The 53199-nt window shown below is 68.6% G+C and carries 60 protein-coding genes and 1 tRNA gene (2 of these 61 only partly in view); 27 read left to right on the top strand and 34 right to left on the bottom strand.

The features are described from left to right. Positions 1-1176, bottom strand: partial view of a lipoprotein-releasing ABC transporter permease subunit gene (locus AC3A6X_RS23870; RefSeq protein WP_487844516.1) — the 5' portion only. It extends 81 nt beyond the left edge of the window; the window shows 1176 of its 1257 coding nt (coding positions 1-1176); the start codon lies at positions 1174-1176; its stop codon lies off the left edge, out of view. A gap of 69 nt (positions 1177-1245) precedes the next feature. Between AC3A6X_RS23870 and AC3A6X_RS23865 the strand changes: the two genes are divergently transcribed. Next, positions 1246-2217, top strand: coding sequence for a hypothetical protein (locus tag AC3A6X_RS23865; RefSeq protein WP_487844515.1), 972 nt, complete (start codon positions 1246-1248; stop codon positions 2215-2217). Next, positions 2217-3932, top strand: coding sequence for a single-stranded-DNA-specific exonuclease RecJ (gene recJ / locus AC3A6X_RS23860; protein WP_487844514.1), 1716 nt, complete (start codon positions 2217-2219; stop codon positions 3930-3932). Before AC3A6X_RS23865 ends, recJ begins: the two co-directional genes overlap by 1 nt. A 19-nt stretch (positions 3933-3951) precedes the next feature. On the opposite strand, the gene AC3A6X_RS23855 is transcribed toward recJ, so the two are convergent. Then, entirely contained in the window at positions 3952-4338 is a 387-nt protein-coding gene (locus AC3A6X_RS23855; protein WP_487844513.1) for a hypothetical protein, read from the bottom strand. A gap of 169 nt (positions 4339-4507) precedes the next feature. Between AC3A6X_RS23855 and AC3A6X_RS23850 the strand changes: the two genes are divergently transcribed. The 7 genes from AC3A6X_RS23850 (at position 4508) to AC3A6X_RS23820 (ending at position 10270) form a co-directional block, all read left to right on the top strand. Then, entirely contained in the window at positions 4508-4804 is a 297-nt protein-coding gene (locus tag AC3A6X_RS23850; protein ID WP_487844512.1) for a hypothetical protein, read from the top strand. After that, complete coding sequence (locus AC3A6X_RS23845; protein WP_487844511.1) at positions 4795-5358, top strand: tetratricopeptide repeat protein; 564 nt, start codon at positions 4795-4797, stop codon at positions 5356-5358. Before AC3A6X_RS23850 ends, AC3A6X_RS23845 begins: the two co-directional genes overlap by 10 nt. 87 nt (positions 5359-5445) lie before the next feature. Further along, the gene (locus tag AC3A6X_RS23840) at positions 5446-5703 is read left to right on the top strand and encodes a DUF4212 domain-containing protein (RefSeq protein WP_487844510.1); all 258 of its coding nucleotides are present in this window, start codon (positions 5446-5448) and stop codon (positions 5701-5703) included. A 1-nt stretch (position 5704) separates the two neighbouring features. After that, positions 5705-7822: a sodium:solute symporter family protein gene (locus AC3A6X_RS23835; protein ID WP_487844509.1), complete on the top strand. Its 2118-nt coding sequence runs from the start codon at positions 5705-5707 to the stop codon at positions 7820-7822. Between the two features lie 81 nt (positions 7823-7903). Beyond that, the gene (locus tag AC3A6X_RS23830; protein WP_487844508.1) at positions 7904-8785 is read left to right on the top strand and encodes an NUDIX hydrolase; all 882 of its coding nucleotides are present in this window, start codon (positions 7904-7906) and stop codon (positions 8783-8785) included. 79 nt (positions 8786-8864) lie between these two features. Continuing rightward, positions 8865-9470: a hypothetical protein gene (locus AC3A6X_RS23825; protein WP_487844507.1), complete on the top strand. Its 606-nt coding sequence runs from the start codon at positions 8865-8867 to the stop codon at positions 9468-9470. Between the two features lie 134 nt (positions 9471-9604). Continuing rightward, complete coding sequence (locus AC3A6X_RS23820; RefSeq protein ID WP_487844506.1) at positions 9605-10270, top strand: hypothetical protein; 666 nt, start codon at positions 9605-9607, stop codon at positions 10268-10270. On the opposite strand, the gene AC3A6X_RS23815 is transcribed toward AC3A6X_RS23820, so the two are convergent. From AC3A6X_RS23815 to AC3A6X_RS23800, 4 genes are all read right to left on the bottom strand, one after another. Then, positions 10267-11034 (bottom strand): GSU2403 family nucleotidyltransferase fold protein, encoded by a 768-nt coding sequence (locus tag AC3A6X_RS23815; protein WP_487844505.1) that lies wholly within the window; start codon positions 11032-11034, stop codon positions 10267-10269. The two genes, AC3A6X_RS23820 and AC3A6X_RS23815, sit on opposite strands and share 4 nt — an antisense overlap. Before the next feature lie 186 nt (positions 11035-11220). Beyond that, complete coding sequence (locus AC3A6X_RS23810) at positions 11221-11889, bottom strand: hypothetical protein (RefSeq protein WP_487844504.1); 669 nt, start codon at positions 11887-11889, stop codon at positions 11221-11223. A gap of 50 nt (positions 11890-11939) precedes the next feature. Further along, positions 11940-12953, bottom strand: a complete 1014-nt coding sequence (locus AC3A6X_RS23805; RefSeq protein WP_487844503.1) for a response regulator — start codon at positions 12951-12953, stop codon at positions 11940-11942. Beyond that, positions 12950-16522 carry a hybrid sensor histidine kinase/response regulator gene (locus AC3A6X_RS23800; RefSeq protein WP_487844502.1) on the bottom strand — a complete coding sequence of 1191 codons (3573 nt, stop codon included), beginning with the start codon at positions 16520-16522 and terminating at the stop codon, positions 12950-12952. Before AC3A6X_RS23800 ends, AC3A6X_RS23805 begins: the two co-directional genes overlap by 4 nt. A gap of 69 nt (positions 16523-16591) precedes the next feature. Between AC3A6X_RS23800 and AC3A6X_RS23795 the strand changes: the two genes are divergently transcribed. From AC3A6X_RS23795 to ureC, 4 genes are read left to right on the top strand one after another with little or no spacing between them, the layout of a single operon-like run. After that, on the top strand, positions 16592-16894 hold the full coding sequence (locus AC3A6X_RS23795; RefSeq protein ID WP_068681614.1) for an urease subunit gamma: 303 nt from the start codon (positions 16592-16594) through the stop codon (positions 16892-16894). Between the two features lie 25 nt (positions 16895-16919). Continuing rightward, a complete protein-coding gene (locus tag AC3A6X_RS23790) occupies positions 16920-17516 on the top strand; it encodes a HupE/UreJ family protein (RefSeq protein ID WP_487844545.1) in 597 nt (198 codons plus the stop codon). Then, complete coding sequence (locus tag AC3A6X_RS23785; RefSeq protein ID WP_077003384.1) at positions 17516-17821, top strand: urease subunit beta; 306 nt, start codon at positions 17516-17518, stop codon at positions 17819-17821. The genes AC3A6X_RS23790 and AC3A6X_RS23785 overlap by 1 nt, the downstream gene beginning before the upstream one ends. A 3-nt stretch (positions 17822-17824) precedes the next feature. After that, positions 17825-19543, top strand: coding sequence for an urease subunit alpha (gene ureC, locus AC3A6X_RS23780; protein ID WP_487844501.1), 1719 nt, complete (start codon positions 17825-17827; stop codon positions 19541-19543). 6 nt (positions 19544-19549) lie between these two features. Here the strand turns inward: ureC and AC3A6X_RS23775 are convergent, their stop codons facing one another. Next, a complete protein-coding gene (locus AC3A6X_RS23775) occupies positions 19550-19936 on the bottom strand; it encodes a type II toxin-antitoxin system death-on-curing family toxin (RefSeq protein WP_487844500.1) in 387 nt (128 codons plus the stop codon). Further along, positions 19933-20157 (bottom strand): AbrB/MazE/SpoVT family DNA-binding domain-containing protein, encoded by a 225-nt coding sequence (locus AC3A6X_RS23770; RefSeq protein WP_106555790.1) that lies wholly within the window; start codon positions 20155-20157, stop codon positions 19933-19935. Before AC3A6X_RS23770 ends, AC3A6X_RS23775 begins: the two co-directional genes overlap by 4 nt. A gap of 79 nt (positions 20158-20236) precedes the next feature. On the opposite strand from AC3A6X_RS23770, the gene ureE reads away from it, so the two are divergent. The 3 genes from ureE to ureG are packed head-to-tail and all read left to right on the top strand — an operon-like array spanning position 20237 to position 22185. Then, on the top strand, positions 20237-20830 hold the full coding sequence (gene ureE / locus AC3A6X_RS23765; protein WP_487844499.1) for an urease accessory protein UreE: 594 nt from the start codon (positions 20237-20239) through the stop codon (positions 20828-20830). Beyond that, complete coding sequence (locus tag AC3A6X_RS23760) at positions 20830-21519, top strand: urease accessory protein UreF (protein ID WP_487844498.1); 690 nt, start codon at positions 20830-20832, stop codon at positions 21517-21519. Before ureE ends, AC3A6X_RS23760 begins: the two co-directional genes overlap by 1 nt. 15 nt (positions 21520-21534) lie before the next feature. Beyond that, positions 21535-22185 (top strand): urease accessory protein UreG, encoded by a 651-nt coding sequence (ureG, locus tag AC3A6X_RS23755; RefSeq protein WP_487844497.1) that lies wholly within the window; start codon positions 21535-21537, stop codon positions 22183-22185. 36 nt (positions 22186-22221) lie between these two features. On the opposite strand, the gene AC3A6X_RS23750 is transcribed toward ureG, so the two are convergent. Beyond that, positions 22222-22743 (bottom strand): hypothetical protein, encoded by a 522-nt coding sequence (locus AC3A6X_RS23750; RefSeq protein WP_487844496.1) that lies wholly within the window; start codon positions 22741-22743, stop codon positions 22222-22224. A gap of 197 nt (positions 22744-22940) precedes the next feature. Here AC3A6X_RS23750 and AC3A6X_RS23745 point away from each other — a divergent pair, with 197 nt between their 5' ends. The 3 genes from AC3A6X_RS23745 (at position 22941) to AC3A6X_RS23735 (ending at position 24643) form a co-directional block, all read left to right on the top strand. After that, the gene (locus AC3A6X_RS23745) at positions 22941-23210 is read left to right on the top strand and encodes a hypothetical protein (RefSeq protein WP_487844495.1); all 270 of its coding nucleotides are present in this window, start codon (positions 22941-22943) and stop codon (positions 23208-23210) included. A 93-nt stretch (positions 23211-23303) separates the two neighbouring features. Then, a complete protein-coding gene (locus AC3A6X_RS23740; protein ID WP_487844494.1) occupies positions 23304-24038 on the top strand; it encodes an aspartate/glutamate racemase family protein in 735 nt (244 codons plus the stop codon). A gap of 41 nt (positions 24039-24079) precedes the next feature. Beyond that, the gene (locus AC3A6X_RS23735; RefSeq protein ID WP_487844493.1) at positions 24080-24643 is read left to right on the top strand and encodes an AtuA-related protein; all 564 of its coding nucleotides are present in this window, start codon (positions 24080-24082) and stop codon (positions 24641-24643) included. Positions 24644-24649: 6 nt separating this feature from the next. Here AC3A6X_RS23735 and ilvB read toward each other — a convergent pair whose 3' ends face one another. After that, positions 24650-26407: a biosynthetic-type acetolactate synthase large subunit gene (ilvB, locus tag AC3A6X_RS23730; protein ID WP_487844492.1), complete on the bottom strand. Its 1758-nt coding sequence runs from the start codon at positions 26405-26407 to the stop codon at positions 24650-24652. Positions 26408-26528: 121 nt separating this feature from the next. On the opposite strand from ilvB, the gene AC3A6X_RS23725 reads away from it, so the two are divergent. Further along, positions 26529-26966: an Lrp/AsnC family transcriptional regulator gene (locus tag AC3A6X_RS23725; RefSeq protein WP_106555913.1), complete on the top strand. Its 438-nt coding sequence runs from the start codon at positions 26529-26531 to the stop codon at positions 26964-26966. A 43-nt stretch (positions 26967-27009) separates the two neighbouring features. Here AC3A6X_RS23725 and AC3A6X_RS23720 read toward each other — a convergent pair whose 3' ends face one another. The 9 genes from AC3A6X_RS23720 to AC3A6X_RS23680 all read right to left on the bottom strand — a co-directional run bounded on the left by AC3A6X_RS23720 (position 27010) and on the right by AC3A6X_RS23680 (position 33375). Continuing rightward, positions 27010-27222 carry a hypothetical protein gene (locus tag AC3A6X_RS23720; RefSeq protein ID WP_487844491.1) on the bottom strand — a complete coding sequence of 71 codons (213 nt, stop codon included), beginning with the start codon at positions 27220-27222 and terminating at the stop codon, positions 27010-27012. A gap of 237 nt (positions 27223-27459) precedes the next feature. Beyond that, positions 27460-27855, bottom strand: coding sequence for a hypothetical protein (locus AC3A6X_RS23715; protein WP_487844490.1), 396 nt, complete (start codon positions 27853-27855; stop codon positions 27460-27462). 49 nt (positions 27856-27904) lie between these two features. After that, a tRNA-Ser gene (locus AC3A6X_RS23710) sits at positions 27905-27992 on the bottom strand. Positions 27993-28027: 35 nt separating this feature from the next. Continuing rightward, positions 28028-28723 carry a TetR/AcrR family transcriptional regulator gene (locus AC3A6X_RS23705; RefSeq protein WP_487844489.1) on the bottom strand — a complete coding sequence of 232 codons (696 nt, stop codon included), beginning with the start codon at positions 28721-28723 and terminating at the stop codon, positions 28028-28030. A 16-nt stretch (positions 28724-28739) separates the two neighbouring features. Then, positions 28740-29987, bottom strand: a complete 1248-nt coding sequence (gene hemW, locus AC3A6X_RS23700; protein WP_487844544.1) for a radical SAM family heme chaperone HemW — start codon at positions 29985-29987, stop codon at positions 28740-28742. A 14-nt stretch (positions 29988-30001) separates the two neighbouring features. Further along, entirely contained in the window at positions 30002-30601 is a 600-nt protein-coding gene (gene rdgB, locus AC3A6X_RS23695; protein WP_487844488.1) for an RdgB/HAM1 family non-canonical purine NTP pyrophosphatase, read from the bottom strand. Positions 30602-30617: 16 nt separating this feature from the next. Beyond that, a complete protein-coding gene (rph, locus tag AC3A6X_RS23690) occupies positions 30618-31346 on the bottom strand; it encodes a ribonuclease PH (protein WP_487844487.1) in 729 nt (242 codons plus the stop codon). A gap of 24 nt (positions 31347-31370) precedes the next feature. Beyond that, positions 31371-32285: a PP2C family protein-serine/threonine phosphatase gene (locus AC3A6X_RS23685; protein ID WP_309967396.1), complete on the bottom strand. Its 915-nt coding sequence runs from the start codon at positions 32283-32285 to the stop codon at positions 31371-31373. A gap of 82 nt (positions 32286-32367) precedes the next feature. Beyond that, a complete protein-coding gene (locus tag AC3A6X_RS23680; RefSeq protein ID WP_106555885.1) occupies positions 32368-33375 on the bottom strand; it encodes a serine/threonine protein kinase in 1008 nt (335 codons plus the stop codon). A 92-nt stretch (positions 33376-33467) separates the two neighbouring features. On the opposite strand from AC3A6X_RS23680, the gene AC3A6X_RS23675 reads away from it, so the two are divergent. The 4 genes from AC3A6X_RS23675 (at position 33468) to AC3A6X_RS23660 (ending at position 37614) form a co-directional block, all read left to right on the top strand. Then, positions 33468-34382, top strand: coding sequence for a YicC/YloC family endoribonuclease (locus AC3A6X_RS23675; protein WP_487844486.1), 915 nt, complete (start codon positions 33468-33470; stop codon positions 34380-34382). Between the two features lie 22 nt (positions 34383-34404). Continuing rightward, entirely contained in the window at positions 34405-35025 is a 621-nt protein-coding gene (gmk, locus tag AC3A6X_RS23670) for a guanylate kinase (RefSeq protein WP_309967403.1), read from the top strand. Positions 35026-35061: 36 nt separating this feature from the next. Continuing rightward, a complete protein-coding gene (gene rpoZ / locus AC3A6X_RS23665; RefSeq protein ID WP_106555888.1) occupies positions 35062-35265 on the top strand; it encodes a DNA-directed RNA polymerase subunit omega in 204 nt (67 codons plus the stop codon). Between the two features lie 93 nt (positions 35266-35358). Next, positions 35359-37614: a RelA/SpoT family protein gene (locus tag AC3A6X_RS23660; protein ID WP_487844485.1), complete on the top strand. Its 2256-nt coding sequence runs from the start codon at positions 35359-35361 to the stop codon at positions 37612-37614. 3 nt (positions 37615-37617) lie between these two features. On the opposite strand, the gene greB is transcribed toward AC3A6X_RS23660, so the two are convergent. Both greB and AC3A6X_RS23650 read right to left on the bottom strand, forming a co-directional pair. Further along, entirely contained in the window at positions 37618-38190 is a 573-nt protein-coding gene (gene greB / locus AC3A6X_RS23655) for a transcription elongation factor GreB (RefSeq protein ID WP_487844484.1), read from the bottom strand. Between the two features lie 161 nt (positions 38191-38351). After that, positions 38352-38624 (bottom strand): hypothetical protein, encoded by a 273-nt coding sequence (locus AC3A6X_RS23650; protein WP_487844483.1) that lies wholly within the window; start codon positions 38622-38624, stop codon positions 38352-38354. A 327-nt stretch (positions 38625-38951) separates the two neighbouring features. Here AC3A6X_RS23650 and AC3A6X_RS23645 point away from each other — a divergent pair, with 327 nt between their 5' ends. Then, on the top strand, positions 38952-39377 hold the full coding sequence (locus tag AC3A6X_RS23645; protein WP_487844482.1) for a nuclear transport factor 2 family protein: 426 nt from the start codon (positions 38952-38954) through the stop codon (positions 39375-39377). 62 nt (positions 39378-39439) lie between these two features. On the opposite strand, the gene dhaK (AC3A6X_RS23640) is transcribed toward AC3A6X_RS23645, so the two are convergent. Genes dhaK (AC3A6X_RS23640) through AC3A6X_RS23605 form a run of 8 tightly spaced genes read right to left on the bottom strand, consistent with a single transcriptional unit; the run spans position 39440 to position 46609 of the window. Further along, positions 39440-40423, bottom strand: coding sequence for a dihydroxyacetone kinase subunit DhaK (dhaK, locus tag AC3A6X_RS23640; RefSeq protein ID WP_487844481.1), 984 nt, complete (start codon positions 40421-40423; stop codon positions 39440-39442). Continuing rightward, on the bottom strand, positions 40420-41052 hold the full coding sequence (gene dhaL, locus AC3A6X_RS23635; protein WP_309967425.1) for a dihydroxyacetone kinase subunit DhaL: 633 nt from the start codon (positions 41050-41052) through the stop codon (positions 40420-40422). The genes dhaK (AC3A6X_RS23640) and dhaL overlap by 4 nt, the downstream gene beginning before the upstream one ends. Further along, positions 41049-42080, bottom strand: a complete 1032-nt coding sequence (locus tag AC3A6X_RS23630) for an ABC transporter ATP-binding protein (protein WP_487844480.1) — start codon at positions 42078-42080, stop codon at positions 41049-41051. The genes dhaL and AC3A6X_RS23630 overlap by 4 nt, the downstream gene beginning before the upstream one ends. Then, positions 42067-43179: an ABC transporter ATP-binding protein gene (locus AC3A6X_RS23625; RefSeq protein ID WP_487844479.1), complete on the bottom strand. Its 1113-nt coding sequence runs from the start codon at positions 43177-43179 to the stop codon at positions 42067-42069. Before AC3A6X_RS23625 ends, AC3A6X_RS23630 begins: the two co-directional genes overlap by 14 nt. Before the next feature lies 1 nt (position 43180). Further along, positions 43181-43360, bottom strand: a complete 180-nt coding sequence (locus AC3A6X_RS23620; protein WP_487844478.1) for a hypothetical protein — start codon at positions 43358-43360, stop codon at positions 43181-43183. Further along, positions 43357-44304, bottom strand: coding sequence for a carbohydrate ABC transporter permease (locus AC3A6X_RS23615; protein ID WP_309967438.1), 948 nt, complete (start codon positions 44302-44304; stop codon positions 43357-43359). The genes AC3A6X_RS23620 and AC3A6X_RS23615 overlap by 4 nt, the downstream gene beginning before the upstream one ends. Then, positions 44301-45248, bottom strand: a complete 948-nt coding sequence (locus AC3A6X_RS23610) for a carbohydrate ABC transporter permease (RefSeq protein WP_487844477.1) — start codon at positions 45246-45248, stop codon at positions 44301-44303. Before AC3A6X_RS23610 ends, AC3A6X_RS23615 begins: the two co-directional genes overlap by 4 nt. Before the next feature lie 23 nt (positions 45249-45271). Then, entirely contained in the window at positions 45272-46609 is a 1338-nt protein-coding gene (locus tag AC3A6X_RS23605; protein WP_487844476.1) for an ABC transporter substrate-binding protein, read from the bottom strand. Between the two features lie 217 nt (positions 46610-46826). Between AC3A6X_RS23605 and AC3A6X_RS23600 the strand changes: the two genes are divergently transcribed. Together AC3A6X_RS23600 and dhaK (AC3A6X_RS23595) are read left to right on the top strand one after the other, a co-directional pair. Then, positions 46827-47858 (top strand): LacI family DNA-binding transcriptional regulator, encoded by a 1032-nt coding sequence (locus AC3A6X_RS23600; protein ID WP_487844475.1) that lies wholly within the window; start codon positions 46827-46829, stop codon positions 47856-47858. A 58-nt stretch (positions 47859-47916) separates the two neighbouring features. Beyond that, a complete protein-coding gene (gene dhaK, locus AC3A6X_RS23595) occupies positions 47917-48903 on the top strand; it encodes a dihydroxyacetone kinase subunit DhaK (protein ID WP_487844474.1) in 987 nt (328 codons plus the stop codon). 113 nt (positions 48904-49016) lie between these two features. Here dhaK (AC3A6X_RS23595) and yjjJ read toward each other — a convergent pair whose 3' ends face one another. The 5 genes from yjjJ to AC3A6X_RS23570 form a co-directional block, all read right to left on the bottom strand. Beyond that, complete coding sequence (gene yjjJ, locus AC3A6X_RS23590; RefSeq protein WP_487844473.1) at positions 49017-50390, bottom strand: type II toxin-antitoxin system HipA family toxin YjjJ; 1374 nt, start codon at positions 50388-50390, stop codon at positions 49017-49019. Positions 50391-50487: 97 nt separating this feature from the next. Beyond that, a complete protein-coding gene (locus tag AC3A6X_RS23585; RefSeq protein WP_487844472.1) occupies positions 50488-51525 on the bottom strand; it encodes a branched-chain amino acid ABC transporter permease in 1038 nt (345 codons plus the stop codon). A 10-nt stretch (positions 51526-51535) separates the two neighbouring features. Continuing rightward, a complete protein-coding gene (locus AC3A6X_RS23580) occupies positions 51536-52396 on the bottom strand; it encodes a branched-chain amino acid ABC transporter permease (RefSeq protein WP_487844471.1) in 861 nt (286 codons plus the stop codon). Between the two features lie 19 nt (positions 52397-52415). Continuing rightward, positions 52416-53123, bottom strand: coding sequence for an ABC transporter ATP-binding protein (locus AC3A6X_RS23575; protein WP_487844470.1), 708 nt, complete (start codon positions 53121-53123; stop codon positions 52416-52418). A 58-nt stretch (positions 53124-53181) separates the two neighbouring features. Then, positions 53182-53199, bottom strand: partial view of an ABC transporter ATP-binding protein gene (locus AC3A6X_RS23570; RefSeq protein ID WP_487844469.1) — the final stretch only. Its footprint extends 702 nt past the window's final position; 18 of the gene's 720 nt are visible here — the last part of the coding sequence; its start codon lies beyond the right edge, outside the window — the gene reads right to left on this strand; it ends in the stop codon at positions 53182-53184.

Below are 53199 nucleotides of genomic sequence, written 5' to 3'. Positions count from 1 at the left end.
CAGCGAAATCAGCGCGATCGGCAGGATGTCGCCGCGCTGCGGATCGCTGGGCATCCTGCTGATCAGGTAGATGTCCTGCGGCAGGAAGCGCGCGTTGAACAGCCGCTCCAGCGCCGGCACGATCACGTCGATGTTGTAGGCGATGCCCAGGCCCAGCAGCAGCCCGGCCAGCGTGCCGATCACGCCCACCATCGCACCCTGCACCACGAAGATGCTCATGATGCTCTTGGGGCTCGAGCCCAGCGTGCGCAGGATCGCGATGTCGGCGCGCTTGTCGGTCACCGTCATCACCAGCGTCGAGACCAGGTTGAAGGCCGCGACCGCGACGATCAGCGTGAGGATGATGAACATCATGCGTTTCTCGACCTGCACGGCGGCGAACCAGGTCTTGTTCTGGCGCGTCCAGTCGCGGATCAGGAACTCGCCGGGCAGCGTGACGGCCAGTTCCTCGGCCACCTCGCGCGCCCGGTGCAGGTCCTTGAGCTTCAGGCGCAGGCCGCTGGGCCCTTCGAGGCGGAACACGCGCGCCGCGTCCTGTTCGTGGATCATCGCCAGCGCCGAGTCGTACTCGTAGTGGCCGGAGTCGAAGGTGCCGACCACCGTGAACTGCTTCAGCCGCGGCACCACGCCGGCCGGCGTGACCTGCCCACCCGGCGCGATCAGCGTGACCTGGTCTCCCACCTGCACGAAGAGCGAGCGCGCCAGCTCGACGCCCAGCACGATGCCGAACTCGCCCGGCACCAGCTTGGCCAGCGCGCCCTTCTGCGCGGTGGTGGAGATGTCGGTCACCTGCGGCTCCAGCGAGGGCTCGATGCCGCGCACCAGTGCGCCCTTCATGTCCTCGCCGCGCGCGATCAGCGCCTGCGCGGCGATGAAGGGCGCCACGCCGACCACGTTGGGGTTCTTGCGCGCCGCGGCGGCAATGGCGTCGATGTCGGCCAGCGCCTGGCCGTCGCGCGAGAAGATCTCGATGTGCGAGATCACGCCGAGCATGCGGTCGGTCACCTCCTTCTGGAAGCCGTTCATCACCGAAAGGACGATGATCAGCGCCGCCACGCCCAGCGCGATGCCGAACATGGAGACCCCGGAAATGAAGGAGATAAAGCCGTTGCGCCGCGTGGCCCGGCCGGCACGCGTGTAGCGCCAGCCGAGCTGCAGTTCGTAGGGGAGTCGCATAGGGGGAGGATTGTGGCATCCGCGCCCTCACCGGCCCCGGAATGGCCTCTCGCAGACAATAGAAGCCCCATGCCCGCCGCCCCCGAGTCCCCCCACCTCCTGATCCCCTTTGCCGGCCGCGGCACGCCGGAATGCCGCAAGGCGCTGCACGAATTGCGTCTGCCGAGGCTCGAAGCACTGCTCTCCCGCCTGTCGCTCATGCATGAAGACCTGCAGGACGACAGCACCCTCTCCCCGCCGCATGAGCGCGCCCTGGCCGAGGCGCTCGGCATCGCGGCGCCCGACGGGCAGATCCCCTGGGCCGCGTTGGAAGCACGCCGCGCCGGGCTTGACGGCGCCGCCGGCGAGGACGGCAGCTGGGGCATCGCCACCCTGTGCCACTGGCAGGTGGGCATCGACGACGTGGTGCTCGGCGATCCCGGCGCGATCCGCATCGACGCGGCCGAATCGGAAGCCTTGCTGGCGATCGCCAGGCCCTATTTCAAGGAGGACGGCATCGCGCTGCATGCCTCGGCCGCGCCGGGCCGCTGGCTGGCACGGGGCCGCATGTTCGACAGGCTGGCCACCGCGTCGATCGACCGCGCGATCGGCCATCCCATCGCGCAATGGTCGCCGCTGACCGACGATGGCCGCCCCTTGCGCCGGCTGCAGAACGAGATGCAAATGCTGCTTTACACCGAACGCGTCAACGACGAGCGCACCGCGCGCGGCGTGCCGCCCATCAATTCCTTCTGGCTCAGCGGCACGGGGCAGTTGCCTTCCGATGCCGCGCCGCTGGCCGCCGGCCCGCGGGTGGCCGATGGCCTGCGCGAAGCGGCCTTGCACGACGACGGCGCGGCCTGGGCGCAGGCCTGGACTGCACTCGACGAGGGGCCGGTCGCCGAGCTGCTGGCCGCGTACAACGCGGGCGCCGAGGTGACGCTCACGCTGTGCGGCGACCGCGCCGCGCGGCGCTTCGGCGTGCAGCAGCGCGGCCTTGCGGGCTGGGCCCGCTCCCTGTTCCAGCGCGCGAGCGCCCCGGCCGTGCTGGAGGCACTGTGATGAAGATCGTCGCCCGCACCATTCCCCCGCGCAGCGCCTGGATGCTCGAGCAGGCCGGGGTGCATCCCCTGTTGGCCCGCCTCTATGCCGCGCGCGGCGTGCAGACCCGGGAAGAGCTGGACGACGGCCTGGCCCGCCTGCTCGCACCCGACGGCCTGCGTGGCGCGCGCGAGGCCGCGCTGCTGCTGGCCGACGCCATCCGCGACGACAAGCGCCTGTGCATCGTCGCCGACTACGACTGCGACGGCGCCACCGCCTGTGCCGTGGCCCTGCGCGGCCTGCGCCTGCTGGGCGCGAAGCATGTGAGCTACCTGGTGCCCGATCGCGTGGTCGACGGTTATGGCCTGACGCCGCCCATCGCCGAGCGCGTGGCCGCCACCGGCGCCGACGTGCTGATCACCGTGGACAACGGCATCGCCAGCGTCGACGGCGTGGCCGCCGCCAAGGCGCGCGGCCTCGCGGTGCTGGTGACCGACCACCACCTGCCCGGCCCGGCGCTGCCCGCGGCCGACGTGCTGGTGAATCCCAACCAGCCCGACTGCGGCTTCGACAGCAAGAGCATCGCCGGCGTCGGCGTGATGTTCTATGTGCTGCTGGCGCTGCGCTCGCAGCTGCGGGCGCGCGGCGTCTTCGACCTGGCGACGCAACCGAAGCTCGACGCCCTGCTGCCGCTGGTCGCCCTCGGCACCGTGGCCGACGTGGTCCGGCTCGATGCCAACAACCGCCGCCTGGTCGCGCAGGGCCTGCGCCGCATCCGCGCCGGTGTCATGCCGGCCGGCGTGGCCGCTCTCTTCAAGGCCGCGGGCCGCAACGCGGCAGCGGCCACCACCTTCGACTTCGGCTTCGCGCTGGGGCCGCGCATCAACGCCGCGGGGCGTCTGGCCGACATGACGCTGGGCATCGAATGCCTGACGACCGACGACAGCGTCCGCGCCGAGGAGCTGGCGCGGATGCTCGACGGCATCAACCGCGAACGGCGCGACATCGAGGGCGGCATGCGCGACCAGGCGCTGCTGCTGGCCGAGTCGCTGTTCGACGAGGACGACAGCGAGACGCCGCCGGCCGCGATCAGCGTCTTCGATGCCGACTTCCACGAAGGCGTGGTCGGGATCGTGGCCTCGCGCATCAAGGACCGCTACCACCGGCCCACCTTCGTCTTCGCCGCCAGCGGCGCGCCGGGCAAGGAGCACGAGCTCAAGGGCTCGGGCCGCTCGATCCCCGGCTTCCACCTGCGCGACGCGCTGGACCTGGTGGCCAAGCGCCATCCCGGCGTGCTGCTGCGCTTCGGCGGCCATGCGATGGCGGCGGGCTGCACCGTGGCCGAGGAGCACTTCGACACCTTCGAGCGCGCGCTCGCGCAGGTCGCCGCCGAGTGGCTCGATGCGGCGTCGCTGACGCGCCGCCTGGACACCGACGGCCCTTTGGCGCCCGAGTACCTGCGCGTCGACCTGGTCGACACCCTGCACCGCGAGGTCTGGGGCCAGGGCTTCGCGCCGCCCACCTTCAGCGAGGAGGTGGAAGTGATCTCGCAGCGGCTGGTGGGCGAGAAGCATCTCGCGCTCAAGCTGCGGCACAAGGGGCAGCCGGTGGACGGCATCTGGTTCGGCCACACCGAGCCGCTGCCGCCGCGCGTGGTCATCGCCTTCCGGCTCGACGCGGACGAATGGCAGGGGGTGCGGCGCGTGCGCTTCCTGGTGGAAGGCGCCGAGCTCTGAGTCGCCGGCGCGGCGGCGTTCAGGGCTCGATCAGCCAGCGATGTCCGCAGCGCCGGCAGCGCACGCGCAGGCGCGCTCCGGCCGGGTCTTCCGCGCTTTCCTCGACCTCCCACTTCGCGTAGGTATCGCAGGCGCGGCACACGGCCTGGTCGGCCACGAATTCGGCATGGGCGAGCAGGTACAGGTAGCGCCGCAGCGCCCAGATGCCGATCACCGCACTCGCCACGGCGCAGGCCAGCACGCCGAGTTGCGACCCGATGGACAGGCGCAGGCTGTAGGCTTCCGCACTGCCCAACAGGCCGAGGGTGCTCAACAGCAGGAGGACCAGATGCATATGGCTCTGGAGCAGCTCGCGCTCGTACCACTTGCGAAAGCCCAGGCGACGGATCGTCCGTGCGGCATTCATCGACCTACCCCTTCGCTGAGGCCGTGTTGGGAACCATCTTCCCCTCGCGCTGTTGCGGCGCAACAGAGGGTAAGCACCGAGCAGGATGGTCGGCAATGAGGGGAATTTGTAAGAAGTTAGTAAGCTACCCTGCAAGAATCGAGGCATTGCGCCGAACCTTGGAGGTGACGTGCTGCTGCTCACGACTTCCGTCAAGCTGATCGCCGAGATCGCCCTGCTGGCGATGGTGGGCCAATGGCTGCTCGGGCTGCTGGCTGGAAGCAAGCGCGAAGGCAATTTCTTGTATCGCCTCCTCCAGACGCTGACGAGCCCCGTCGTCAAGGCAGTGCGCATCATCACCCCCCGTTTCGTGCTCGACCGGCATATCCCGCTGGCCGCCTTCCTGGCGCTGCTGTCGGTGTGGCTGGTGGCCACCATCGCCAAGATCAACCTGTGTCTGCAGCTGGGAGTGCAGGCATGCCGATGAGCTACTGGCGCTTCAAGCTGCATGCGGTCGCCTTGCTGCTGCTGGGCCGGTCCGCATCGGCCGAGGCGGTCTTCGGCACGATGCTGGCGCGCTGGCCCGATGACGCCTACGCGCTGTCGAGCCGCAGCTACCTGCGCGCGCAGCTCGGGCGGCGCGACGCGGCGATCGAGGACGCGCGGCGCCTGGTGGACGCCCATCCGGAACACGGCGCCGGCGCCTGGTTCAACCTGGCCTTCCTGCTCGCGGAGGCCGCCCAGGTCGAGGAGGCGGAGACCGCATTCCGCCAGGCCCTGGCGCTCGATGCCAAGCTCGACCGGGCCTGGTACGGCCTGGGCCTCGCACTGATCCGCCAGGGCCGCCACGACGAGGCCGTCGAGGCGCTGCGCCGCAACACCGAACTGCAACCCATGAGCCCCTACGGCTGGTACCAGCTGGCCCGTGTGCACGTGGACCGCCGCCAGCCCGAAGAGGCTCGCAAGATCATCCGCCATCTCCAGGGCTTCGAGCCCAGGATCGCCGCTCAACTGGAACGCGAGACCGGTCTCGCGTCGTGAATGTGGGGCTGCCCACAAGGCAGCGCCGCAGGGACCGCCGGGTCGCATGGCCCTGCGAACGAACGAGGACCAACAAGGAGACTTGCGATGGAATTGACGGAAACACAGCGCCACTACTGGCAGAAGAACCTCCGGATCACCGCCATCCTGCTGGCGGTCTGGTTCTTCGTGACCTTCGTGATCGGCTACTTCGCCCGCGACCTGAGCTTCAGCTTCTTCGGCTGGCCCTTCAGCTTCTGGGTCGGCGCCCAGGGTGCGCTGATCGTCTACGTCCTGATCATCGGGTTCTACGCCTGGTACATGAATCGCCTGGACCAGGAACACGGCGTCGCCGAGGAGAACTGACATGGCCGACATCAGTTTCGAGCATGGCGCCGGCACTCCCGGCGCCGACAAGCGCACGTTCAAGAAGCAGCTCAACAAAGTCTACGGCTGGTACACAGGCGGCTTCATCGTCTTCGTCGTGCTGCTGGCGATCCTCGAGCAGGCGGGCCTGCCCAGAAACTGGATCGGCTTCATCTTCCTGTTCGCCACGGTGGGGCTGTATGCCGGCATCGGCATCATGAGCCGCACCACCGACGCGGCGGAGTACTACGTCGCCGGGCGGCGCGTGCCGGCGGTCTACAACGGCATGGCCACCGGGGCGGACTGGATGAGCGCGGCCTCCTTCATCGGGATGGCCGGCACGCTCTACCTCACGGGCTTCAGCGGCCTGGCCTTCATCCTGGGCTGGACCGGGGGCTACTGCCTGGTGGCACTGCTGCTGGCGCCCTACCTGCGCAAGTTCGGGCAGTTCACCATTCCCGACTTCCTGGGCGCGCGCTACGAGGGCAACCTGCCGCGCTTCATCGGCATCGTGGCGGCCATCCTCTGCTCCTTCACGTACGTGGTGGCGCAGATCTACGGCGTCGGCCTGATCACGACCCGGCTCTCGGGCCTGGCCTTCGAGATCGGGATCTTCGTCGGCCTGGGCGGCATCCTGGTGTGCTCCTTCCTCGGCGGCATGCGCGCGGTCACGTGGACGCAGGTCGCGCAGTACATCATCCTGATCATTGCCTACCTGGTGCCGGTGATCTGGCTGTCGGTGAAGCAGACCGGCGTGCCGGTCCCGCAGGCGGTGTACGGCTATCAGCTCGAGAAGGTGTCCAAGCGCGGCGACGAACTGCGCGCCGACCCCAAGGAGCTGGAGGTCGCCGCCATCTTCAAGGCCCGGGCGGCGGAGTTCGACGCCAAGGTCAAGGGCCTGCCCGGCTCGCTCGCCACGGAACGGTCGGCGGCCGCGAAGAAGGTGACCGACCTGCAGGCCGCCAACGCACCGTCGACCGAAATCACGGCCGCCGAGAAGGCCATGGCCGCCGTGCCCAAGGACGAGGCCTCGGCCCGGAAGGCGTGGACTGCGGCGAAGGCTGCCAACGAGGCCCAGGCCAGGCCGCTGGCCGGCATGCCGAATCACGCGCAGATCTATGCCGGAGACCCGAACGGCGACGCCGCGGCGCGCAAGACCTTCGACGAATCGAGGCGCAATTTCCTTGCGCTGGTCTTCTGCCTGATGGTGGGCACGGCCGCGCTGCCGCACATCCTGATGCGCTACTACACCACGCCCTCGGTGCGCGAGGCGCGAGAGTCGGTGACGTGGTCGCTGTTCTTCATCTTCCTGCTGTACTTCACCGCGCCGGCACTCGCGGTGCTGGTGAAGTTCGAGGTCTTCAACGTGTTGGTGGGCACGCCCTTCAACGAGCTGCCGGGCTGGATCGCCAATTGGTCCAAGGTCGATCCGTCGCTGCTCTCGGTGTCGGATGTCAACAACGACGGCATCTTCCAGCTCAGCGAGATGAAGATCGGCGGCGACATCATCGTGCTGGCCACGCCCGAGATCGGCGGGCTGCCCTACGTGATCTCCGGCATGGTGGCCGCCGGCGGCTTGGCAGCGGCGCTGTCCACCGCGGACGGCCTGCTGCTGACGATCGCCAACGCGCTGTCGCACGACCTCTACTACAAGATGATCGACCCGAACGCGCCGACCTCGCGCCGCGTTGCGCTGTCCAAGGCGCTGCTGCTGGTGGTGGCCCTGTGCGCGGCGGCGGTGGCGGCGCAGAAGCCGGCGGACATCCTGTTCCTGGTGTCGGCAGCCTTCTCCTTTGCGGCGGCGGCCTTCTTCCCGGCGCTGGTGCTCGGCATCTTCTGGAAGCGCGCCAATCGGTGGGGCGCCTCGCTGGGGATGCTGGCCGGCCTTGGCGTGACCTTCTACTACATGGCGACGACCCAGCCATGGATGCGCAGCGTCTTCGGCGTGACCAGCCCGATCGAGCTGTGGTGGGGCATCCAGCCGATCTCGGCGGGCCTGTTCGGCGTGCCCGTAGGTTTTGCGGTGATCATCATCGTGAGCCTGCTCACCGGCGAGCCGAAGAAGGAGACGCAGGAACTGGTGGAGCACGTGCGCTATCCGGACCTCAAGCGGGCCTGAGGCCGCACTGAACCCCCGCAACGCGCCGCTCATGCGGCGCGTTGCGCTTCATGCTCGGGCCTTCGGGGAGAGAATCCCCTCATGCAGCAAGTTCCGGCGGACGCCCCGCCCATCCCCATCCGCCCCGCCGCCACCGTGCTCATCTGCCGCGACAGCCCCGCCGGGCCCGAAGTGCTGATGATCCAGCGCCATGCGCTGTCGGACGTGCATGGCGGCTCCTACGTGTTTCCCGGCGGCAAGGTCGACGCAGCGGACGCGCAGCTCGATGCGCAGGCGCACCTGGACGAGCCACCCGAACGCCTGCACGCGCTGCTCGGCGACCCGGACGTCGACGCCGCCACTGCGGTCGCGATCCACGTCGCCGCCGTGCGCGAGGTGTTCGAGGAATGCGGGCTGCTGCTCGCCGAGGGCCTCGACGGCCCAGGCGCACTGCAGGCCGCCGCACTGGGCGCCCAGGGCCTGGCCTTCAACGACCTGCTGGGCCGCCTCGGCGTGCGCCTGGCCACCCGTTCCATGCGGCCCTGGTCGCGCTGGATCACGCCGCTGAACGCCCTGCACTCGCCGGGCAAGCGCTTCGACACGCGCTTCTTCATCGCTCGCGCGCCGGAGGGCCAGGAGCCGCGGCACGACGACCACGAGGCCGTGCTGAGCGCCTGGCTGCGTCCGCGCGCCGCACTGGAGCGCTACTGGCAGGGCGAGATCGCGCTCGCGGCGCCGCAGATCATGAGCCTCGCGCACCTGGCGCGCCACGCCAGCGTCGACGCAATGATGGCCGAGGCGGAAGGCCGCACGCCCTGCGTCGTGCGCCCGCTGACCTTCGAGATCGACGGCCACCGCGCCACCGCCTATCCCGGCGATGCGCTGCACCCCGAACGCGCCCGCGTGATGCCGGGCCCGCTGCGCCTGGTGCTGCGCGGCAAGCGGCTGGAGCCGCCCGGCGGCTTCGACGACCTGTGGCAGTGAGACGTAGTCCACTGAATCGTTGGACAGGCACTCGCTCACTACACTCCCCTGCTGCTGCATCGCGGCCCGGACCTATTTCATGGAATTCCTCACCCTGGCGGCTCTGCTCCTGCTCGCCGCCTACCTGCAGAAGACCCGCGAACAGAAGAAGCGCATCACGCTGCTGGCCGCCCACCTGGGGCGCTACCAGATCGAGACGCTGATGGAGAACCTGACGGAGGGCTACCTGCGCTGCCTCGGCGAGGACGACCCGGCACGGCGCGAGCAGATCTGGAAGCTGCTCGACACCACCGAGCAGACGCTGGTCGGCCAGTTCCAGCGCTTCGCCGCCGATTTCGCGCGGGTCGGGGACGCCGAGGCACGCGTGAGCACGCTGCCGCTGGCCCTGCCCTTCGCCGACCGCCTGTTCCCGGCGCGCAGCTTCGACATGCGCCGCGCCCTTGCGATCCACGCCCGCGGCATCGCCGATGCCGCAGCCAACAGCCTGCAGCAGGCGCCCAAGAGCAAGGCCTACACCATGTCGGCCGAGCTCTTCCTCATGCAGCACACCTGCCATTGGTACTGCCGCTCCAGGGCGGTCGCCTCGGCGCGCATGCTGGCACGGCACAAGACCCCCTACGCGCAACTGGTGGATTCGGTGGCGCCGGCGACGCGGCGGGACTACCGCGCGCTGGTCGGCGGCTGACGCAGGCCCGGCAAGCACTTTCTAGTGCGCCTTCGTGCGGTTCTGCGCAGATCGTACGAATCTACGAGATGTAGCCCATTCGGCCTCACTCTGCCCCGCACACAATCGCGCCAACAACACTTTGGGGCGACACGATGATTGCAAACCGCTTTCTCGGACAGATCCTCGCGCTGCTGGGCGGCCTGCCGGCGGCTTTCAGCGGGAAGCGCAAGACGGAACGACGCGCCGCGCATCGCATGGCGTTCGCCGGCGGTCCGGACTGCGAGATCGACCACGCGCATGCGCCCCGGGTGGCGCCGCCGCTGGAGCGTCCGGTGAAGTCGACCGCAACTGCTGCGAGCGTGGAAAAGGCCGCAGCGCGCATCGCGACGCCTGTCCCGCAGGATTCGCTGGTGCTTCCCGCCGCGCTGCCGCTGCCGCTGCCGCAAGCCCAGGCCCCGACGCCAGTGCGCCATGACGCTGCGCCGGTGCGTCCTGGTTCTGAACCCGGCCCCGCCCCGGTCGTGGCCCAGATCCCCGTTCCGCCTCCCGTTGCCGCCCCCGCCGCTGCGAAGGTGGCGCCGGCAGCCGCACCGGCGATGCGCTCCCTCGACGAGGTCCGGGCCGACCTGGCCCGGCTGCGCGCCAATGCCAAGGAACGCCACGCGCAACTGAAGGCCCAGCACGCGAGCGCGTTCGCGCCCACCGACTTCCTCGATTTCTCGGCGCCGGCACCCGCCGCCAGCGAGATCTCCGAAACGGCCTACGCCTCGACGGCGTTCTTCGACTTCAAGGTTCTGGAGCCGAGTCCCAGCCGCTAACTGCGGAGTTCGAGCACTGCGCCCAAAGGCGCGGCCACCGACGGATGGTGCTGAGCCAGCAGGCGCGTGCCTTCGGCGATGCGGCTGCGCCAGCCTTTTCCGCGGCTCATGATGTCCTCGGCCGCCTCTTCGAGCGCTCGCGGCGAGCGCTCGAGCGCATACGAGACGATGGCGGCCACCTGGCCGGCATCCTTGCGGATCTTGGTGCGAAAGACTTCCTCGCGCTCCGCCATCACGACCAGCTTGCGCAGCGCGTAGCGCTGTGGCGAGGGGATGTTCACCATGAGGGCATGCTCGCCTGAGATCACGGCCGTCTGCGTGATCTTCTCCAAGGAGAACTCCATGAACTTGAGCGGCTGCAGGTTCACTTTCAGCGGTTCATGGCGGTAGACGGCATCGCTCCTGCCGGCGGTCGTCAGGAGGTCGATGCGCATCTCGCCGCCGCGGGCGTTGAGGTAAGTGGCCCCCGCGCCCGATGTGATCGACTTCACCGGCAGGAGGCCCATCTCCAGCGAGGTGATCGCATCGTGCACATTCGATTCCGTGTTGGTCGGCAACGCGAGCGACACGTTGTTGCCGGCGCGCGCAAGGTCGATGTCGTTGGTCTTACGGCCGCCCGTCCATCGCACGCCCAGCATGTTCCCCATCGCGATGAAGGCATGGGTGCCGATCAGCACGCCGCCGGCGTTGAAGAAGCCGTGCTCGGCCAGTTGATCACCTTGAAATGCTGTGCCGTGACGGTGAGACAGCCCAACGAGGTGCATGCGCTGGCCAGCCTGGCCAGATGGTCGGGGCCTGTTGCCTTGCCGTCGGCGCGCTGCTGAATGAGCTTGCGCAATCGCTCGTCGTCCGGCCCCAGGTAAACCTGATGGTTCTTGCCGGACAGATCGCGGAACTGCCAGTACCAATAGGTGACGCCCTTGACCCCGAGGGCTGCAGTCGCGGCAGCTTCACCGCCCGAACTCGTGGTTCAGCCCGACCGAGACGCTCCGCACGCCGCTCGGCCCGGTGCGCGCGGCGCTGAGGTCGATGCTGATCAGCGGCGTGATGCTGACGCGCGCCCCGACGCGCGAGGTCCAGAGGCCGAAGGCACGGTTGCGTTCCGCGATCAGCGAGACCGTGTCGTTCAGCGCCCACTCCCCCGCCAAGCCGCCGCGGCCGGTGCGCTTGCCGCTGCCGATGGCCCAATCGGCGCCCAGGTTGGCATGGACCATCAGGCTGCCGGTGGCGCGCCATGTCACCGGAACGACGAACTGCCCGCCGGTGCGCCCGCCGCGCCGCGGCAGCTGGGAAGAGAAGCCCATCGAGACGGCCGCGCTCCAGCGCGCCTCGGGCTCCTGGCCGAAGAAGGTCCACTTGAGCTGCGGCCCGAGCACATGGACCGTATCGCCAGGCACCGAGATGCGATCGAGGTTCAGCCCCAGCTCGACCGGCCCGACGCGACAGGCCGGCCCGAGGTGCCACAACGTGGCGTCCTCGCTGCGCACGCGGGTGCCCCAAAGCTCGTACTGGCACTGGCCCGGATCGAGCGTGCCCGCGTCGTCCACATCGAAATGGCCGCCGGCCTGGGCGGAAACCGCGGCCAGCCACAACAGGACTGCCAGAGCGCGTCGGATCATGGCCGCGGATTCTAGGAGCGGCCCGTGTCAGTTCATCCGCGCACAGACCCTCACAGCTCGAACTGCGGCTGCAGCTCGCGGATGCGCTTGATCGCCACGCCCGCGGCCGCGGTGCGGGTCTCGACGCCCAGCTTCACGTACACACGCTCCAGGTGCTTCTTGGCGGTGGCCGGGCTGCTGCCGAGGATCTCGCCGATGTCCCGGTTGGTCTTGCCCTTGACCACCCAGTAGAGCACCTCGGCCTCGCGGGCGGTGAGCTTCAGGCTCAGGCTCATCGCCTCGATCACCGCCGCGTCGGAGACCTCGCGCATGATGATCAGCCAGTCGTCGCCGGCCTCGTCCTGGCCGGTCTGCTGGTGCAGGCGCAGGTTGAGCGAGGCGGCACCCTGCACGATCGAAAGCACGGGCGGCTCGATCTGGCGCTGCCGTGCATCGGGCAGGTGCCGATGCAGCCACTCCAGCACCGCCGGCGGCGTGGCCGGCGCGCTGCTTGCGCAGTAGCGCTGCAGCAGCTCGCGCGCCAGCGCGGTCTGCCAGATCAGCCGGCCCTCGGGCATGCGCACGGTGAAGCTGGCGTAGCCGAAGGCATCGAGCGCACTGCGCGCCTGGCCGGCCTGCTGCGCCGCCTGCCGCGCGCGGCGCGCGCCCTGCAGGTGCACGTTCATGCGCGCCAGCACTTCCTTCGGCTTGATCGGCTTGGTGACGTAGTCGACGCCGCCCGCGTCCAGTGCCGCCACCAGGTGCTCGGTCTCGGTGAGGCCGGTCATGAAGACGATGGGGATATGCGCCGTCGCGGCATCGGCCTTGAGCCGGCGCGCAACTTCGAAGCCGTCGATGCCCGGCATCATGGCGTCGAGCAGCACGATGTCGGGCCGGGCCTGGGTGACGCGCTGCAGCGCCTGCTCGCCGCTGGTGGCAACCAGCACGGCGTAGCCGGATTCGTCCAGCGCATCGTGCAGCACGGCGAGGTTGTCGGGCACGTCGTCGACGATCAGCACCAGGTCGCCGGTGCCGGCGTGCTCGCGCAGGCTCTGGACCAGGGGCGGCGGGGTCTCTTGGCTCATTCGAGCACTCCGCCTTCGGCTGCGGTCAACGCACGGCTCATGGCCTCGAACTGGAACTGGCGCGCCAGCGTGCGCTGCGCGGCCGTCCAGGCCGCGCACTCGGGCTGGGCGGCGTCGATGGCGTCGAGCTCGTTCATGATGCCGCGGAAGTATCCCAGGCTCACCGCGTCACCGAGCGTGCGCAGGCGCGCGGCCTGGGGCAGCGCGCCTGCGGGCTCGGCCGGGGCCGGCTGCGCGGCGGCGGCGCTGTCGGTCCAGCGCAGGGCCAGGCGACGCTCCAGCCAGTCGAGCAGCTCGCTGTGGCGCACCGGCTTGACGAAGAAGTCCTCGGGCGCGATGCCGACATCGTTGTCCAGCCGCTTGTCGAAGGCGTTGGCCGAGACGATCGCGACCTGTGCCTCGGCCAGGCCGAGCGCGCGGGCCCGGCGGATGGTCTCCCACCCGTCGATGCCGGGCATCGCGAGGTCGACGAACATCGCATGCGGATGCCAGCCGGCCGCGACCAGGTCGAGCGCATCGTGGCCGCTGGCGGCGGTGCGCAGCTCGAAGCCCAGCGGCGCCAGCAGCTGCACGAGCAGCTCGCGGTCGGCCTCCTCGTTGTCGACCACCATCAGGCGCCGGCGCGGGCCTTCGTAGCCGCGGCGCGGGCGCGGCACCGGCGCCGCAGCGACGCGCCGGATGCCCGCGCCGGAAGTCTGATGCACGCGCGGCAGGAACAGGCGCACGCGGAACAGCGAGCCGGCGCCGGGCGCGCTCTGCACCTTCATCTCGCCGCCCATCAGGTCGATCAGCATCTTCGCGATGGTCAGGCCCAGGCCCGCGCCCGGGGCCGACGGGCCCGCGCTCGCGCCGCGGGCGAAGGGCTCGAAGATGCGGCCGAGCTCCTCGGACGACATGCCCGGGCCCGTGTCCTCGACCTCGATGGCCGCGAACTCGCGCGCATAGCGCAGCCGCAGCGTCACGCGCCCGCTGGCGGTGAACTTGATCGCGTTGCCCAGCAGGTTGATAAGGATCTGCCGCACGCGCTTCTCGTCGGCCCGCACCAGCTCGGGCAGGTCGCCTTCGGGCTCGAAGCGGAAGGCCAGGCCCTTCTCGGCCGCCTGCAGCTCGAACATGTCGGCCAACTCGGTCATGAGCTCGGCGAACTGCATGGGCCGGGCATGCAGCGTGAGCTTGCCGGCCTCGATGTGGGCGATGTCCAGCGTGCCCTCGATCAGCGACAGCAGATGCTCGCCGCCGCGCTTGATCACGGCCACCGCCTGCCGCCGGTGCGGCGGCACGGCCGCGTCCTCGCCCATGAGCTGGGCATAGCCGAGGATGCTGTTGAGCGGGGTGCGCAGCTCGTGGCTGATGGCGCTGATGTAGCGGCTCTTGGCCTGGTTGGCCTGGTCCGCCTGCTCGCGGGCCTGCTCGGCCGTCTGCTTGGCCGCCTGCAGGGCGCGGTCGGTCTGGCGGTGCAGTTCGATCTCGCGCATCAGCAAATGGGTCTGGCGGTTCGATTCCTCCTGCGCCACCTTGCGGCTCTGGTGCGCCAGCACCAGCCACCAGGCGACGATGCCGGCGAGCAGCAGCAGCGCCATGTAGGCCTTGAGGAAGCCGGAGCGCAGCGACGCGGTGGACTGCGCCATGTCGGCCAGCGCGCTCTCTGCGATGCCGCGCAGCTCCTGCTGGTAGAGCACGCCGAAGACCGCGGCCAGCAGGGGCACCACGATCAGCATCAGCAGCAGGAAATGGCCGAGGCCGGTATCGAGGTAGGGCCAGACGCGGCGCGGCAGCAGCCAGCGCAAGGCACCCGACCATTGCGCCGACAGGCTCGCCTCGGGCTTGCACAAGTCGCCGCAACGCGCGTCCAGCGTGCAGCATAGCGAGCAGATCGCGCCCTGGTAGGCGGGGCAGTGCGCCATGTCGGGGCCTTCGTAGTCGCGCTCGCAGATCACGCAGCGCTGGGTGCTCAGGCGCCGGTAGCTGCCGGCTTCCGATTCGACCCGCGCCCAGCGCACGGCGCGCTGTCCGGTGGCCGGCGCGAAGGCGGCGGCGCCGCTTTCGCCCGACACCCGCGCGATGTAGTACTTGCCGCGCGTGGCCCAGGCGATCAGCGGCGCGGCGGCGAAGGCCGTGCCCAGCGCGATCAGCGCCGAGAAGGCCTGCGCGGTCCGGCCGAAGGCGCCCAGGTGCGCGCTGATGGACAGCACCGAGGCCAGCGCCATCGCGCCCACGCCCACCGGGTTGATGTCCCACAGGTGCGCGCGCTTGAACTCGATGCCCGGCGGCGACAGCCCCAGCGGCTTGTTGACCACGAGGTCGGCCACCACCGCCATCATCCAGGCGATGGCGATGTTGGCGTACAGGCCCAGCACGTCGCCCAGGGCCTCGAACACGTTCATCTCCATCAGCATGAAGGCGATCAGCGCGTTGAACACCACCCACACCACCCGCCCCGGATGGCTGTGGGTGACGCGCGAGAAGAAGTTGCTCCAGGCCAGCGAGCCGGCGTAAGCGTTGGTGACGTTGATCTTGAGCTGCGAGATCACCACGAACAGCGCCGTGGCCGCCACCGCCCAGCCGTACTGCGGGAACACGTACTCGTAGGCGGCCAGGTACATCTGGTTCGGGTCCACCGCGCGCTCGGGCGGCACCATGTGGCCGATGGCGAGGTAGGCCAGCAGCGCACCACCCAGCATCTTGAGCACGCCCAGCACCACCCAGCCCGGCCCGCCCGCCAGCACGCCGGCCCACCAGCGGCCGCGGTTGGCGGCGGTGCGGACCGGCATGAAGCGCAGGTAGTCGGCCTGCTCGCCCATCTGGGTGATCAGCGCGATGCCGACGGTGAGCGCGGCACCGAAGAGGTGCAGGTCGAACCCGATCTGGCCCGGCTTGAGGCCGTTGTAGTGCGTGATGCCCGCGAACGCACCAGGATCGCGCACCAGCACATAGGCAAAGGGCACCACCAGCATCAACAGCCAGATGGGCTGGGTCCAGACCTGCAGCCGGCTGATGGCCGAGATGCCGTGCGTGACCAGCGGAATGACCACCAGCGCGCAGACCAGGTAGCCCCAGGCTGGCGGGATGCCCAGCGCCAGCTCCAGCGCATAGGCCATCACCGCGGCCTCTAGCGCAAAGAAGATGAAGGTGAAGGAGGCGTAGATCAGCGAGGTCAGCGTGGAGCCGATGTAGCCGAAGCCAGCGCCGCGGGTGAGCAGGTCCATGTCCACGCCGTAGCGTGCGGCATAGACGCTGATGGGCAGGCCGGCCAGGAAAATGATCAGCCCGGTGGCCAGGATCGCCCAGGCGGCGTTGACGAACCCGTACTGCACCAGCAGCGTGGCGCCCACCGCCTCGAGGATCAGGAAGGAGGCCGCGCCGCCGAAGGCCGTGCTGGCCACGCGCCATTCCGACATCCGGCGAAAGCGCTGGGGCGTGAAGCGCAGCGCGTAGTCCTCCAGCGTCTCGCGCGCCACCCAGCTGTTGTAGTCGCGCCGGACCTTGACGATGCGCTGCGGCGCTTCGTCGCTGGCGAGCGGAGGAACGGCGGTCGGGTCCACATCGCCCAGGTGCAGGTTCCGTGCCATCGGCACGACTGTTGCAATGCCCCGGGGCTGCCCATAATGGCCGCCCGACAAAGCGATCCGAACCCGCCCATGGAACTGACACCGCGCGAAAAAGACAAGCTCCTGATCTTCACCGCCGCCCTGCTGGCGGAGCGGCGCCGCGCACGCGGGCTCAAGCTCAACTACCCGGAGGCCGTGGCACTGATCTCGGCCGCCGTGATGGAAGGTGCGCGCGACGGCAAGACCGTGGCCGCGCTGATGAGCGAGGGCCGCAGCATCCTGTCGCGCGCCGACGTGATGGAGGGGGTGGCCGAGATGATTCCGGACATCCAGGTCGAGGCCACGTTTCCGGACGGCACCAAGCTCGTCACGGTCCATCAGCCCATCGTTTGAACAACAACAGCACAACACCATGACCATGCGCCTTCTTCGCCAAGCCCCCCTGCTCCTGATCGCCGCGCTGCCACTGGCCGCGGCCGCCCACACCGGCGCCGATGCCGGCCTGCATCACGGCCTGGCCGCCGGCTTTCTGCATCCGCTGACCGGGCCGGATCACCTCGCCGCAATGGTCGCGGTGGGCCTGTGGAGCGCGCTCACCGCGCGCCGCGCCTGGCCCGATCTCCTGTGGGCACCGCTGGGCTTTGCGCTGATGCTGCTGGCCGGCGCCCTGCTGGGCCTGGCGGGTGCGCAGTTGCCGGCGGTGGAGCCCATGATCGCGGCCTCGCTGCTGGTGCTGGGGCTGCTGGTCTTCACGCAGCGGCGGCTGCCGGCGCCGGCCGCCGCGGCGCTGGTCGGCGTGTTCGCGGTGTTCCATGGCGTCGCGCACGGGCAGGAACTGGCCGGCGAATCGGGCGCCGCGCTGACGCTGGCCGGCATGCTGGTCGCGACGGTGCTGCTGCATGCCGCCGGCGTCGCGATCGGCTGGGCACTGCGCCACGGCCATCGCTGGATGCCGCGCGTCGCCGGCGCGGCCGTCGCGATCTTCGGCATCGCCCTGCTCGGCGGCCTCGCATGATCATCCCCGGCGAGCTCATCACCGACGAGGGCGACCACGCCCTCAACCCCGGCCGCCGCACGCTGACGCTGGTGGTGCGCAACGCGGCCGACCGGCCGATCCAGGTCGGCTCGCACTACCACTTCGCCGAGACCAACGGCGCGCTGGACTTCGACCGCGAGGCCGCGCGCGGCATGCGCCTGAACATCGCCTCAGGCACCGCGGTGCGCTTCGAGCCGGGGCAGCAGCGCACGGTCGAGCTGGTGGACTTCGCCGGCGACCGGGTGGTCTACGGCTTTCGCGGACTGGTTCAAGGAAAGCTCTAGGACATGGCAACCATTGGCCGGCGTGCCTACGCCGAAATCTTCGGCCCCACCGTCGGCGACCGCGTGCGGCTGGCCGACACCGACCTGGTGATCGAGGTCGAGGAGGACTACACCCTGCGCGCCGGCGGCTACGGCGAAGAGGTCAAATTCGGCGGCGGCAAGACCATCCGCGACGGCATGGCGCAATCGCAGCGCACGCGTTCCGAAGGGGTGGTCGATACCGTCATGACCAACGCGCTGATCCTCGACCACTGGGGCATCGTCAAGGCCGACATCGGCCTGAAAGGCGGGCGCATCGTGGCGATCGGCAAGGCCGGCAACCCGGACGTGCAGCCGGGCGTGGACATCGTCATCGGCCCGGGCACCGAGGTCATCAGCTGCGAGGGCAACATCGTCACCGCGGGCGGCATCGACAGCCACATCCACTTCATCTGCCCGCAGCAGATCGAGGAGGCGCTGGCCTCCGGCATCACCACCATGCTGGGCGGCGGCACCGGCCCGGCCACCGGCACCTTCGCGACCACCGCGACGCCGGGCCCCTGGCACATCGAGCGCATGCTGCAGGCGGCCGACGCCTTTCCGATGAACCTCGGCTTTCTCGGCAAGGGCAATGCGAGCCTGCCGGCCGCGCTCCACGAGCAGATCGAGGCCGGCGTGATCGGCCTCAAGCTGCACGAGGACTGGGGCACCACGCCGGCCGCGATCAGCAACTGCCTGGACGTGGCCGACGCCACCGACACGCAGGTGGCGATCCACAGCGACACGCTGAACGAGTCGGGCTTCGTCGAGAACACCATCGCCGCGGTGAAGGGCCGCGCCATCTGCGCCTTCCACACCGAGGGCGCGGGCGGCGGCCATGCACCGGACATCCTGCGCGTGGTGGGCGAGGCGAACTTCCTGCCCTCCTCCACCAACCCGACGATGCCCTACACCGTCAACACGCTCGACGAGCACGTCGACATGCTGATGGTGTGCCACCACTTGGACGCCGGCATCCCCGAGGACCTGGCCTTTGCCGAGAGCCGCATCCGCAAGGAGACCATCGCGGCCGAGGACATCCTGCACGACCTGGGCGCGATCAGCATGTTCAGCTCGGACAGCCAGGCGATGGGCCGGGTGGGCGAGGTCATCATCCGCTGCTGGCAGACGGCGCACAAGATGAAGGCCCAGCGCGGCAAGCTGCCCGAGGACGGCGGCCGCAACGACAACGCACGCGCCCGGCGCTACGTGGCCAAGTACACGATCAACCCCGCCATTTCGCACGGCATCTCGCACGAGGTGGGCAGCATCGAGGTCGGCAAGTGGGCCGACCTGGTGGTGTGGAAGCCGGCCTTCTTCGGCGTCAAGCCCTTCACCATCCTCAAGGGCGGCACCATCGCGATGGCCGCGATGGGCGACCCCAACGCATCGATCCCGACGCCGCAGCCGGTGCACTACCGGCCGATGTTCGGCGCCTTCGGCGGTTCATTGGCGAAGAGCTCGCTGACCTTCGTCTCGCAGGCCGGGTTGGCCGCGGACATCGGGCAGCGCTACGGGCTGGTCAAGACCTTGAGCGCGGTGAAGAACATCCGCGGCGTGCGCAAGCAGGACATGGTGCACAACAGCTACACGCCGAAGATGGAGATCGATGCGCAGACCTATGCGGTGCGGGCGGATGGGCAGTTGCTTACTTGCGATCCGGCGGTGATGTTGCCGATGGCGCAGCGGTATTTCTTGTTCTGAGCGGGCTCAGCGTTCCTTCAGGTGGTCCCGGATCCACGCAGCAAACCCATGCTCGTCGATCGCGCTTGCCGCGACGTCGAACATCACGAGGGTCGCTTCAGCCTGGGCGACATTCAATCGCCATCCATTAAGTGCAAGGAACAAGCCGACTGCAAGAAGAGCTGCGCGCTTGTTGCCATCGACGAAAGGGTGATTCTTGGCAATTCCGATTCCGTAGGCTCCCGCCAGCTCGGCAAGATCGGGGTCACCATAGGCAACAAGGTGGCGCGGTCGAGCCAGCGCAGACTGAAGCAAACCCTCGTCCCGCAAACCCGATGCGCCACCGTGCTCGGCGAGGCTCTCGCCGTGCAACAAGATGAGCGAAGGCTGGTCGACCCAGCGCCATATGCTCACTTGGCGAGCTGGTGGAAGGTATCGCGAAACTCGCGCATAAACTCGCGCCCCAGCTTCAATTGCTCTTCCATGTCCGGGTCATAGGGCGTGAGCATCACGCCGTTGGCCGCCTCCGTCAGAAACAACGTGTCCCCCTTTTCAACCTTCAAGCGGGCCAGGACTTCCTTGGGCAAGATAACGCCCACGGAATTGCCGATCTGCGTCAATTTGAGTGCCGACATACGAACCCCACTGAAGTTATAACAGTTGTTATGTTATCGGCGAACAGCTGTTACCTCAAGTCTTTCCTCTTTTTTGTCCATGCTCACAGCCAACAAACTCATGCCCCAGGGCGGCGGCCTCGCGCCGGTGCTGCTCAAGCGCGCCGCCAGCGTCGAACTCGACTGGGACGTGCGCCAGAAAAGCCGCTTCGACGCCACCGATTCCCAAGGCCGCCAGCTCGGCGTGTTCCTGCCGCGCGGCACGCTGGTGCGCGGCGGCGATGTGCTGGTGGCGGAAGACGGCTCGCTCGTCAAGGTGATCGCGGCGAAGCAGCCGGTGCTGGTCATCACGCATTGCAGCGAGCACGGCACGCCCTTCGACCTGATGCGCGCGGCCTACCACCTGGGCAACCGGCATGTGCCGATCGAGCTCAAGCCCGACCACCTGAAGATCGAGCCCGACCATGTGCTGGGCGGCATGCTGCGCTCGATGCACCTGATGGTTCGCGAGGCCGAGGAGGCCTTCGAGCCCGAAGGCGGCGCCTATGGCGCGCAGGGCCATTCGCACGGCGCCGCGCCGGTCGGGCCGGTGCTGCATCCGGATGCCTATGCCGCACCACACTCGCACGACGACGGCCAGGAGCACCACGGCCATTCGCACGACCACGCGCATGGCCATGGCCACTCGCACTGATGGCTGACGCGCCGGGCGCCCTGCCCGCGGCCAGTCTGCTGCAGCTGATCTGGCTGGCCTCGCCGGCCTTGCCGGTCGGCGGCTTTTCCTACTCGGAAGGCCTTGAGGCCGCCATCGAATGGGCCGGCGTCGGCAACGAGGAAGCTGCCTCCGAATGGCTGGCTGGTCAGCTGCATCTGAGCCTCGCACGCAGTGACCTGGCGATCGTCGCCCAGGCCATCCCCGCTTGGCGCAGCGGCGAGCTCGCGCGCATCCGCGAGCTCAACGACTGGGTGTTCCAGACCCGCGAATCGGCCGAGTTCCGACTGCAGACCGAGCAGATGGGCCGCTCCTTCGTCGAGTGGCTCAAACTGCGGCACGCCGATGCCGCCGCCATCTTCGACACGCTGCCCGCGAGCTACCCGATCGCCTTTGCCTTCGCCGCCAGCCGCACCGAGGCACCCGTGCGCGACGCCTGCCTGGCCTTCGCCTTCGGCTGGGCGGAGAACATGGCGGCCGCGGCGGTCAAGGCCGTGCCGCTGGGCCAGAGCGCCGGGCAACGCATCCTCGGCCGCCTGGCCGCCGAAATCCCCCCGGCAGTGGACCGGGCCCTCGCGCTGGCGGATGATGAGCGCCAGGCTTTTTCTCCCATGCTCGCCGTGCTGTCGGCGCGCCACGAAATCCAGTACTCGCGCCTTTTCCGAAGCTGATCCGAACCGACCATCATGAGCTCCGCCCTGCACCACATCCCCCACCGCACCAAGAGACTGCCCCCCCTGCGCGTGGGCATCGGCGGGCCGGTCGGCTCCGGCAAGACCACGCTGCTGGAGATGCTCTGCAAGGCGATGCGCGACAAGTACGACCTGATCGCCATCACCAACGACATCTACACCAAGGAAGACCAGCGCCTGCTGACGGTGGCCGGCGCGCTGCCGGCCGAGCGCATCATGGGCGTGGAGACCGGCGGCTGCCCGCACACCGCGATCCGCGAGGATGCCTCGATCAACCTCGAGGCCATCGATCGCATGCTGGCCGAGTTTCCCGACGCGGACGTGGTGTTTGTCGAGAGCGGCGGCGACAACCTGGCCGCGACCTTCAGCCCCGAGCTCAGCGACCTCACGATCTACGTGATCGACGTTGCGGCCGGCGAGAAGATCCCGCGCAAGGGCGGCCCCGGCATCACCAAGAGCGATCTGTTCGTGATCAACAAGACCGACCTCGCGCCCTACGTGGGTGCCGACCTCAGCGTGATGGAGGCCGACACGAAGCGCATGCGCAAGCAGCGGCCCTTCGTGATGACCAACCTCAAGACGAGGGACGGGTTGGCCGATGTCGTGTCCTTCATCGAGGAGCGCGGCATGCTGGCGGAGCACTGAGGCCGGAGGGCGCTTCAGAAGCTGTTCGCAGCTTCATCAGAGCTCGCTCGCATCCTTGATCTGCCGCGCCTTGTAGACCAGCCGCACGCTGGCGCCGCGCGCGTTGTTGACATGCTGGGCATAGATGTCGACCTCGCCCTGCACCCACGCCGCATAGGCGCTGCCCGGGTCGCTGGAGGCCAGCTCCGGACCGAACTGCCCGCGACCCCAGGCCACCAGCTCGGCAAAGGCCGCCGCCCCGAGGTCGGGCGCCGCCTGCGCGGCCGCCACCCACTCCACCCGCCGCAACTGCCCGCCGGCCAGGTAGTAGACCGGCTCGAAGAGCAGGCCAGCGACGGATGCCGGCGCCCCGCGCCAAAGGCCCGCGAGGCCGCCGGAGAGGCGCTGCGGCCGTTGCACGCGCTCCAGCCCGGGCAGCGCTGCCTGCAGGTCCTCGGCCGCCATGCCCAGGCGCACGCCGGGCGGCAGTTCCTGGGCCTGCGCGGCACCGGCAGCAGGGCCGAGCAGAGCGGCAAGAAGAAGCAGGCGGATCGATCCGTGAACGGAGAGGCAGCGCATGAGGGAGGACGCGAGGCAAAGCCCGGTCTGACCCGCCGCCCTGCCGGAAGTTCGGCGCATCGGAGGCTTTGCTCCGCTTGTCTTCAAAGGCCTGGGAATGTGAAATACGTCACACCCTGTAAGGCGTATACGCCTTCAGGCCTATTTTTTGCTCACCCAAGAACTCCGATACTGACCATACGAATACCAAAGTTCCTATGGCCTCCGAAGCAATCTTCCTTCCCGCAGCCGGCAGCGTCCAGTTCGCCATCTACCCGGACGGGTACGACGGGGCCCGCATCATCGCCAGGATCGACGAAGAAGCGCTGCACGCCCGCTTCCACGCACCCGACGGCGAAACGGAGCTGGTGCGCACCTACGACCGGAACGCCGATTCCATCGACGCGCTGGCCACGGCCCGCTACCGCGAGAACCCGCGGGTGGAAATCTGCCTGCGAAGCACGGACTTTCAGCCCAGCGGCCACTAGCCCGGGCTTCGCGGCGAACGCACTTGGCGCACGGGACGCGCCGCGCAGAATCGCGCTTCAATAGCGTCATCGGCACAGACGCACCACCCACTTATGCCCCAGCACATCGGAATCGTCGGCTGCTCCGCCGAAGGCGCGGCCCTTTGCTATCGCACGATCTGCGCGGAAGGCGCACCGTTTCTGGGCCCGCATGCCCATCCCGAGGTCTCGATGCACACGCCCTCGCTGGCCGAGTACGTGGAATGCCTCGACCGCGGCGACCTCGCCGGCGTGGGCGAGCTGATGCTGGCCTCGGCGCGCAAGCTCGCGCAGATCGGCGCCGACTTCCTGGTCTGCCCCGACAACACGATCCACCAGGCCCTGCCCCTGATCGAGGCGCGTTCGCCGCTGCCCTGGCTGCACATCGCCGAGGTGGTGGCCGAGGAAGCCGTCGCGCGCGGCTTCCGCCGCCTGGGCTTGACCGGCACGCGCTGGCTGGTCGACAGCGAGGTCTACCCTGGAACGCTCGCGGCACGCGGCCTGGCCTGCGTGCGCCCGACCGAGGCGGAGCGCGATGACACCCACCGCATCATCATGGACGAGTTGGTCTACGGCCGCTTCCAGGAGCGCAGCGTGACACGCTTCCAGCAAGTCATCGGGCGGATGAAGGATGAAGGCTGCGAAGCCGTGATTCTCGGCTGCACCGAGATTCCGCTGATCATCGGCGACGCCAACTCGCCGCTGCCCACCTTCGACTCCACGCGCCTGCTCGCGCGGGCGGCGCTGCGGCGGGCGGTCGAGGGCGCGCGCAGCGAGTTGGCGCAAGCCGGCGCCGCGGCCCCTCGCTAAGCTGCCCGGCTGGGCCGTCCGCTCCGGCCGAGGACCGTTTCATGACGCCCAGCACGCCGACGGCATCGAAGAATGCCATCCGCATCGGCGGCGCCTCCGGCTTCTGGGGCGACAGCATGGTTGGCCGCGCCCCAACTGGTGCGCCGGGGCCGGCTCGACTACCTGGTGTTGGCGAGCGCCATGCGGTGCCCGTTGCGGCGACGGCCGACGACACCGCGACACCACCGATCGCCGCGCCTGCGCCCTTCGCGGACGAGGGCGAGCCCACGCAGCCCGTGCGCCTCGTCAGGCTGGCCTGGGCGCGCAGCGGCGACAAGGGCGACCTCTCCAAAATCGGCCTGGTTGCGCGCCGGCCCGAATGGCTCCCGCTCCTGTGGGCGCGGGTGACGCCGGAGGCCGTGCAGGCCTGGTTCGCGCACCTGGTGCGCGGCCGGGTGGAGCGCTTCCATCTGCCGGGCATTGCCGCGATGAGCCTCCTTCTGTACGAGGCCCTCGATGGCGGCGGGCCCTCCTCGATGCGCATGGACCCGCTCGGCAAGGGCATGGCGCAGATACTGCTGGACATGGAGATCGAGGTGCCGCGCTCGATCGCGCAAGCGCTCTGACGCGCCTCAGACCTCCTCGTACCAGCAGTCCTTGGCCAGCATCACGCGGTGGTGCCCCTGGCCCGCGGGGATCATGGGGAAGCAGTTCTCCTGCGCCACCACCTGCACGTCGAGGAAGAAGGGGCCGCTGCTGGCCAGGCATTCGGCCAGCGCATCGGGCAGCTCCGCCGGATCGGCGACGCGTCGCGCGCCCCAGCCGAAGGCCCTCGCCAGCGCGACGAAGTCGGGCAGCGCCTCGTTCCAGCTGTGGCTCAGCCGGTTGCCGTGGTTGAGCTCCTGCCACTGGCGCACCATGCCCATGTAGCCGTTGTTGCAGAGCACCAGCTTCACCGGCGCGCGGTGCTGCACGGCGGTGGAGAGCTCCTGGATGTTCATCAGCACCGAGGCATCGCCGCTCACGCAGACGGTGAGCGCCCCGGGGTGCGCGATCTGCGCGCCGATCGCGGCGGGCAGGCCGTAGCCCATGGTGCCGGCGCCGCCCGAAGTCAGCCAGCGGCGCGGGCGCTCGAAGCACAGGTACTGCGCAGCCCACATCTGGTGCTGGCCCACGTCGGTGGAGACGATGGCGTCGCGACCCGCCAGCGCCTGCTGCAGCGAGGCCATCAGCAGTTGCGGCAGGATCGCATCGGCGCGCGGCGCGAAGTCCAGGCAGCGCCGCGCGCGCCAGCCTTGGATGCGCTTCCACCAAGGCGCCAGGCGCTCCGACGCCAGGCCATCGAGCGCCGGCATGCGCAGCAGCGCCTCCAGCACCGCGCCGCAATCGCCGACCATCGGCACGTCGACCTTCACCACCTTGTTGACGTTCGCGGGGTCGATGTCGATGTGGATCTTGCGCGCCTGCGGGCAGAACTCGGCCAGCTTGCCGGTCACGCGGTCGTCGAAGCGGGCGCCGACGCAGACCACCAGATCGGCCTCGTGCATGGCCAGGTTGGCCTGCAGCGTGCCGTGCATCCCCAGCATGCCGAGAAAGCGCGGGTCGGAGGCCGGGAAGGCGCCCAGACCCATCAGCGTCAGGGTGCAGGGTGCGTCGAGCCGACGCGCCAGTGTCGAGAAAGCCTCGCAGGCGGCCGGCCCGGCGTTGATCAGGCCGCCACCACCGTAGAGCACCGGCCGGCGCGCGGTGGACAGCAGGTCGGCCGCGCGCTCCAGGCTGGCCTGCGGCAGCCGGGCATCGGCGCCGCTGTGGTAGCGGCGCGCCGTCACCGCCCCGGCCGCCTCATTCCCGAGCAGCGCCTGCTGCACATCCTTGGGCACGTCGAGCAGCACCGGCCCCGGCCGGCCGCCGGCGGCGATCTCCAGCGCGAGGCGGACCCGGGATGGAATCTCCTCGGCCGTACGCAGCTGGTGGTTCCACTTGGTCACGGGTCGCGACATGCCCAGCGCATCGCTCTCCTGGAAGGCATCGGTGCCGATCACCGCGGTCGCGACCTGGCCGCTGATGCACAGCAGCGGCACCGAATCGCTGATCGCATCGAGCAGCCCCGTGATCGTGTTGCCCACGCCGGGCCCCGAGGTCACCAGCACCACGCCCACCCGGCCGGTGCTGCGCGCATAGCCCTCGGCCGCATGGACAGCCGCCTGCTCGTGCCGCACCAGCACATGGCGCAGGCGCGGCTCGCCGAAGAGCGCGTCGTAGAGCGGCAGCGCGGCGCCGCCGGGGTAGCCGAAGATCGTGTCGACGCCGCATTCGACCAGCGTCTGGAGCAGGGCCTGGGCACCGTTGCGCAAGCCGAGCAGCGCGGGCGTGGGGGCGAGGGTTTGCATGCGTCGATTCTTCCGACATTGATGCAGAATGTGCTTCGTTTTTTGGACGAATCCACCAGCTTCCTTGAAGACCAATCGCAAAAATCCGGCAGGTGCCGAAGAATTTTTCGACAAGATCGACATGGCGATCCTGCGCGTGCTGCTGCACGACTCGCGCAAGACGCTGCAGGAAATCGGGGCCGAGGTGGGCCTGGCGGCCACTACCTGCTGGAGCCGCATCAAGAAGCTGGAGGCCAGCGGCGTCATCAAGCGCTACACGGTGGACGTCGACGCGGCCCGGCTGGGCTACCAGGATTCGGTGATCGTGCAGCTCACGCTGGAGAGCCACAGCGACGAGACGCTGTACGAGTTCGGCCGCGCGCTGGCCAGCATCCCGGAGATCCAGGAGGCGTATCTGGTTTCAGGCGACTACGACTACTACATCCGCATCGCGGTGCGCGACACGCGCGACTACGAGCGGCTCCTGCGCGAGAAGCTCTACAAGATTCCCGGCATTCGCCACAGCCAGTCGCACTTCGTGCTGCGCGTGCTCAAGGAAGCCAGCGTGCCGCTGATCTGAAACCAGGGCGCGCTGCGCGGGCGAAGTCGAAGGAGGGAGGAGATCAGCTGGGCTGGAGCGGAGCTTCCGGCGATTGAGGCCGTCCCTGTGCGGACTCTTGCTGTTGCTGCTGCTGCGGCATGCCCACCGCGCTCAGGCCGCGCTTCGCAATGCCCTTGACCAGGTGCCGCGGGACGTGATGGGCCTTGGCCAGCAGTGCCAGGGCCTCGCTGCGCGCCGGCTCACAGGCCGGCAGCAACTTCTGCAATGAACTCATGTGGTCGTCCTCTTGAGAGCGCCGGGAAACGAAGACCTTTGGCTATGCGTCAGTGCGACGCGCACTTCATCGCGGGAAAAGGCGGCCCCGGCACGGCCGCGGGAAGGCATTATGAGTCCGCTGGTGCCGCCGCGCCAGTCAATAGGCCCTGATGCGGTAGTTCCTTTGAGAGGCCACCGTCAGCAGCCGGCTTGGCGCTCCTCTCGTGAATGCGCGTGACGTCGATGAGAGTCCGGCTCAGCTCGTGCAGTTCGACACGATCAGGGCCGCGTAGCGAGCCTGCTTTTCAAGCGCGGCCATCTGCTGCGCCGCATCGCCTTCCGTCGTGTCCGCCGGAGCCAGCGCAAGCTCTCCATTGGGAAACAGGATGAAATGCGTTCTCTCCGTGCCCCCGCCCGCGCGATTCTTCACGAGGGCATAGCCGCATCCGACACGCGTCGCCTTGTTGAAGATCACCTGCTCGAACGTCGCCGGCTCCCCGCCTCCCAGCTTCTCTTGCACCGCGTCCCTCACCTGTCGAACCGGAATCATGTAGGTGGAGGCCCACCAACCCGTGACGACAACCGCGAACACGGCGATACCGAATGCCGCAGCGAAGAATGCTCGGAACCAACGCGAATCCAGGAATGCCATGCTTACCTCATCGAAGCCGCGCCAGGCCTCCCGATCCTGGATGCCCAACTGGCGGAGAGTGTGAGATTCGAACTCACGGACGGTTGCCCGTCGGCAGTTTTCAAGACTGCTGGTTTAAACCACTCACCCAACTCTCCGGAACGCGCCCGCATTGCACGAGCGCCGAGGGATTTTAGTCGCTGGTGTCCGGTGCCTGGCCGTCGCCTGCCGTGGGCGCCGGCATCCAGCCTCGCAGCACCAGATCGACCACGCCTTCGGCCCAGGCGCGGCGCTCCTCGGGGCCAGCCAGCGGCTTGGAGATGAAGAAGCGCACGCCGCCGAAGGCCAGAGTCGAGAGCTGCACCGCCGCCAGTTCGGGATCGGGGACGTGCAACGTGCCGCTGCGGTGCGCCTCGCCGAGGTATTCGACCACCGGTGCGAGCACATAGCTGTTCTCGGCGTAGAGCGACTTCGCGAGCTCCGGAAAGCGCACGGCCTCGGCGATCACCAGGCGCAGCAGGGCCAGGGTCTGTGCTTCGGTGGCGCTCAGGTACATGCGCTCGACCAAGTCCAGCAGCACCTGCCGTTCATCGGCGCCGGAGCGCACCAGCGTGGCTTGCATCGTCTCGCGGGCACTGCTGACGGCGCGATGCACGACCTCGCGGAACAGGGCTTCCTTGTTCTCGAACTGGCGGTAGATCGTGATCTTGGCCACGCCCGCATCGCGCGCGATCGCTTCGATGCTGGTGGCCGCATAGCCGTGCTCGAGGAAGGATTTCAGCGCCGCGCCGAGGAAAGCTTCGCGCAGCGCCACCGCCTGTTCGGGGCTGGGCCGTCCGCGCGAGCGGCGCTTGGTGACTTCTTCTTCCGGCAAGGTTCGGGTCGGCATGGCAGCGCTGATTGTCTCAGCTGTCGGAAAGAAAAATGGCCTGCAGGTCGCTCAGGAAGTCGAAGCCGCGGACGGTGGGCCAGACGCGTGCGAGATCGCGCTCGATCAGGCCCTTGCGCTCGGCCTCCTCGAGCCCGCGCTGGATGGCGGTGATGGCCAGGCCGGTGCGCTCGCCGAACTGCGCCAGCGTGAAGCCTTCCTTGAGGCGCAGCGCATTGAGCATGAATTCGAAAGGCAGTTCGGCAATGCCGACCTCGTCGCTCTGCGCGACCGCGCGCGCGGCGAGCGCATTGTCCATGTAGAGGCGCGGTTCGCGAAAGCGCACCTGCCGCACGACGCGATGCGCAAAGCTCAGCTTGCTGTGCGCGCCGGCCCCGATGCCGAGGTAGTCGCCGAACTGCCAGTAGTTGGTGTTGTGGACGCAGTGGTGGCCGGGCCGCGCATAGGCAGAGACCTCGTAGCGCTCCAGGCCGCTTTGCGCCGTGCGCTCGGTGATGCGGTCGAGCATGGCGTAGGCCACATCGTCCTCCGGCACCACCGGCGGGAACTTGGCGAAGTAGGTGTTGGGCTCGATGGTCAGGTGGTAGACCGACAGGTGCGGCGGCGCGAGCGCCAGCGCCTGCGTCAGGTCGGCGTCGAGCTCGTCGGGCGTCTGGCCCGGCAGCGCGTACATCAGGTCGAGATTGAAGGTGTCGAAGGCCTGCGCCGCTTCCTCGACCGCCGCGATGGCCTGGGCGCGGTCGTGCACCCGGCCGAGCGCCTTCAAATGCGCGTCGTTGAAGCTCTGCACGCCGACCGACAGCCGGGTGACGCCGGCGGCGCGATAGCCGCGGAAGCGATCACGCTCGAAGGTGCCCGGATTGGCCTCCAGCGTGATCTCGCAGTCGGGCGCCAGCTTGAGCCGGGCCCGCAGGTCGCCGAGCAGGCGGTCGATGGAGGCCGGCGAGAACAGGCTGGGCGTTCCGCCGCCGATGAAGATGCTGTGCACGCTGCGGCCCCAGACGAGCGGCAGAGCCGCGTCGAGGTCGGCGATCAGCGCGTCGAGGTAGCGCTGCTCGGGCAGCGGCGCCTCGCCGCCATCGCCGCGCCACTCGTGCGAATTGAAGTCGCAATAGGGGCACTTGCGCAGGCACCAGGGCAGATGCACGTAGAGCGAGAGCGGCGGCAACGCCGACAGCTGCAGCGGACCGGGGCGCACCCAGTGCAGCACGTCGTTCGCCCGCTCCGCGCCGTCGCCGCGCGCCTGTGCACGCTCGTCGGCGATCGGGATGGCAAGGCTCACAGCCAGCGCTCCCGCATCAGGGCGAGCATCGCGCGCGCTGCCTGGCCCCGATGGCTGTGGGCGTTCTTCAGCTCGGGCGGCAGCTGGGCAAAGGTCTTGCCGAACTGCGGCAGCCACATCACGGGGTCGAAGCCGAAGCCGTTCTCGCCGATCGGCTCGCGCGTGATCTGGCCCGCGGCACGGCCGACGGCGATCAGCGGCTCCGGGTCCTCGGGGCTGCGCAGCGCCACCAGCGTGCTGACCAGCGCAGCACGGCGATCTTCGATCCCGGCCATCTGCTCGAGCAGCGCGCGCACGTTGTTGGCGTCGCCCTTCTCGTAGCCGAAGCGCGTGGCGTAGTAGGCGGTGGCCACGCCTGGTAGACCGCCGAAAGCCTCGACGCAGAGGCCCGCATCGTCGGCGATCGCCGGCAGGCCGGTGGCCGCCGCGGCGTGCCGCGCCTTGGCCAGCGCGTTCTCGACGAAGGTGAAGAAGGGCTCATCTGCCTCGCCGACGCCGAGCTCCGCCTGGCGCACCAGCGCAACGTCGAGCGGCGCAAACAAATGCTGCAGTTCGGCGAGCTTGCCGGCGTTGTTGGAGGCCAGGACCAGCTTCATCGACGTCGTCGCTCCATCAGCCGGCCAGCGCCTGCGCCTGCAGAGCCGTGAGCTCGGCGATACCCTTCTCGGCCAGCAGCAGCAGCGCATTCATCTCTTCGCGCGAGAAGGCGGCCCCTTCGGCCGTGCCCTGCACTTCCACGAAATGCCCGGCGCCGGTCATCACCACGTTCATGTCGGTGTCGCAGGCGGAATCTTCGACGTACTCGAGGTCGAGCAGCGGCGTGCCTTGCACGATACCGACGGAAACAGCGGCCACATGGCCCCGGATCGGCGAAGCCGCGAGAGTGCCGGCCGCCAGCAGCTTGTTGACCGCATCCTGCGCCGCGACGAAGGCACCGGTGATGGCCGCGGTGCGGGTGCCGCCGTCGGCCTGGAGCACGTCGCAGTCGAGGTGGATGGTGCGCTCGCCGAGGGCGGCCAGGTCGAAGACGGCGCGCATCGAGCGGCCGATGAGACGCTGGATCTCCTGCGTGCGGCCGCTTTGCTTGCCGCGTGCGGCCTCTCGGTCGCTGCGCGTGTGGGTGGCGCGCGGGAGCATGCCGTACTCGGCCGTGACCCAGCCCTCGCCGCTGCCGCGCTTGTGCGGCGGCACCTTCTCTTCCACCGAGGCGGTGCAGAGTACGCGCGTCTGGCCGAACTCGATCAGCACCGAGCCCTCGGCATGGATGGTGAAGCCGCGCGTGATGCGAACGGAGCGCAGCTGGTCGGCGGCACGGTCGCCGCTTCGTACGAAAACTGTCATGTCAACCCAAGAAAAGAAGAAGGATCAGGACTTGCGCGCGGCGGAGGAGCGCTTGATGGCTTCGTTGATCTCGGCGATCGAGCGCTCGATGGCGTCCTCGTCGAGGTCGTCGAGCTCGCTGTCGGAGGGCATGCCCGCCTGGATGGTGGAGGCGAAGACGCCGTCGCTGATGCTGTCGGTGGACACGCCGCGGGTCTGGCCCGGCGCGTCCGGCGTTTCCCATTCGAGCGCGATCAGCGTCACGTTGTCGCTGTGGGTGCCGCCGTTGCGCAAGGCCATCTCGGCGAGATCGGGCGCGGCGTCCGATACCGGCTTGCCGGAGGACAGGGTGCGCACGATCAGGCTCTCGTCCAGCACGCTCCACAGGCCGTCGGAGCACAGCATGATGCGATCGCCTCGCTGCAGCTGCAGCGGGGGGGAAATGTCGAAAAGGGGCGTAGTGGGCGAGCCGAGGCAGGTCAGCAGCAGGTTGCGGTTGACCACGTCCGCGCCCGTCGCCCCGCCCGGCCGCGGCCGCTCGGCATGCGAATGGTCGCGCGTGCGCATCAGCATCTCGCCGTCGCGAATCACGTAGAGCCGGGAGTCGCCGCAATGGATCCAGGTCGCGGTGGTGCCTTGCAGGACCGCCGCCACCACCGTCGTGCGGGGTGTGTCGAGCATGCCCTTGTTGCCCGCGTAGCGCATGATCTGCTGGTGCGCGGCCATCACGGACGCCGTGAGAAAGGCCTTCACATCCTTCAACACCGGCCGCGCCTCGCGCTGGTAGAGCGCCGCGATGGTCTGCAGCGCCATCTGGGCGGCCACTTCGCCTTCGGGATGCCCGCCCATGCCGTCGGCCAGCACGAAGAGGCCCGACTCGCGCGTGTAGCAGTAGCCCATGCGGTCTTCGTTCTTGAGACGGCCGCCCTTGCGGCTGACCTGGAAGACGGAAAATTTCACAGCGCCCGCCCGGCCGCCCGAAGGGCGCTGAGCCCCCCCTGGGGGGGCAGCGAATACACGAAGTGATAAGCGTGGGGAGACATCATGCCGGTCGCGTTGTCGGAGCCGCCGCTTTGGGCAGGCCTTTTTTCTCGAAGGAGCGCATGTTGTCGATCGACAGCCGCACCTTCTCGCTCACGGTGAGCTTGGTGTAGCGGCGCTCGCCCTCTCGGCTGAGCTCCTTCTGGAGCGCGAAGACCGACTGCGGGCGCGACAGCGGGTCGAGCGACATGCACCACTCGACCACCTCGATCAGGTTGTCGGAATAGATGCCGCGCAGGCGCGACAGCGACAGGCCGAGCCGGTCTTTCTCGATGCGCTGAGGCGCGTCGTTGGGGGGATAGCCCTGCATGCAGGCGTAGATGCAGGCGCCGATGGCGTAGATGTCGGTCCACGGGCCCATCGACGAATCGCGGCGGTACATCTCGGGGGCCGCGAAGCCGGGCGTGTACATCGGACGGATGAAGTTGCCCTCCTTGGAGAGCACCTCGCGCGCGGCGCCGAAGTCGATCATCACTGCGCGGTCGTCATCGGTCACGAAGATGTTGGCGGGCTTGATGTCCAGGTGCAGCATCTTGTGCTGGTGCACGATGCGCAGGCCGCGCAGGATCTCGTCGAACAGCGAGCGGATGGTGGATTCGCGGAAGACCTTCTGCTTCTTGAGGTCGCGCGCAGTCACGATGAAGTCCTGCAGGGTGGCGCCCTCCAGGTAGTTCATGACCATGTAGACGGTCTCGTTCTCGCGAAAGAAGTTGAGCACGCTGACCACCGACGCATGCGAGATCTGCGCGAGCGAGCGCCCTTCTTCGAAGAAGCTCTTGAGCCCCAGGCGGTAGAGCGACAGCTTCTCGGGTGGCACCTGGGGGCAGAGTTCGCCGGTGCCGCGCGTGGCCAGCGAGGAGGGAAGGTATTCCTTGATCGCGACCTGTTGACCGCTGTGGTCGACGGCAAGATAGACCACACCGAACCCACCAGCGGAGATGCGACGCACGACGCGATAACCGCCAATGACCGTGTCGGGCAGCAAGGGCGAAGGTTTGACCTTTGACATAATCCGGGAGTTTCGCCCCAAGGCGGAGGTGCGGCAAGCGAAGGCGGTGCCGTTGTCTCGGGGCGTGCACACCAATTCAAGAGCGAGGCGCGATGCCAGTTTACAGCATGACCGGCTATGCCAGCGGCCAGAGCGCCGCGGGCAGCGGTCACCCGGATGCCGAGCCGCGAACCGTCGGCGCGGGCCGGCTCGGAGTCGAGATCCGCTCGGTCAACAGCCGCTTTCTCGACCTCACATTCAAGCTCCCCGAAGAGCTGCGCCAGCACGAGCCCATGCTGCGGGAGCTGCTGACCGGGCAGCTCAAACGCGGCAAGGTCGAGCTGCGCGCTGCGATCGAGAGCGGCGCCGCGGGGGGCATCGGCGAACCCTCGACCAAGCTGCTGCAGCGGCTCAACGGCCTGCAGGACAGCATCCAAGCCTGGCTGCCCACGGCCCGCGAGCTCAGCGTGGCCGATGTGCTGCGCCTGGCGGCCGGCGACACCACCACCAGGAGCGACTGGGGCCCCGAGCTGTCCGAGCTGGCGGCGAAGGCGCTCAAGGGCTTGATGACCTCGCGCGAACGCGAAGGCGCACGCCTGGCCAAGATGCTGCAGGACCACCTGGCCCAGCTGCGCGCCCTGGTCGCGCAGGCGCTGCCGCTGGTTCCCCAGCTGGTCGAGCAGCAGCGCAACCGCTTCCTGGAACGTTGGCAGGAAGCGCTGGGCGCGAGCGGCGGCACGCCGCCAGAGGCGGCGCAGGACCGCGCGCTGGCCGAGGCCACGGCCTTCGCGATCCGCATCGACGTCGCGGAAGAGCTCACGCGCCTGGGCTCGCACCTGGACGAGATCGAGCGGATGGTCAAGAAGGGCGGCGAGATCGGCAAGCGGCTCGACTTCCTGATCCAGGAGCTGCATCGCGAAGCCAACACGCTGGGCTCCAAGTCGGCGACGCTGGAGCTCACCCGCATCGGGGTGGACATGAAGGTGCTCATCGAACAGATGCGCGAGCAGGTGCAGAACATCGAATAACAGAGAAACAGGGAACGCGCGAATGGATTACCCCGGCAATATCTTCGTGGTGGCCGCGCCGAGCGGCGCCGGCAAGTCGAGCCTGGTCAAGGCCTTGATGGAGCTCGACACCGCGGTCCAGCCCTCGGTGTCGCATACCACGCGCCCGCCGCGCGGCCAGGAGAAGCACGGCCGCGAATACTTTTTCGTCCCGCATGCAGAATTCGATGCGATGGTCGCCGCCGACGCCTTCGTCGAATGGGCGCATGTGCACGGGCAGCGCTACGGCACCTCGAAGAAGGCCATCGAGGACCGCATCGCCAAGGGCGCGGATGTCATCCTCGAGATCGACTTCCAGGGCGCAATCCAGATCCGCAAGACCTTCGCCAACGCAGTGACGGTCTTCATCCTGCCGCCGAGTTGGGAAGAGCTGCGATCCCGGCTCGAACGGCGCGGCGAGGACAGCGCCGAGGTCATCGAGCTGCGGCTGCAGAACGCCGCGGAAGAGATGGCACGCGCGAATGAATTCGACTTCGTTATAATCAACGAGTTATTTGAGCGCGCGCTTTTCGATCTGAAGGCGATTGTCCACGCTCAGCGGCTCCGGTACTCCGCACAGCGCCGGGCGCGTGCAGACACCTTCGCCGCGTTGAACATTCCCTGACCCGATCATCTACCGCCTGTAAGCCGAAAGACCACCATGGCCCGTATCACCGTCGAAGATTGCCTGCAAAAGATCCCGAACCGCTTCGAGCTCGTGCTGGCCGCCACCTACCGTGCGCGCATGCTGAGCCAGGGCCACGCACCGAAGATCGAGAGCAAGAACAAGCCGGGCGTCACAGCTCTGCGGGAGATCGCGGAAGGCAAGATCGGCCTCGAAATGCTCAAGAAAGTCCCCGGTTGAGCTGACGCACACCTGCAACAAAGAAGCACCGCGACGCGGTGCTTTTTTGTTGCACAAACACATCGAACCGGCCGCCAAGCTAAAGTGACAAGCATGAGCGCGGTTGTCAAGTCCCAGTCCGGTGCCCCCAAGGGCACGCCCCGGCCCAGTCCGGCGGCGCTGAACGCAGCAGCCGCCAGCTTTGCCGCGCTGACGGACCGCCTCGACTACCTGAGCGCCGAGGATGTGGAGCAGGTGCGCCGCGCCTACCGTTTCGCCGACGAGGCCCACCTGGGCCAGTTGCGCAACAGCGGCGAGCCCTACATCACCCACCCCATCGCCGTGGCCGCGCAGTGCGCGGAGTGGAAGCTCGACGCGCAGGCGCTGATGGCCGCCCTGCTGCACGATGCGATCGAGGATTGCGGCGTCACCAAGTCGGAGTTGATCGAGCGCTTCGGCGCCCCGGTGGCGGAACTGGTCGACGGCCTCACCAAGCTGGACAAGCTGCGCTTCAACACGCGCGAGGAGAACCAGGCCGAGTCCTTTCGCAAGATGCTGCTGGCGATGGCGCGCGACGTGCGCGTCATCCTGGTCAAGCTGGCGGACCGCACGCACAACATGCGCACGCTCGAGGATGCGCCGCGCGAGAAATGGGCCCGCATCTCGCGCGAAACCCTCGAGATCTACGCACCGATCGCGCATCGGCTCGGGCTCAACCAGACTTACCGCGAACTGCAGGACTTGTCCTTCCGCCACCTGCGGCCCTGGCGTTACGCGATCCTCGCGAAGGCCGTGGCCAAGGCCCGCGGCCGGCGCCGCGACCTGATCCAGAAGGTGCAGCAGGAACTGGAAACCGCCTTCGCCGGGGCCAACATGAGCGTGCGCATCGCGGGCCGCGAGAAAACGCTCTACTCCATCTACCGCAAGATGGAAGAAAAGCACCTGAGCTTCGCCCAGGTGACCGACATCTACGGCTTCCGCCTGATCGTGCCGACGGTGATCGCCTGCTACACCGGGCTGGGCATCCTGCACCAGATGTACAAGCCCCTGCCGGGCAAGTTCAAGGACCACATCGCGATCGCCAAGCTCAACGGCTACCAGTCGCTGCACACCACGCTGGTGGGGCCGGCTGGCGTGAGCGTCGAGTTCCAGCTGCGCACCGAGGCCATGCACGTGGTCGCCGAGTCCGGCGTGGCCGCCCACTGGCTCTACAAGGCGGCCGAACCGAGCGCGGCAACCGGCGACCGGCTGGGCACCAAGTGGCTGCAGTCCCTGCTCGACATCCAGGACGAGACGCGGGACGCCGCCGAGTTCTGGGACCACGTCAAGGTCGACCTCTTCCCCGACGCGGTCTATGTCTTCACGCCCAAGAGTCAGATCCTGGCGCTGCCGCGCGGCGCGACGGTGGTCGATTTCGCCTATGCCATCCACAGCAACATCGGCGATCACACCTCGGCTGCGCGCATCAACGGCGACCAGGTCCCGCTGCGCACCGAGCTCAAGAACGGCGATGTGGTGGAGGTCATCACGGCACCGGTATCGACGCCCAATCCGGCCTGGCTGGGCTTCGTGCGCACCGGCCGTGCGCGCTCGAAGATCCGCCACTACCTCAAGACCCTCGCGCATGCCGAGTCGGAAGGCCTGGGCGAAAAGCTGCTGGCGCAGGCGCTGCGCGCCGAGGGCCTCGGCAACCTGCCGGAAGACAACGAGGAACACCAGCAGATCTGGGAGAAGCTGCTGCGCTTTACCGGGAACCGCAGCCGCTCCGAATTGCTGACCGACATCGGCCTGGGCAAGCGCATCGCGACCATCGTTGCCAAGCGGCTGATGGCGCTGCTGGCGGAACGCGGCGAGAAGCCCGATGCGTTGATGCTGAGCCGCGAGCGCTTCACCGCGCACGAGGCCGTCTCGCAAGGTGCCGTCACGCTGGACGGCAGCGAGAACTCCTCGGTACGCTTCGCTCTGTGCTGCCGACCCATTCCCGACGACCCGATCGTGGGCTACCTCGGCCACGGCGAAGGCCTGGTGGTGCACACCGAGGCTTGCGGCGTCGGCCAGCGCCTGCGGCACAAGGACAGCGAACGCTTCTTCGCCGTCGAATGGGCGGACGAACCGGTGCGGCCCTTCGAGACGGGCGTTGTGATCACCGTGCGCAACGACAAGGGCGTGCTGGCACGCGTCGCCGCCACGCTGGCGGATGCCGAAGCCGACATCACCCACGTGGAGATGGCCGACGAGACGCCGCAGGACTCCACCGACCTGCGCTTCGTGATCGCGGTGCGCGACCGCACCCACCTCGAGGCCGTGTTGCGGGCGGCGCGGCGCACCCCCTCGGTACTCGCCGCCGCGCGGACCGTTCCGGCGCCCTGAGCTTCAGCCGGCCGCGGGCGACGGCGGCGGATAGCTCACCGACAACACCTCGATCTCATGTACGCCCCCGGGCGTCGCCAGCTTGACCACGTCGCCTTCGCGCGCCTTGATCAGGGCCCTGGCGATCGGGGAGATCCAGCTCACCTGGCCCTGTGCGCTCTCGGCCTCGTCGATGCCCATGATGGTCAGCTCACGCTCGTCGCCGGTCTCGTCTGCGTAGCGGACGGTGGCACCGAAGAAGACCTGGTCACGGCCATGGTGGACCGAAGGGTCCGTCACCTCGGCCACTTCGAGCCGTTTGGTCAGGAAGCGGATGCGCCGGTCGATCTCGCGCAAGCGCTTCTTGCCGTAGAGATAGTCGCCGTTCTCGGACCGGTCGCCGTTCTTGGCCGCCCAGTGAACGGCCTCGACCACCTTGGGCCGCTCGACGTCCATCAATTCGAGCAGCTCGTCGCGAAGACGGGCATAGCCCTGCGGCGTGATGTAGTTCTTGCCCCCGGCGGGCAGCGGCGGAACGCCGGCGGCGCCGTCATCGTCGTCGTCCGAATCGTTCTCTTTGGTGAATGCCTTGCTCATGGCGTGAAGCTAAGTTCCCACAAGAGCACAACATTACACGAGTTGATAGAGCGACCATCGCGAGCGCATGAGGCGAGGCCTGCAGACGTGGGCCGAGGAACTCTTGGCGGTCTTCGATCGCTCCCGGCTGACCCCCAAGGCTGGCATCGCCAGCGCTGTCCTCACTGCACGAACATCAGCACCAGCCGCTGCGCATCGTGCTCGGCGTCGCCCAGCGCATCGTCGACCGTCGCGCGCAGCTCGGCGCACACATGGACGACGCGCTCCTGAGACGCCTCGCGGATCTTCACCACCCCCGACCAGCCGCGCGGGTGCCGCTGGCAGTCCAGCAGCATGGTCTGGCCGTGCGCCTGTGCGAAGACGGACAGGCGCTGGCGCCGTCTCGGGGAGCGGCGCCAGATGCGGATGCAGGAGCTCAACAGGGCAGTGAACATGAGGAGCCTCGGATGGAAGGCGGGTCAGGTCATTGAACCCCCGCACGGCGGCGCGCGGAAGTGGCGGAAGTCACGCCACGCGCCCAGAACGCACGGAAGCTGGCGAAGCGTGCAAAAGAGCACGGCCTTCGGTGGCCTCACCGCGACATATTCACCGCGCGTCGGCCGGCGTGCAAGCGATTAGGCAGCGCGGCGGCATCTGTCCAAAGGCCGATTGCGGATTCCGCCGGATCCGGCGCAAGATGCGCGGGTCGTCAGTCGCTGGCGGCCGCAGGGCGACGCGGTCCGCTTTTCCGTGGAAGAAGAACCGTAGAACCGGAGGCACTCATGACCGAAGAAGAGAGCAACAACGTGGCGCTGCTCAAGAAGGGCTATGCGCTCTGGAACCAGTCCAAGGGCGACTGCGAGGGCGTCTCCTGCTGGATGGCGCTGCTCTCCGACGACGTGCAGTGGCGCTCGCTGGCCGCAGGCGCTGCCGGCATGGAATTCACCCGGGCCTGCCGCTCGAAGGACGAAGTGCAGAACTACTTCCAGGAGCTGGGCAAGGACTGGGAACTGCTCAGCTACAACGCGGACGAGTTCATCGCCCAGGGCGATCGCGTCGTGATGCTGGGCAGCTGCGAATGGAAGCACCGCGGCACCGGCAAGATCATGAAGTCGCCCAAGGCCGACGTGCATCGCCTTCGCGATGGCAAGGTCGTGGACTTCATGGAGTTCTACGACACCATCGCCGCGCAGGCTGCGACGACGTAGAGGCTGCGCCGGTACGGCATTGCGCGAACCGGCTTTCGCGCGCCCGCGCGGTCGAACGCCGCTTACCAGCGCAGCGCCGCCGTATGCACCGGCGCATCCCACAGCGCCAGCAGTTCGTCGTCCAGCAAGGTCACGGTCAGCGAAGCCCCGGCCATCTCCAGCGAAGTGGTGTAGTTGCCCACCAGCGAGCGCACCGGCGCCAGCCGCTCGGCCTTCAGGCGCCGGTTGGCCGCGTGGTGCAGCAGGTAGAGCTCCATCAGGGGCGTACCGCCGAAGCCGTTGACGTGCAGCAGTAGCTGCCGGCCGCGCTGCGGCTTCAGGTCGCCCAGGATCGCATCCAGCAGCGTGCGCACGATCTCGTCCGCGGGCATGTGGGCCGCACGCCGGCGGCCCGGCTCGCCGTGGATGCCGACGCCGATCTCGATCTCGTCGGGCCCGATGTCGAAGGTGGGCCGCCCCGCCGCCGGCACCGTGCAGCTTGTGAAGGCCACGCCCATCGAAGCGGTCGCCGCGTTCACGCGGTCGCCCAGCGCCTTGCACTCGGCCAGCGCCGCGCCCTGCTCGGCCAGCGCACCGACCATCTTCTCGACCACCAGCGTGCCCGCCACGCCGCGGCGGCCGGTGGTGTGGGTGGAGTTCTCGACCGCCACGTCGTCGTTGACCAGCACGGTGGCGTTCTCCGTCTCCAGCATCTCGGCCGCCATCTGGAAGTTCATGCCGTCCCCGGCGTAGTTCTTGACGATGAAGAGCACGCCCCGGTCGGTGTCGGCCGCGGCCGCGGCGGCCAGCATCTGGTCGGGCGTGGGGCTGGTGAAGACCTGGCCCGGGCACGCCGCATCGAGCATGCCGCGGCCCACGAAGCCGGCGTGCAGCGGCTCGTGGCCCGAGCCGCCGCCGGAGATCAGGGCCACCTTGTTCGCCGCGCCCTCGCGCCGGGCGACGAAGGTGGGCTCGAACTCGACGCGCAACAGCTGCGGGTGCGCCTCGATCAGGCCGCTCAGGGACTCGCGCAGCATCGAATCCACCTCGTTGACGAACTTCTTCATGCCGGCTCCTTGAGGGTGTCGCAGACCGCGGCGATGGCGACCTCGCAGGTCTTCGATCCGGGGTCGATGTGCCCGATGGCGCGTTCGCCGAGGAAGGAGGCACGGCCCTTGGTGGCGGTCATGTCGCGCGTGGCGAGCATGTTGCGATGCGCCTCGGCCGCGAGTTGCCCGCACAGCGCGGGCAGCGGCGCGCCCTGCTCGGCCAGGCGCTGCAGCAGCCGCGACACCGGGATCAGCACGTCGAGCATGGTCTTCTCGCCCAGGTCGGCCTTGCCGCGGCTCTTGATGGCCTCGACGCCGGCGGCGAAGGCGGCGGCGAACTGCACCCGGTCGGGCTCGGCGATGCCGGCCAGGCTCTTGCCCATCGCGATGAAGAAGCTCGAGATCAGGGGCCCCGAGGCGCCCCCGATGGTGGACAGCAGCTTCATGCCGATCTTGCCGAAGGCCTCGCCCGGCGGCAGCGGTGCGATCTCGCCGCGCAGGCCCATCAGCACCTCGCAGCCACGCCGCACGTTGATGAAATGATCGCCGTCGCCGATGGCGCGGTCCAGCGACTCGATCTGGCTCTCGTTGGCGAGGATGGCCGCCTGCACGGCCTCCACCGCCTCGATGATGTGTTGCGTCTTCATAGGCCTCCCGGATGTGCGGCGCCCGCCAGCCGGCGGCCGGCCGCGTCGAAGAAAAGGCAGCGCTCGGCCGGAAAGCCGAAGCGCGCCGGCGATCCCGGTGCGAGCGGCTGGTCGAGCATCACGCGCGCGTGCACCTCGATGCCCTGCCGCTCGGCCACCAGCTGGTGCTTCACCAGCGAGCACTCGATGACGCGGAAGCCCGCGGCCTCGCCCTCGGGGGACAGCCGCACGTCCTCCGGCCGGATCGCCACATGCGCAGTGCCGGCAGGCGCACGGCCCTCGAACCACTGCGCCGGCAGCACGTTGATGGCGGGCGAGCCCAGGCGCTGCGCCACCGGCAGGGTGCGCGGATCGCCGTAGACCTCCAGCGGCGTGCCGAGCTGCTGCAGCACGCCGCGCTCGAGGATGCCGATGCGGTCGGCCATGGTGGTGGCCTCGACGTGGTCGTGGGTCACGTAGATCACGGTGGCGCCGGTGCTGCGCTGGAGCCGGCGCAGCTCGACGCGCAGCTCCTCGCGCAGCTGCGCATCGAGCGAGGACAGCGGCTCGTCCATCAGGAACACGCGCGGCCGGCGCACCAGCGCGCGGCCGATCGCCACGCGCTGCATCTCGCCGCCCGAGAGCTCGGTGGCGCGGCGCGCGAGCTTGGCTTCGATGTGCAACAGGGCCGCCACCTCCTCCACGCGGCGCTTGACCTCGGCCGGTTCGCTGCGCCGCAGGGGCGATCGCAGAGGGAAGGCGAGGTTGTCGAACACGCTCAGGTGCGGGTAAAGCGAGTACTGCTGGAAGACGAAGGCGCAGTCGCGGCTTGCGGGGAGGCTGCCGGTGACGTCGTGGCCGTCCATGCGGACACACCCGGCATCGGGCCGCTCCAGGCCAGCAACGAGGCGCAGCGTGGTGGTCTTGCCCGCGCCGCTCGGGCCCAGCAGCACCAGGAATTCGCCGTCGGCGACGTGGAGGCTCAGCTCGCTCACGGCCTTGACCTCGCCGAAGGCGCGGCTCACGCCACTCAGTTCAATGCTGGCCATGGCACGGGCCCTCATGGAGTTGGCGCTTGTCGGCGCTGGGGAGCAGCTGCTCGGTGGCGGCGTCGAACAGCACCACGCGCGCGGTGTCGAAGGCCACGGCGACGCGCTCCCCCGGCACCGGGCGCTGCGATTTGTGGACCACCGCCTTCAGCGTGCCGGCCGCGGTGGCGAGCTCGGCGATCCAGTGCGAGCCGAAGTACTCGACGTGGCGCACCTCGGCGGCCAGCCCCTCTCCCTGCGCGCCCATGCACACATGCTCCGGCCGCACGCCGAGCACCGCGCCGGCCGCATCGGCCTGGGTGCGCGGCACCGCCACGCGCACGCCGGCCAGCGACACCGCTACGTCTCCTGCACGCACCGCGCCGGCGACCGGCAGGAAGTTCATCGGCGGCCGGCCGATGAAGCGCGCCACGAACATGCAGCTCGGCGCGTTGTAGATGCCGCCCGGCGTGTCGGACTGCAGGATCTCGCCGCGGTCCATCACCACGATGTGATCGGCCAGCGCCATCGCCTCGTTCTGGTCGTGGGTGACGAAGACGGTGGTGGTGGCGAGGCGTGCGTGCAGCTTGCGCAGCTCCACGCACATCAGCTCGCGGAACTCGGCATCGAGCGTGCCCAGCGGCTCGTCCATCAGGAAGGCCTGGGGCTGGCGCACGATGGCGCGGCCCAGCGCGACGCGCTGCCGGTCGCCGCCCGAGAGCCCGCCCACGCGCGCGCCCAGCAGGTGCTCGATGCGCAGGATGGCTGCCACGTCGGCCACGCGGCGGTCGATCTCGGCGCGCGGGAGTCCTTCGTTGCGCAGGGGGAACTCGAGGTTTCCCCGCACGCCCAGGTGCGGGTAGAGCGCGAAGAGCTGGAACACCATCGCGATGTCGCGCTCGCGCGGGCGCAAGTAGGTCACGTCCTGGCCGGCCAGCGTGATAGAGCCGGAGGTCGGGAACTCGAGGCCCGCGAGCATGCGCAGCGTGGTGGTCTTGCCGCAGCCCGAGGGGCCGAGCAGGACGACGAACTTGCCGTCTTCCAGCGTCAGCGTGGAGTCGCGCACGGCGACGAAGTCGCTGAAGCGCTTGTGCAGGTGGTGGATGCGGATCTCGGCCATCTCAGTGCAGCTTTCCGGCCACGGTGTAGCCGGCCACACCGGCCAGCAGCACGGCGAAGGACCAGCTGTAGATGTCCAGCGACCAGGGCTGCATCAGCATCGCGAGGCCCAGCCCGATCAGGACCATGCTGGCCGGCTCCCAGCGCGAACGGGCGAACCAGCGTCTCGTCGGCACATTCATTTGCGTATCGCTCCGAAGGTGATGCCGCGCAGCAGGTGCTTGCGCAGCAGCACGGTGAACACCAGCACCGGCAGCAGGAACAGGGTGGTGCCCGCGGCCATGGCGGGCCAGTCGAGGCCGCCCTCGCCGATGATGGTGGGGATGAAAGGCGGCGAGGTCTGCGCCGTGCCGCTGGTGAGCAGCAGCGCGAAGGCGTACTCGTTCCACGCGAAGATCAGGCAGAAGATGGCGGTGGTGGCGATGCCGGTGGCGGCCTGCGGCAGCACCACCTTCACGAAAGCCTGGAAGCGGGTGTAGCCGTCGACCATGGCAGCCTCCTCGTACTCGCGCGGGATCTCGTCCATGAAGCCCTTGAGCAGCCACACCGCGAGCGAGAGGTTGACCACCGTGTAGAGCAGGATCAGGCCCAGGTGCGTGTCCGACAGGCCGACCGCCCGGTACATCAGGTAGACCGGGATGGCCACCGCGATGGGCGGCATCATCCGCGTCGACAGAATGAAGAACAGCAGGTCGTCCTTGCCCGGCACGCGGAAGCGCGAGAAGGCGTAGGCCGCGAGCGTGCCCAGCACCACCGACAGGAAGGTCGAGCCGAATCCGATCAGCACCGAGTTGAGGTAGCGGTCGGCAAAGCGCGAGGGGCCGGCCAGAATCATCTGCTGCTCGCGCACCAGGCCCTCGTACCAGGTGGCGGGCGGGGGCAGCGCTGCCAGTTCCTGCGCGCCGACGCGCGAGCGGGTGGTGAAGAGGTTGACGTAGCCGATCAGCGAGGGCTGCGCCACCACCTGCGGCGGGTAAGCGATCGCGTCCTGCGGCGTGCGGAAGCTGGTCATCAGGATCCACACCAGCGGGATCAGCGAGATCAGCGCGTAGCCGATCACGACGATGCCGGCGAAGGCCTTGGCGCGCGGCGTCGGGTCCAGCGGACTGTGCACGGTGTTTTTCATCGCTGCTTCACCCGGTCGAGAAAGCGCACCGTCACGAGCGAGAGCCCGTAGATGGCCACGAAGAGGATGATGGCCAGCGCCGAGCTGTAGCCGGTGCGCCATTTCTCGAAGGCCTCGCGCTTGAGCTTGATCGAGGCCAGCTCGGTCACCGAGCCCGGCCCGCCGTTGGTGAGCTGGTCCACCAGGTCGAACATCTTGAAGTTCTCGATCAGGCGGAACAGCACCGCGAGGATGATGAAGGGCATCACCATCGGCAGCGTGATGCGCCAGAACTTGGTCCATTCGCTGGCACGGTCGATCTCGGCGGCCTCGTAGAGGTAGGGTGGGATCGAGCGCAGGCCGGCCAGCAGCAGCAGCATCACGTAGGGCGTCCACATCCAGGTGTCGACCAGCACGATGGCCCAGGGCGAGAGCTGCGTGTCGCCCAGCATGGTGAAGCTGCCGCGGCCGCCGAAGAAGTTGACGATGTAGTTGAAGATGCCGTACTGCGGCTCGAAGAAGTACTTCCAGAAAGTGCCGACCACCGCCGGCGCCAGCATCATCGGCAGCAGGATGGCGGTGCTCCAGAAGCTGTGACTCCTGAAGCGCCGGTTCAGCATCAGCGCCAGGCCGAAGCCCAGCAGCAGCTGCAGCGTGATCGAGCAGGTCAGGAAGTGCGCGGTGGCGCGCATGTTCTCCCAGATCGCCTCGTCGTTGAGCACCCGCGAGTAGTTGCCGAGGCCAACCCACAGCACATCGGCGCCGGGCCGGTTGGCGCGGTAGTTGGTGAAGGACAGCCAGATCGTCCAGACCAGCGGGAAGATGTTGAAGGCCAGCAGCAGCAGGATGGTCGGGCCGACGAAGAGCCAGGCGAGGGCCCGGTCGGAAAGGCCCTGGGCCAGCCGCACGGCGGGGGCCTCGACAGGCTCCGCGCGAACCGCGGCGGCCAAAGGGATGGCGCTCATGCTGGGGCCCGCCGTGTCGCGCTTCAAGGCTTGATCTTCCCGTCTTCCTTGAAGACCTCGGTCCAGTCCTTGAGCAGGCCGTCCATCGCCTCCTGCGGCGTGCCCTTGCCGGCCACCACGTAGTCATGCGTGCGCTTCTGCATCGCCAGCAGCAGCTGGGCGTAGCTGGGCTCCTGCCAGAAGTCCTTGACGATCTTCATCGAATCGAGGAACACCGGCGCGTATGACGTGCTCTTCTCGAAGCCCGGCTTGGACAGCACCGCGTTGTGGCAGGAGAAGCCGCCCGCGTCCCACCACTTCTGCTGCACGGCGGGCTGTGCGAACCACTTGATGTACTCGAGCGCCAGCTCCTTCTTGTCGGAGTACTTCACGACCGAGATGCCCTGGCCGCCCAGCTGCGCGGCCGCGATCCTGGCCTTGGGCATGGTGAAGAAGCCGGTCTTCTCGCCGCCGACGTTCGGGTCCTTCGCGATGCCGGGGAAGAAGGCGATGAAGTTCATCTGCATTGCGACCTGGCCCGACTTGTAGGAGTCCAGGTCCTCGGTCATGTAGGCATTGGAATGCCCGGGCGGGGTGCAGCAGTCGAACAGCTCCTTGTAGAACTTGAGCCCGGCCACGGCCTCGGGCCCGTTGATGAAGCCTTTCATGTCGTACGGCTTCTTCGGGTTGTCGTACTGCATGCCGTACGCGTACAGGACGTTGGTCACGCCCATGGTGATGCCCTCGGAGCCGCGCTCGGTGTAGAGGGCCGCGCCGTAGACCTTCTTGCCGTCGATGGTGCGGTTCTGGAAGAACTGGCCGATCTGCTTGAACTCGTCCCAGGTCGTGGGCGGGGCGAGCTCGCGGTTGTATTTGGTCTTGAACTCGGCCTGCAGCTCGGGCCGCGCGAACCAGTCCTTCCGGTAGGTGAAGGCCACCGCGTCGCCCATCGCGGGCAGCGCCCAGTAGTTCTTCGTGCCCTTGGGCCAGGTCGAGTAGCCCTCGACGGTGGCGGGCATGAAGTCGCTCATCCTGATGCCGTTCTTGTCGAAGAACTCGTTGAGCTTGATGTAGTGGCCCTCGGTGGCGGCCGAGCCGATCCACTGGCTGTCGCCGATCAGCAGGTCGCACAGCTTGCCCTTGGAGTTGAGCTCGTTGAGCATGCGCTGCGCGAAGTTGGGCCAGGGCACGAACTCGTACTTCATCTGCACGCCGGTCTGCGCGGTGAAGTCTTTCGACAACTCCACCAGCGCATTGGCCGGGTCCCAGGCCGCCCAGCACAGCGTGAGCTGCTTGGTCTGCGCCTGCGCGGCGCCCGAAGCCAAGCCCAGCGCCGCGAGCAGTGCCGCGGCCAAAGTCGATCGCCTGTTCAAGCTCTTCATGTGCTCATCTCCTGTGTTGGGGTGACATGGCGGGCGGCGGGTGCCGCGGAAGGAACTGGATTGAAGAATAAAGATGGCAATAAATAAATCAATCACCGCAAACCCTAAGACCATATGCCTTTGCCAAGCGAGGTCTGCCGGGCCCGGGATAGCCCGGTGCGCCAGGTCGGGAAGATCGGCGACACTCCTGATTGATTTATTGAGGCGCTTTTCGCACTTGGCCACTTCCGTCACCATCACCCAGATCGCCGAGGCCGCCGGCGTCAGCACCGCCACCGTGGACCGCGTGCTGAACAGCCGTCCCGGCGTCAACCCGGTCACCGTGCAGCGCGTGCGCGATGCGATGAAGGAGCTGGGGGGCGCCCTGCCGATGCGCGGCCGGCCGCGCTCGACCGAGAGCTACCGCTTCGCCTTCGTGCTGCCTTCGACCCGACGCGGCTTCTTCGACCTGGTGGACCGCGTGGTCGCGCAGGCGGCCGGCGACTTCCGCCACCAGCACATCACCGAGGTGACGCGCCGCCTGCCGGCCCACGATGCCGGCGCCTTCGCCGAGGAACTTGCGCGGCTGGCGGACATGGACGGCATCGCCCTGCTCGCGCCCGACACGCCGGCCGTCAAGCTGGCCGTCAACGAGCTGGTGCGCAGCGGCGTGCACGTGGTCACCCTGTTCTCCGACGTCGCAGGCTCGATGCGCGAGACCTTCATCGGCGCCGACAACCGCGCCGCCGGGCGCACTGCGGGCCTGCTGCTCGGGCGCGAGGCGCCGGCCGGCCAGGGCCATTGCGCGCTGCTGTCGCCGGCGACGCGCTACGCTGCCGAGATCGACCGCGGCATCGGCTTCGCGCAGGTGCTGGAGGAGCGCTTCGCCGGCGCCACGCTGCTGCGCGTGGACGACATGCCGGAGTCCGAGGACGAGGCCTACCGCCGCGCGCGCGAGACGCTGGACCCGAAAGCCACCGGCGGGCGGCTGACGGCGGTCTACAACGTCGGCCCCGGCAGCCACGGCGTGCACCGCGCGCTGGCCGAGCACGGCTATGACGCATCGCTGGGCATGGTTGCGCACGACCTGCTCGACATGCACCGCACGATGCTGATCTCCGGCGCGCTGACTTTCGTGCTGCACCAGGACGTGCACTACGCCGTGACCACCGCCGCGCGCGTGCTGCGTGCCCTGTGCGAAGGGGTGCGCGGCGCGCTGGCGGTCAGCAACCCCCGGGTCGACATCCTCACTGCGGAGAACCTCGCATGACAGCCGCGCACGATCGCCCGACCATGCTCCCTTTACCTTCGCCCCGCGAGGATCTGCGATGAAGAAATTCATCAACTATGTCGACGATGCGGTCGTCGAGAGCCTGTCGGGCCTCGCATCGGCGCACGAGGCGCTGCTCGCCGTCGAGTTCGATCCCACCTTCGTCTGCCGGCGCACGCCCAAGAAGGACGCGGTGGCGGTGGTGTCCGGTGGCGGCTCGGGCCATGAGCCGCTGCACACGGGCTATGTGGGCCGCGGCATGCTCGACGCGGCCTGCCCGGGCCAGGTCTTCACCTCGCCCACGCCCGACCAGTGGATGGCCGCGGCGCACCGCGTCAACGCCGGCCGCGGCGTGCTCTTCATCGTCAAGAACTACGCCGGCGACCGCCTCAATTTCCAGATGGCGAGCGACATGCTGGTCGACCTTGACCACCTGATGGTGGTGGTGGACGACGACGTCGCCATCGACCACTCGACGCACGCCAGCGGCCGGCGCGGCGTGGCCGGCACGCTGATCGTCGAGAAGATGGTCGGCGCAGCGGCCGAGGCCGGCGCCGACCTGTTCGAGTGCAAGGCGCTGGGCGACCGCGTCAACAGTTGCACCGCCTCGATGGGCGTGGCCTTCAACAGCTGCATCGTGCCGGCCTCCGGCGTGGCCACCTTCGAGATCGGCGAGCACGAGATGGAGATGGGCGTGGGCATCCACGGCGAGCCGGGCCGGCAACGCCTGCCCTTCGCGCCGGCGGTCGAGATCGTCGACCTTCTGCTCGACCCCATCCTCAAGGACCTCTCGCTCGCGCGCGGCCGCGAAGTGCTGCTGCACGTCAACGGCCTGGGCGGCACGCCGCTGATGGAGCTCTACCTGCTTCAGCACCACGCGCGCCGGCGGTTGGCCGCCGAGGGGCTGGTGGTGGCGCGCACGCTGGTGGGCAACCACACGACCTCGCTGGAGATGGCCGGCGCCTCGCTGACCGTGACCGCGCTGGACGAAGAGGCCAAGCGGCTGTGGGATGCGCCGGTGCACACGCCCGCGCTGCGTTGGTAGCCGGCGCCTGGCCGGCTACGATGCGCCGGCGCCCACCGGCAAGTCCTTCGGGCTGGCGGGGCATCCGGCGGCGATGCGGGGGCGGCTCACGCATTGAGCGTCGCCACCCCGAGTCAACTCGGCCGTTCCCGCTGAAAGACCGGCTCGCGCGCGCCGGGCTGCTGCGGTTGTTCATGCGCCTCCAGGCTGCGCGCGTGCCGCCTGGCCGTCTGACGGAACGCGCTCGAAATTCGCTTCTCCGCAGCCACGCTGCGCCAGAACGCGATCGCGAGCTTCCTGGCTGCGTCCCACACCCGCAGTGTGTCTGCCGTGGGCGCCAGCTTTCCCGGGTCGAAGTCCTCGCGCGACACCAGCTCGCCCGCCACGGGCGCATAGATCATGGGCAGGGTGTCGTAGGCTGGCGCCAGAGCCCAGCTGCCCGAAGGATCGATGACGAGGGAGATGTTCCCGTAGTGCCGGTCGGTGTTGCCGATCAGTTGCCCATACGCCTCCAGCAGCCGGAGCCGGTCGGCATCGCTCGGGCGCATCAGGCCGCGGGTGCTCATGCGCTCGGCGGTGGCCGCCCAGTTGTCGATGTGGCCGATGTATTCGCTGTCGAAGGCCAGCAAAGAGACCATGCCGATGCGGCCGCGCGGCGTGCGGTCGAAGCGCTCCACTTCGAGCAGGGTACGGCCGCCACCGCTGAAGATGCGCGTCTTCGCCGCGGGCACGCCGGCCTCGTTCAGCGTCTCCAGGGCCAGGTGCTCGCACACCAGCAGATCCGCCCACCGACGCTCGGGCGCGGAGCCGCCAGCAGGCGAGAACTTGACGATCACGGGCTGGCCGTCCTCCCGGACGGTGCAGAACTTGGGCTGCTCGCCGCCCGCGGAAGACCCGGGCAGCGCGCCATGCATCGCGGCCTCGGCCAACTCGGGATACCTGCTGGGAGGCACTCGATCGGCCGGCGGTGCGTGCATGAAGCGCTCGAAAGCCTGCGCACCGATGATCAGGTTGCCCGGCAAGTCCTCGCCGGCCTGGCACAGCGCCTTGAGAACGTCATCGTCCGTCCAATGCTCGGGGTTGTCGGCCAGGCGCAGGTCCTTCCGGGCATGCGCGAACGCACGCCCCAGGAAGCCCTGGGGCCGCATGTCGGTCAGGAACCAGGGGAGACCGTCGTGCAGTTGCGCGAGAGGCGGATCGAACTCCTCGACCCAGCATCGGCCACGCATGGACGGGATCAACGCGCCGAATTCCGAGACCTTGCCCCTACCGTCCACCTTCATGATCGGAATCGTCCCGGTGGTGCCCACACCCTCCACAGGGCGCGGCATGACATAGGCCTGGTTTCGTGCGCGCCCGACCTTGAGTACCTCGCCCGCGGCAAGCAGCGGCGCCAGGGCGCGCGAAATGGAAGCCTGGCTGGCTCCGGCGACCTGCTGCAGCTCGGGGCTTCGGGCAGCACCGCCCGCCTGGAGCGCTTGGCGAACGCGCTCCGTCAGGTCGCTCATGTGAATAGATCGAGATCTTCAAACTTCATTTGGGAAATCGACAGATTGAATAGATATTTGAATAGTAATTCGAATAAATTCTGCCGTCAAACTGCACTCAGCGCCTCGGCGTGCGCGCGCCATCCACCAGCACCCGCTGCGTCGGAAACAGCGACCACCCCCACCGCTGCTGCGCATACCCCCACAGCCCCTGCTTGAAGAAGATGGTCACCACGATCGCCAGCAGCCCCAATCCCAGCAGGTACCAGGTCCCGTAGTCGCTCAAGAACTTGTTGAGCGCCCAGAAAATCAACGCCCCCACCAGCGGCCCCTCGATGCGCCCGATGCCGCCGATCACCACCATGAAGATCGCGAAGGCCGTCCAGTTCACGCTGAAGGCGGCGTCGGGGCTGATGCGCAGGTTGCCGACGAAATAGAGGGCGCCCGCCAGGCCCGCACCGAAGGCCGCCACCACATACACGGCCAGCTTCATGCGCACCACTGGGATGCCCTGCGACTCGGCCGCCACCTCGTTGTCGCGGATGGCGAGCAAAGCCAGGCCGCGCTTGCTGCGCAGGAACAGGTAGACCAGCGCGATGGCCGCCACCACGCAGACCAGCGCCATCCAATAGGTCACGCTCTCGCGCGTCGCACGCTCGATGCCGCGCAGCGCCGTCAACGTGGTACCCGAGCCGCCGCCCACGGCGGACACGTTGGCGAAGCTGAGGCGGAACACCTCCGCGATGACCCAGGTGCCGATGGCGAAGTAACCGCCTGAGAGCCGGAACGCGACGAAGGACACCGGCACCGCGACCAGCGCCGCGGCCAGTGCGCCCAGGGGAATCGCGATGAAGGGATTCACGCCCGCGAAGTTGCCCAGCATGAGCATCACGTAGCCGCCGAAGCCGAAGAAGGCCTGCTGCCCGATGCTGACCATGCCGCCGTAACCGGCGAGCAGGTTCCACATGATCGCGAAGATGAGGTAGCAGGCGATCTCGACGAACTCGCGCATCCAGCTCGACTCGCCCCAGAAGGGCAGCGTGGCGGCGAGCAAGGCAAGCGCGACGGCCACGCCGAGCGCGGCCCGGCTGGCGGCGGTGCTGCGCACCACGTCGAAGACCGCAGGCGGGGTGGCCGCGGCGAGGGGTGGGTTCAAGGTCATCGCATCAGCCTCGCGTCTTGGGGAACAGCCCCTGCGGCCGGAGCACCAGCACGATCAGGAACACGATGTGGCCGACCCAGATGCCCCAGCCCGGATCGAGCCGGAAGCCGATCTGCTGCGTGATGCCCAGGATCATCGCGCCGGCCAGCGTGCCCCAGAAGGAGCCCATGCCGCCGATGATCACGGCCTCGAAGGCGAACAGCAGCAGCAGCGGCCCGTCAGAGGGCGAGACCGTGGTGCGCATGCCCTGCAGCGCGCCGGCTACGGCGATCAGCACGAAGGCAATGGCGGTGGCGAAGGCATAGACCTTCTTCGCGTCCAGCCCCATCAGCTCGGCGATCTCGCGGTCGTCCGACACGGCGCGGAAGGAGCGGCCCAGCGCGGTGCGCGCGAACAGCCATTGCAGCCCGGCGGTGGCGGCGACCGCGATCGCGAGGATCACCAGCGGCAGCACGCCCAGCGAGAGCGCGTCCCCGAGGGCGAGGCCCTGCGTGTTGAGGCCGCCGGTCTCGATCGATCGCGGGTCGGCCGAGAACAGCTCCAGCAGCAGGTTCTGGATCACGATCGAGAGCCCGAAGGTCACGACCAGCGAGGGCAGCGGGTCCTTGCCGAGCGTGCCGTTGAGCACGTAGCGCTGCAGCGCGTAGCCGAAGCCGAAGGCCAGCGGCAGCACGGTAAGCGCGACGGCGAAGGGCGCGCCGCCCGCCAGCGTGGTGCCGGCGACGACCGCGAAGGCGCCGAGGATGATGAAGTCGCCCTGCGCGGTGTTGGTGAGGCGCATGACGCCGAACATCAGCGACTGGCCCAGCGCGAAGAGCGTGTAGAGGCCGCCCAGGAGGATGCCTTGGAGGAGGATTTCGATCATGGTGTGGCGCGCCCCGTCTTCATTCCAAGACGCCGAAGTAGGCCTGCGAGATCTGTTCGCGCGAGAGCGCGTCGGAGCGGCCGGTGAGCGAGACGCGGCCCTCCTGCAGGCAGTAGATGCGCTGCGACACGCGCTGGGCCATGGTCAGGTCCTGCTCGACGATCACCACCGTCATGCCCTCGCCGGTGATGGCGGGCATCGCAGCGTAGATCTCGCGGATCACGATCGGCGCCAGGCCGAGCGAAAGCTCGTCGCACAGGAGCAGTTCGGGGTTGCTCATCAGCGCGCGGCCCAGCGCCACCATCTGCTGCTGGCCGCCCGAGAGCTCGGTGCCGGGGTTGTGGCGCTTCTCGGCCAGGATGGGGAAGAGGCCGTAGAGGCGCTGCAGGTTCCATGGGCCCTTGCGGCCCGAGAGGCCGCCGATCAGCAGGTTTTCCTCGACGCTGAGGCTGGGGAAGAGGCGGCGGCCCTCGGGCACCATCGCGAGGCCGCGCTTGACGATCTCGCCGGGCGGCAGGCCGCCGATGGTCTCGCCCTTGAAGCGCACCGCCTCGCGGGGGGCGCGCACCAGGCCCGTGAGGCACTTGAGCAGCGTGGACTTGCCCGCACCATTGGCACCGATGATCGCGACCAGCTCGCCCTGGGCGAGGGAGAGGTCGATGCCGAAGAGGGCCTGGGCGTCGCCGTAGAAGGCCTGGAGGCGGTGGGCTTCGAGCAGCGCGGTCATTGGGTAACCTCCGCGCTGCGCGCTGCGGTGCTATTCGACTTGGGAGCGGCCCGGTGTCTCATGCTTCCATTCCCAT

The sequence above is a fragment of the Variovorax sp. Soil_C_12 genome (assembly GCF_057657375.1).
Note: the sequence above shows the minus strand (reverse complement) of the source record. Positions and strands in the feature narration are given on the sequence as shown.

Bases quoted from the DNA above. Each gene is read 5' to 3' on its own strand.
- AC3A6X_RS23800 (WP_487844502.1), bottom strand. From the start codon at position 16,522: ATGGCACGGAACCTGCACCTGGGCGATGTGGACCCGACCGCCGTTCCT.
- AC3A6X_RS23760 (WP_487844498.1), top strand. From the start codon at position 20,830: ATGGCTGACGCGCCGGGCGCCCTGCCCGCGGCCAGTCTGCTGCAGCTG.
- AC3A6X_RS23845 (WP_487844511.1), top strand. From the start codon at position 4,795: ATGCCGATGAGCTACTGGCGCTTCAAGCTGCATGCGGTCGCCTTGCTG.
- AC3A6X_RS23725 (WP_106555913.1), top strand. From the start codon at position 26,529: ATGGCGATCCTGCGCGTGCTGCTGCACGACTCGCGCAAGACGCTGCAG.
- AC3A6X_RS23810 (WP_487844504.1), bottom strand. From the start codon at position 11,889: ATGATCCGACGCGCTCTGGCAGTCCTGTTGTGGCTGGCCGCGGTTTCC.
- dhaK (WP_487844474.1), top strand. From the start codon at position 47,917: ATGAAGAAATTCATCAACTATGTCGACGATGCGGTCGTCGAGAGCCTG.
- AC3A6X_RS23815 (WP_487844505.1), bottom strand. From the start codon at position 11,034: ATGCACCTCGTTGGGCTGTCTCACCGTCACGGCACAGCATTTCAAGGT.
- dhaK (WP_487844481.1), bottom strand. From the start codon at position 40,423: ATGAAGAAGTTCGTCAACGAGGTGGATTCGATGCTGCGCGAGTCCCTG.
- AC3A6X_RS23745 (WP_487844495.1), top strand. From the start codon at position 22,941: ATGGCCTCCGAAGCAATCTTCCTTCCCGCAGCCGGCAGCGTCCAGTTC.
- rph (WP_487844487.1), bottom strand. From the start codon at position 31,346: ATGACAGTTTTCGTACGAAGCGGCGACCGTGCCGCCGACCAGCTGCGC.
- AC3A6X_RS23650 (WP_487844483.1), bottom strand. From the start codon at position 38,624: ATGTTCACTGCCCTGTTGAGCTCCTGCATCCGCATCTGGCGCCGCTCC.
- AC3A6X_RS23625 (WP_487844479.1), bottom strand. From the start codon at position 43,179: ATGGCCGAGATCCGCATCCACCACCTGCACAAGCGCTTCAGCGACTTC.
- AC3A6X_RS23605 (WP_487844476.1), bottom strand. From the start codon at position 46,609: ATGAAGAGCTTGAACAGGCGATCGACTTTGGCCGCGGCACTGCTCGCG.
- AC3A6X_RS23720 (WP_487844491.1), bottom strand. From the start codon at position 27,222: ATGAGTTCATTGCAGAAGTTGCTGCCGGCCTGTGAGCCGGCGCGCAGC.
- AC3A6X_RS23825 (WP_487844507.1), top strand. From the start codon at position 8,865: ATGGAATTCCTCACCCTGGCGGCTCTGCTCCTGCTCGCCGCCTACCTG.
- AC3A6X_RS23740 (WP_487844494.1), top strand. From the start codon at position 23,304: ATGCCCCAGCACATCGGAATCGTCGGCTGCTCCGCCGAAGGCGCGGCC.
- AC3A6X_RS23705 (WP_487844489.1), bottom strand. From the start codon at position 28,723: ATGCCGACCCGAACCTTGCCGGAAGAAGAAGTCACCAAGCGCCGCTCG.
- AC3A6X_RS23750 (WP_487844496.1), bottom strand. From the start codon at position 22,743: ATGCGCTGCCTCTCCGTTCACGGATCGATCCGCCTGCTTCTTCTTGCC.
- gmk (WP_309967403.1), top strand. From the start codon at position 34,405: ATGGATTACCCCGGCAATATCTTCGTGGTGGCCGCGCCGAGCGGCGCC.
- AC3A6X_RS23580 (WP_487844471.1), bottom strand. From the start codon at position 52,396: ATGATCGAAATCCTCCTCCAAGGCATCCTCCTGGGCGGCCTCTACACG.
- AC3A6X_RS23865 (WP_487844515.1), top strand. From the start codon at position 1,246: ATGCCCGCCGCCCCCGAGTCCCCCCACCTCCTGATCCCCTTTGCCGGC.
- yjjJ (WP_487844473.1), bottom strand. From the start codon at position 50,390: ATGAGCGACCTGACGGAGCGCGTTCGCCAAGCGCTCCAGGCGGGCGGT.
- AC3A6X_RS23610 (WP_487844477.1), bottom strand. From the start codon at position 45,248: ATGAGCGCCATCCCTTTGGCCGCCGCGGTTCGCGCGGAGCCTGTCGAG.
- AC3A6X_RS23795 (WP_068681614.1), top strand. From the start codon at position 16,592: ATGGAACTGACACCGCGCGAAAAAGACAAGCTCCTGATCTTCACCGCC.
- AC3A6X_RS23770 (WP_106555790.1), bottom strand. From the start codon at position 20,157: ATGTCGGCACTCAAATTGACGCAGATCGGCAATTCCGTGGGCGTTATC.
- AC3A6X_RS23840 (WP_487844510.1), top strand. From the start codon at position 5,446: ATGGAATTGACGGAAACACAGCGCCACTACTGGCAGAAGAACCTCCGG.
- AC3A6X_RS23630 (WP_487844480.1), bottom strand. From the start codon at position 42,080: ATGGCCAGCATTGAACTGAGTGGCGTGAGCCGCGCCTTCGGCGAGGTC.
- AC3A6X_RS23835 (WP_487844509.1), top strand. From the start codon at position 5,705: ATGGCCGACATCAGTTTCGAGCATGGCGCCGGCACTCCCGGCGCCGAC.
- AC3A6X_RS23735 (WP_487844493.1), top strand. From the start codon at position 24,080: ATGACGCCCAGCACGCCGACGGCATCGAAGAATGCCATCCGCATCGGC.
- AC3A6X_RS23855 (WP_487844513.1), bottom strand. From the start codon at position 4,338: ATGAATGCCGCACGGACGATCCGTCGCCTGGGCTTTCGCAAGTGGTAC.
- ilvB (WP_487844492.1), bottom strand. From the start codon at position 26,407: ATGCAAACCCTCGCCCCCACGCCCGCGCTGCTCGGCTTGCGCAACGGT.
- AC3A6X_RS23680 (WP_106555885.1), bottom strand. From the start codon at position 33,375: ATGTCAAAGGTCAAACCTTCGCCCTTGCTGCCCGACACGGTCATTGGC.
- AC3A6X_RS23830 (WP_487844508.1), top strand. From the start codon at position 7,904: ATGCAGCAAGTTCCGGCGGACGCCCCGCCCATCCCCATCCGCCCCGCC.
- AC3A6X_RS23820 (WP_487844506.1), top strand. From the start codon at position 9,605: ATGATTGCAAACCGCTTTCTCGGACAGATCCTCGCGCTGCTGGGCGGC.
- dhaL (WP_309967425.1), bottom strand. From the start codon at position 41,052: ATGAAGACGCAACACATCATCGAGGCGGTGGAGGCCGTGCAGGCGGCC.
- AC3A6X_RS23790 (WP_487844545.1), top strand. From the start codon at position 16,920: ATGCGCCTTCTTCGCCAAGCCCCCCTGCTCCTGATCGCCGCGCTGCCA.
- AC3A6X_RS23615 (WP_309967438.1), bottom strand. From the start codon at position 44,304: ATGAAAAACACCGTGCACAGTCCGCTGGACCCGACGCCGCGCGCCAAG.
- AC3A6X_RS23575 (WP_487844470.1), bottom strand. From the start codon at position 53,123: ATGACCGCGCTGCTCGAAGCCCACCGCCTCCAGGCCTTCTACGGCGAC.
- recJ (WP_487844514.1), top strand. From the start codon at position 2,217: ATGAAGATCGTCGCCCGCACCATTCCCCCGCGCAGCGCCTGGATGCTC.
- AC3A6X_RS23645 (WP_487844482.1), top strand. From the start codon at position 38,952: ATGACCGAAGAAGAGAGCAACAACGTGGCGCTGCTCAAGAAGGGCTAT.
- rdgB (WP_487844488.1), bottom strand. From the start codon at position 30,601: ATGAAGCTGGTCCTGGCCTCCAACAACGCCGGCAAGCTCGCCGAACTG.
- AC3A6X_RS23715 (WP_487844490.1), bottom strand. From the start codon at position 27,855: ATGGCATTCCTGGATTCGCGTTGGTTCCGAGCATTCTTCGCTGCGGCA.
- AC3A6X_RS23805 (WP_487844503.1), bottom strand. From the start codon at position 12,953: ATGAGCCAAGAGACCCCGCCGCCCCTGGTCCAGAGCCTGCGCGAGCAC.
- AC3A6X_RS23660 (WP_487844485.1), top strand. From the start codon at position 35,359: ATGAGCGCGGTTGTCAAGTCCCAGTCCGGTGCCCCCAAGGGCACGCCC.
- greB (WP_487844484.1), bottom strand. From the start codon at position 38,190: ATGAGCAAGGCATTCACCAAAGAGAACGATTCGGACGACGACGATGAC.
- ureG (WP_487844497.1), top strand. From the start codon at position 21,535: ATGAGCTCCGCCCTGCACCACATCCCCCACCGCACCAAGAGACTGCCC.
- ureC (WP_487844501.1), top strand. From the start codon at position 17,825: ATGGCAACCATTGGCCGGCGTGCCTACGCCGAAATCTTCGGCCCCACC.
- rpoZ (WP_106555888.1), top strand. From the start codon at position 35,062: ATGGCCCGTATCACCGTCGAAGATTGCCTGCAAAAGATCCCGAACCGC.
- AC3A6X_RS23675 (WP_487844486.1), top strand. From the start codon at position 33,468: ATGCCAGTTTACAGCATGACCGGCTATGCCAGCGGCCAGAGCGCCGCG.
- ureE (WP_487844499.1), top strand. From the start codon at position 20,237: ATGCTCACAGCCAACAAACTCATGCCCCAGGGCGGCGGCCTCGCGCCG.
- AC3A6X_RS23620 (WP_487844478.1), bottom strand. From the start codon at position 43,360: ATGAATGTGCCGACGAGACGCTGGTTCGCCCGTTCGCGCTGGGAGCCG.